The organism is Methylomonas fluvii (genome assembly GCF_014850975.1).
Taxonomy (GTDB): domain Bacteria; phylum Pseudomonadota; class Gammaproteobacteria; order Methylococcales; family Methylomonadaceae; genus Methylomonas; species Methylomonas fluvii.
The window spans coordinates 344,226-401,896 of record NZ_JACXST010000003.1 but is presented as its reverse complement, the minus strand read 5'-3'; the positions used below and the strand labels follow the sequence as shown (position 1 = coordinate 401,896).

General features: G+C 51.9%; 41 protein-coding genes and 1 tRNA gene (2 of these 42 cut by a window edge). 29 read left to right on the top strand and 13 right to left on the bottom strand.

Features of this window, described 5'->3' with window-relative positions:
• The 6 genes from EBB_RS19355 to EBB_RS19330 form a co-directional block, all read right to left on the bottom strand.
• Positions 1-900, bottom strand: partial view of a serine protease gene (locus EBB_RS19355; protein WP_192395389.1) — the 5' portion only. It extends 912 nt beyond the left edge of the window; the window shows 900 of its 1,812 coding nt (coding positions 1-900); it begins with the start codon at positions 898-900; its stop codon lies off the left edge, out of view.
• A gap of 382 nt (positions 901-1,282) precedes the next feature.
• A complete protein-coding gene (locus tag EBB_RS19350; protein ID WP_192395388.1) occupies positions 1,283-4,786 on the bottom strand; it encodes a response regulator in 3,504 nt (1,167 codons plus the stop codon).
• Between the two features lie 16 nt (positions 4,787-4,802).
• A complete protein-coding gene (locus tag EBB_RS19345) occupies positions 4,803-5,315 on the bottom strand; it encodes a YfiR family protein (RefSeq protein ID WP_192395387.1) in 513 nt (170 codons plus the stop codon).
• On the bottom strand, positions 5,315-8,302 hold the full coding sequence (locus EBB_RS19340; protein WP_192395386.1) for a TonB-dependent receptor: 2,988 nt from the start codon (positions 8,300-8,302) through the stop codon (positions 5,315-5,317). Before EBB_RS19340 ends, EBB_RS19345 begins: the two co-directional genes overlap by 1 nt.
• Before the next feature lie 80 nt (positions 8,303-8,382).
• A complete protein-coding gene (locus EBB_RS19335; protein ID WP_192395385.1) occupies positions 8,383-10,404 on the bottom strand; it encodes a GGDEF/EAL domain-containing response regulator in 2,022 nt (673 codons plus the stop codon).
• Between the two features lie 46 nt (positions 10,405-10,450).
• A complete protein-coding gene (locus tag EBB_RS19330; protein ID WP_192395384.1) occupies positions 10,451-10,873 on the bottom strand; it encodes a response regulator in 423 nt (140 codons plus the stop codon).
• 377 nt (positions 10,874-11,250) lie between these two features.
• On the opposite strand from EBB_RS19330, the gene EBB_RS19325 reads away from it, so the two are divergent.
• From EBB_RS19325 to EBB_RS19300, 7 genes are all read left to right on the top strand, one after another.
• Positions 11,251-11,338, top strand: a tRNA-Ser gene (locus EBB_RS19325).
• 95 nt (positions 11,339-11,433) lie between these two features.
• Positions 11,434-11,787 carry a DUF6538 domain-containing protein gene (locus EBB_RS26770; RefSeq protein WP_371741600.1) on the top strand — a complete coding sequence of 118 codons (354 nt, stop codon included), beginning with the start codon at positions 11,434-11,436 and terminating at the stop codon, positions 11,785-11,787.
• Between the two features lie 325 nt (positions 11,788-12,112).
• On the top strand, positions 12,113-13,501 hold the full coding sequence (gene dbpA, locus EBB_RS19320) for an ATP-dependent RNA helicase DbpA (RefSeq protein WP_192395383.1): 1,389 nt from the start codon (positions 12,113-12,115) through the stop codon (positions 13,499-13,501).
• A 201-nt stretch (positions 13,502-13,702) separates the two neighbouring features.
• Positions 13,703-14,839 (top strand): acyltransferase family protein, encoded by a 1,137-nt coding sequence (locus EBB_RS19315; RefSeq protein ID WP_192395382.1) that lies wholly within the window; start codon positions 13,703-13,705, stop codon positions 14,837-14,839.
• 36 nt (positions 14,840-14,875) lie between these two features.
• Complete coding sequence (gene mepA, locus EBB_RS19310; protein ID WP_192395381.1) at positions 14,876-15,733, top strand: penicillin-insensitive murein endopeptidase; 858 nt, start codon at positions 14,876-14,878, stop codon at positions 15,731-15,733.
• Between the two features lie 67 nt (positions 15,734-15,800).
• Positions 15,801-16,223, top strand: coding sequence for an HIT domain-containing protein (locus EBB_RS19305; RefSeq protein ID WP_192395380.1), 423 nt, complete (start codon positions 15,801-15,803; stop codon positions 16,221-16,223).
• Positions 16,224-16,714: 491 nt separating this feature from the next.
• The gene (locus EBB_RS19300; RefSeq protein WP_225587603.1) at positions 16,715-17,089 is read left to right on the top strand and encodes a hypothetical protein; all 375 of its coding nucleotides are present in this window, start codon (positions 16,715-16,717) and stop codon (positions 17,087-17,089) included.
• A 126-nt stretch (positions 17,090-17,215) separates the two neighbouring features.
• On the opposite strand, the gene acnB is transcribed toward EBB_RS19300, so the two are convergent.
• From acnB to EBB_RS19285, 3 genes are read right to left on the bottom strand one after another with little or no spacing between them, the layout of a single operon-like run.
• A complete protein-coding gene (acnB, locus tag EBB_RS19295; RefSeq protein WP_192395378.1) occupies positions 17,216-19,774 on the bottom strand; it encodes a bifunctional aconitate hydratase 2/2-methylisocitrate dehydratase in 2,559 nt (852 codons plus the stop codon).
• Positions 19,775-19,792: 18 nt separating this feature from the next.
• Positions 19,793-20,407, bottom strand: coding sequence for a Uma2 family endonuclease (locus EBB_RS19290; protein WP_192395377.1), 615 nt, complete (start codon positions 20,405-20,407; stop codon positions 19,793-19,795).
• 22 nt (positions 20,408-20,429) lie between these two features.
• Positions 20,430-21,440 carry an isocitrate/isopropylmalate dehydrogenase family protein gene (locus EBB_RS19285; RefSeq protein WP_192395376.1) on the bottom strand — a complete coding sequence of 337 codons (1,011 nt, stop codon included), beginning with the start codon at positions 21,438-21,440 and terminating at the stop codon, positions 20,430-20,432.
• 323 nt (positions 21,441-21,763) lie between these two features.
• On the opposite strand from EBB_RS19285, the gene EBB_RS19280 reads away from it, so the two are divergent.
• The 3 genes from EBB_RS19280 to EBB_RS19270 all read left to right on the top strand — a co-directional run bounded on the left by EBB_RS19280 (position 21,764) and on the right by EBB_RS19270 (position 25,971).
• Positions 21,764-22,678, top strand: a complete 915-nt coding sequence (locus EBB_RS19280) for an ABC transporter ATP-binding protein (RefSeq protein WP_192395375.1) — start codon at positions 21,764-21,766, stop codon at positions 22,676-22,678.
• Positions 22,675-23,970 carry an ABC transporter permease gene (locus EBB_RS19275; protein ID WP_192395374.1) on the top strand — a complete coding sequence of 432 codons (1,296 nt, stop codon included), beginning with the start codon at positions 22,675-22,677 and terminating at the stop codon, positions 23,968-23,970. The genes EBB_RS19280 and EBB_RS19275 overlap by 4 nt, the downstream gene beginning before the upstream one ends.
• A gap of 165 nt (positions 23,971-24,135) precedes the next feature.
• On the top strand, positions 24,136-25,971 hold the full coding sequence (locus EBB_RS19270) for an ATP-binding response regulator (protein ID WP_225587602.1): 1,836 nt from the start codon (positions 24,136-24,138) through the stop codon (positions 25,969-25,971).
• 130 nt (positions 25,972-26,101) lie between these two features.
• Here the strand turns inward: EBB_RS19270 and EBB_RS19265 are convergent, their stop codons facing one another.
• Positions 26,102-26,776: a response regulator gene (locus EBB_RS19265; RefSeq protein WP_192395372.1), complete on the bottom strand. Its 675-nt coding sequence runs from the start codon at positions 26,774-26,776 to the stop codon at positions 26,102-26,104.
• Positions 26,777-26,962: 186 nt separating this feature from the next.
• Between EBB_RS19265 and EBB_RS19260 the strand changes: the two genes are divergently transcribed.
• The 5 genes from EBB_RS19260 to EBB_RS19240 all read left to right on the top strand — a co-directional run bounded on the left by EBB_RS19260 (position 26,963) and on the right by EBB_RS19240 (position 32,867).
• Positions 26,963-27,772: a C1 family peptidase gene (locus EBB_RS19260; RefSeq protein WP_223146875.1), complete on the top strand. Its 810-nt coding sequence runs from the start codon at positions 26,963-26,965 to the stop codon at positions 27,770-27,772.
• Positions 27,773-28,009: 237 nt separating this feature from the next.
• Positions 28,010-28,909, top strand: coding sequence for a hypothetical protein (locus tag EBB_RS19255; RefSeq protein WP_192395370.1), 900 nt, complete (start codon positions 28,010-28,012; stop codon positions 28,907-28,909).
• Positions 28,910-28,927: 18 nt separating this feature from the next.
• A complete protein-coding gene (locus EBB_RS19250) occupies positions 28,928-29,116 on the top strand; it encodes a hypothetical protein (RefSeq protein ID WP_223146874.1) in 189 nt (62 codons plus the stop codon).
• 272 nt (positions 29,117-29,388) lie between these two features.
• A complete protein-coding gene (locus tag EBB_RS19245; RefSeq protein WP_192395369.1) occupies positions 29,389-30,303 on the top strand; it encodes a hypothetical protein in 915 nt (304 codons plus the stop codon).
• A gap of 5 nt (positions 30,304-30,308) precedes the next feature.
• Positions 30,309-32,867: an N-acetylmuramoyl-L-alanine amidase gene (locus EBB_RS19240; protein WP_192395368.1), complete on the top strand. Its 2,559-nt coding sequence runs from the start codon at positions 30,309-30,311 to the stop codon at positions 32,865-32,867.
• Between the two features lie 418 nt (positions 32,868-33,285).
• Here EBB_RS19240 and ftsH read toward each other — a convergent pair whose 3' ends face one another.
• Positions 33,286-35,217 (bottom strand): ATP-dependent zinc metalloprotease FtsH, encoded by a 1,932-nt coding sequence (gene ftsH, locus EBB_RS19235; protein WP_192395367.1) that lies wholly within the window; start codon positions 35,215-35,217, stop codon positions 33,286-33,288.
• Positions 35,218-35,683: 466 nt separating this feature from the next.
• On the opposite strand from ftsH, the gene EBB_RS19230 reads away from it, so the two are divergent.
• From EBB_RS19230 to EBB_RS19200, 7 genes are all read left to right on the top strand, one after another.
• Entirely contained in the window at positions 35,684-36,385 is a 702-nt protein-coding gene (locus EBB_RS19230) for a hypothetical protein (RefSeq protein WP_192395366.1), read from the top strand.
• Positions 36,386-36,604: 219 nt separating this feature from the next.
• Positions 36,605-37,951 (top strand): hypothetical protein, encoded by a 1,347-nt coding sequence (locus EBB_RS19225; RefSeq protein ID WP_192395365.1) that lies wholly within the window; start codon positions 36,605-36,607, stop codon positions 37,949-37,951.
• Complete coding sequence (locus tag EBB_RS19220; RefSeq protein ID WP_192395364.1) at positions 37,948-38,613, top strand: hypothetical protein; 666 nt, start codon at positions 37,948-37,950, stop codon at positions 38,611-38,613. Before EBB_RS19225 ends, EBB_RS19220 begins: the two co-directional genes overlap by 4 nt.
• A gap of 24 nt (positions 38,614-38,637) precedes the next feature.
• Positions 38,638-39,576, top strand: coding sequence for a peptidoglycan-binding protein (locus tag EBB_RS19215; RefSeq protein ID WP_192395363.1), 939 nt, complete (start codon positions 38,638-38,640; stop codon positions 39,574-39,576).
• Positions 39,577-40,013: 437 nt separating this feature from the next.
• A complete protein-coding gene (locus tag EBB_RS19210) occupies positions 40,014-43,703 on the top strand; it encodes a PAS domain S-box protein (protein ID WP_192395362.1) in 3,690 nt (1,229 codons plus the stop codon).
• 3 nt (positions 43,704-43,706) lie between these two features.
• Positions 43,707-44,687 carry a response regulator gene (locus EBB_RS19205; RefSeq protein ID WP_192395361.1) on the top strand — a complete coding sequence of 327 codons (981 nt, stop codon included), beginning with the start codon at positions 43,707-43,709 and terminating at the stop codon, positions 44,685-44,687.
• A 207-nt stretch (positions 44,688-44,894) separates the two neighbouring features.
• Positions 44,895-45,071 (top strand): hypothetical protein, encoded by a 177-nt coding sequence (locus EBB_RS19200; RefSeq protein ID WP_192395360.1) that lies wholly within the window; start codon positions 44,895-44,897, stop codon positions 45,069-45,071.
• 194 nt (positions 45,072-45,265) lie between these two features.
• On the opposite strand, the gene EBB_RS19195 is transcribed toward EBB_RS19200, so the two are convergent.
• The gene (locus EBB_RS19195; RefSeq protein ID WP_192395359.1) at positions 45,266-45,808 is read right to left on the bottom strand and encodes a hypothetical protein; all 543 of its coding nucleotides are present in this window, start codon (positions 45,806-45,808) and stop codon (positions 45,266-45,268) included.
• 534 nt (positions 45,809-46,342) lie between these two features.
• On the opposite strand from EBB_RS19195, the gene EBB_RS19190 reads away from it, so the two are divergent.
• The 7 genes from EBB_RS19190 (at position 46,343) to EBB_RS19160 (ending at position 57,119) form a co-directional block, all read left to right on the top strand.
• Positions 46,343-47,737 carry a CmpA/NrtA family ABC transporter substrate-binding protein gene (locus EBB_RS19190; protein ID WP_192395358.1) on the top strand — a complete coding sequence of 465 codons (1,395 nt, stop codon included), beginning with the start codon at positions 46,343-46,345 and terminating at the stop codon, positions 47,735-47,737.
• 91 nt (positions 47,738-47,828) lie between these two features.
• Positions 47,829-48,842 carry an ABC transporter permease gene (locus EBB_RS19185; RefSeq protein ID WP_192395357.1) on the top strand — a complete coding sequence of 338 codons (1,014 nt, stop codon included), beginning with the start codon at positions 47,829-47,831 and terminating at the stop codon, positions 48,840-48,842.
• 10 nt (positions 48,843-48,852) lie between these two features.
• The gene (locus tag EBB_RS19180) at positions 48,853-50,613 is read left to right on the top strand and encodes an ABC transporter ATP-binding protein (protein WP_223146873.1); all 1,761 of its coding nucleotides are present in this window, start codon (positions 48,853-48,855) and stop codon (positions 50,611-50,613) included.
• Positions 50,614-50,643: 30 nt separating this feature from the next.
• The gene (locus EBB_RS19175; RefSeq protein ID WP_192395356.1) at positions 50,644-51,936 is read left to right on the top strand and encodes an alginate export family protein; all 1,293 of its coding nucleotides are present in this window, start codon (positions 50,644-50,646) and stop codon (positions 51,934-51,936) included.
• A gap of 76 nt (positions 51,937-52,012) precedes the next feature.
• On the top strand, positions 52,013-53,236 hold the full coding sequence (locus EBB_RS19170; RefSeq protein ID WP_192395355.1) for an NAD(P)/FAD-dependent oxidoreductase: 1,224 nt from the start codon (positions 52,013-52,015) through the stop codon (positions 53,234-53,236).
• Between the two features lie 12 nt (positions 53,237-53,248).
• Complete coding sequence (locus tag EBB_RS19165) at positions 53,249-55,927, top strand: nitrate reductase (protein ID WP_192395354.1); 2,679 nt, start codon at positions 53,249-53,251, stop codon at positions 55,925-55,927.
• Positions 55,928-55,946: 19 nt separating this feature from the next.
• Positions 55,947-57,119: an EAL domain-containing protein gene (locus EBB_RS19160; RefSeq protein WP_192395353.1), complete on the top strand. Its 1,173-nt coding sequence runs from the start codon at positions 55,947-55,949 to the stop codon at positions 57,117-57,119.
• Between the two features lies 1 nt (position 57,120).
• Here the strand turns inward: EBB_RS19160 and EBB_RS19155 are convergent, their stop codons facing one another.
• Positions 57,121-57,671: the 3' portion of a vWA domain-containing protein gene (locus EBB_RS19155; protein WP_192395352.1), read on the bottom strand. It continues 382 nt past the right edge of the window; only the last 551 of its 933 coding nucleotides appear in the window; the start codon falls outside the window, past its right edge; the stop codon is at positions 57,121-57,123.

Sequence of the window (57,671 nt, the reverse complement as noted above, 5' to 3'; positions counted from 1 at the left end):
CAGCGCCTCTGTTTGTTGATTACGCTTTAGCTTTACTCTGACCAATCCTGCGCCGGCAGTCGAAGACGTGGGTTCCAGTTCATGCAGCTTACGCCAGGCGTTTTCTTCACTATCCAGGTTGCCATTTTTTTCAGCTGCCAACGCCGCCCAACGCCAGGCATCGACATCAGTTTGATGTCCGCCTATCCACTTTTCGGTATGTTCGGCCAGCTTTTGCCATTGTTCCTGATCTTGTAATTGTGCGGCGGTTTCCCGAAATTGTTTGTATGCCGAGTCGGACTTGTCATGTTGCTCAATCTCCGCCAGCCATTTCGCGGAAATCGCAAAATTCACATTCTGTCCATCCCGGTGTCTATAAGTGATGATGCCCAACAAATGTCCTTCGGCATCGAGCAAAGCACCGCCATCGGAGCCCGGTGAAACCGGTGCGGAAAACTGAATATAATCAATACCAAGCTGAGTGCGAATACCTGAAACCACGCCTTCTGAAATACCGACACCCAAGCCTAAGGCATTGGAAATAGCGTAAACATGAGCTCCTGATTGCAAGGCTTGGCTAGCGTCAGCACTAACGATTTTAGTCAACTCGGCTCCAGGCACCGACAACAAGCAAAGGTTTCTCTGACTATCTCTGGCCGAGATCGTTGCCAGAAACGATTTGCCATTCGCGACTATGCGTAATTGCCGCTTACCTGTCATCGCGTCACAAATTGTGACTACGCGATCTTTCGCAACAGCAATCGCTGTTAATGATTGTAAGGATTTGCCCGAATCATCCAGGTCTTCTAAAACCGTGACAGAAAGTTGCGCTTGCTCATAAATCTCAACGGAATTAAGCGGTTTTGCCGCAACTTCCGGGAGATAAGTCCCTAAGCAAAGCAGTAGGACAATCTGTTTCATTCGACCTCCAAGTTGTCAATATTCGGCGGGTAAAAAAATAAGAATACTGTAATAGCGAAGTAACTATTGTAAGTAGCTCAAGCGCAAAAGACTAGTGCGCAAAATAGGTTGCCTTGCATTAATTCATGACAGTAGATGTTGATAAATCCACTTTATATCTTTTTCGTTAGAATTAATCTGACGGCTTTATGTCGTTTTTGCGCCATTAGTGAACTTGAGGTGGTGTCCATATTATTTCGATTGCAGTAAACCAACAATCTCAACCCTGTCTTGCACAGAACGCTTGATTTCCCTATTGCTTATTGACTACGTTTTGCACAATGCAGAAATATTTTCACCTATTAGCCAAGCTGATGTTTCAAGCTTAGAATGGTAATAGCCGTTAAAACTTTTGCAACAACTCGCTCAGCTGCGTCAGTGCCTCGTCGATGGCAAATCGGTCGATTTTTTTGGCGATGTCCTCCAACAAGGATAAATACTGATGACCGGCCATACTAAGCTGCAATTGCTCCAACATGGCTTCGGCCGCGCCTAGATCGCTTTCCAGCAATTGCGATAATTTCTGTAAATCCGCCGCTATCTCGGCGTCGGTAACCTTTGTCACAAGCGGATCCGTGTAGGGCGATTGGCTGTTCGCCAGAGCTTGCAAGGCTTCAATTTGCCCGGTTACTTGACGCAAAAATTCTTCCATGAGCTGCAAGTGTTCGGCGGGCGGTATTTGATTTTGCTTAAGTACAATATCGACACCGGCGGCGGCTTCGAACAAATCCGTCGCCCCCAGATTGCCGCTAACCCCTTTCAAGGCATGGCAACGCTCTTCAGCCTGTTTGAGTTCCCCGGCATTGATCAGACCGCGAATCTCGGCGACCGCATCCGGGTAGTGTTCTTTAAAACGGTATAACTGTTTGCGATAGGCCTCCGGATTACCGCCGATCCGGCGTATGCCTTGCACAATATCCAGGCTGGTCAAGGTTTGTAAATCTTCGGGATAATCGGCAGCTTGATAAATCCGCACCGATTCCTGGCCCTGTTCGCCGTCGGCCGTGAGCGGAATCCAGGTCGCCAATGCTTTGAACAAGCGGTCGGGATCAATCGGTTTCGTAACGTGATCGTTCATACCTGCCTCCAGGCTTTTTTCGACATCACGAGCCATGGCATGGGCGGTCATCGCGATGATAGGCATAGTTGCAAAGCGTTGATCGTTCTCGGATTCCGCCAAGGCCCGAATTTTGACGGTGGCTTGCAAGCCGTCCAGCACTGGCATCTGGATGTCCATCAAGACCGCGTCGTAATGATGCTGCCTAACCATGCTGACCGCTTCTTCGCCGTTCACCGCTTCGTCAACCTGAATCTCGTGACTGCGCAGCAATTCGCAGGCAAATTCGCGGTTGATTTCGTTATCTTCCACCAATAACAGCCGAATCCCTTGCAATTGTTTGATGCCGGCGATGTCCGCCCCGCCCAATTGCTTAAATTTATCCACCGCCCCAAGCACTCGGCCGCGGCCCAGCGCGGACAAAATCGCATCCAGTAACGAGGACGGCGATACCGGCTTGATCAAAAAGCCATCGATACCAGCCCGGCCCGCCAAAACCATCACATCTTCGCTGCCGTAAGCAGTGACCATGATAATCTTGGGCTGCGGCACCAGGCTGGTGTCGGCGCGAATCTGCCTGATCGCCTCATCGCCGTTCATACCCGGCATTTTCCAGTCCATCAACACCACATCGAAAGGCTGATCGGCCGGCGCCTCGCGCAAAGCTCTCAGCGCCCCGGCCGCACTGGCCGAACAACTCACCCGTAATTGAAACGGCCGCAACATATCGCTGATGATTTCCCGGGAGGCTTCGTTGTCATCCACCACCAATACCCGCACCTCGGCTAGCAACACGCCTATGCTTTGCTCCAGTGCGTCTTGATGCAGCAAGGTGTCCGTAGCAACGCCCAAGCGCACGGTAAAACAAAAGGTTGTGCCCTGGCCCAGTTGCGACTGCTCGATCCAGATCCGGCCCTGCATCATTTCCACCAGGGTTTTACAGATAGCCAAGCCTAAACCTGTGCCGCCAAAGCGCCGGCTGGTGCCCTGATCGGCTTGGGTAAACTCTTGAAACAGTTTTTTCTGATCGTCTTCCGACATACCGATGCCGGTATCTCTGACCGAAATCCGCAAATCGATAGTGCTATCGGTTTTGGCCAGGCAATAGAAAGCCAGTTCCAATTCGCCGGCTTCGGTGAATTTCAGCGCGTTGCCGCATAAATTGGTCAACACTTGGCCGAAACGCAAGGGATCGCCTAACAACACCGGTGGAATTTGCGGGTCGTGACGGATCAGAAACTCGATGCCTTTCAAGCCGGCTTGATAACCGATCATGTCGGCCAATTGCTCCACCACGCTATCGAAACGAAATTCGGTTTCTTCCAGCGCCAATTTACCGGCTTCGATTTTGGAAAAATCCAGAATATCGTTAAGAATCCCCAACAAAGTGCGCGCGGAACTGTGGGCTTTTGCCAAATAATTGCGTTGCGACGCGGTCAATTCGGTCTGCAAAGCCAGATGCAACATGCCCAACACGCCGTTCATCGGCGTGCGAATCTCGTGCGACATATTCGCCAGGAACTGGCTTTTAGTCTGGGTGGCCGATTGAGCGGCGTCTCGAGCCTCTTTCAACGCCAGCTCGGCCTGTTTGCGTAAGGTCACATCTTCGTAAGTACTGACGAAACCGCCATCGGCTATCGGCCCGCCGCTAATCTCGATGACCCGGTTGTCCAATCTTTGCCGGGTAAAATTGTGCGGCCGAAAGTGTCTTATTTCTTCCAGCAACTGCCGCAGATCGGCATCGGGATCACGAAAACGCAACTGCGGATCGGTTAAATCAAACTGCACGAAATCGGCATGGTCCCTACCCACTTCCAGCATGCTTTCTGGATAACCGCGCACTTCGCTGAGCTTTTTATTCCAAACCAATAACTTTAAGTTGCTGTCAAAGGCGATCAAGCCCTGCGACATGCTATCCAGCACGGTGGCCAGCATCACGCTGTTATGCGCCAATTTGGCGTTAATTTCCGCCAACTCCGTGGTGCGGGCAGCCACCCGCTCTTCCAGACCTTCGTTGATGCTGGCCAATAGTTTTTCATTCTCGGCAAGCTGCCAGTTCAAAGCCAACAGTTCGCTATCGCGAGCTTCGATGGTGGCTATCATCGTGTTGAAGGCTTGAATCAGGGCGCCCAGTTCATCGTTACTCTCTTGCGCGGCGCGCAAGGTGTAGTTCTTTTCACTGTTGATAGTCTCGACAGTTTTCTTCAACCTGACCAGCGGACCGGACACCACTTGCTGCAAACTGGAAGCCAATAGCAAGGCAAACAGACCGGATAAGATCACAATACCCATCGCCGCAGCCAAAAAATCCCGCCATAAGGAATCCAGCTCGGACAGGCTGGAGGCTATCCAAACCCTTCCCAAAATGCGGCCGTCTAAGGCTATCGTTTCGCTTATGGTGCAATAGGCATCGTCGAATCGCGGCCGCTCGATAGCCGAAGGCTCGGGATGTTGCAACGGACAAGCCAAGCCCGGTTCGTAAAGTGCAAATAACTGATTGGCGCTATCGTAAATACAGGCCGATACCACGCTCTGCTTGACGCTTAAAGCGGCCAACGTGGCGTTGGCGACACTGCTGTCGTTGAACGACAAAGCCACGGTACTGCGATTGGCAATGATGCGGGCCAGAGAACTCAAATCCCGGCCCATATCCTCTTTTACCCGCATGTGTTCCTGGGCAATAAAACCGGCCCCTGCCAGCAGCAGGGACAAGATGCTGGTTGCCAACATGATCAGCACCAACTTGGTTTTAATAGTCAGATCGCGTTTAAATTCAGCCTGGTTTGTCATGGGTTTCTGGAGTGAATTATCGGACGATACGGGCGATTTCCATCAACAAGGCGTTGACTTTTAATTGCGCACGGCGCACGGCGTCCGGATTGATTTCCAGCTTGATCTGGCCGTTTTCGCTATAGAAACCGATACAGCCGCCGCGGCCGGCAAACCCCTCGGCATCGCTGACAGTCAATATCTGATTGCCGCGCACCTGCTGTATTAAGGCTTGCAATTCCGGCGCGTCATGGCCGATATACAAAATCTGGCAAATCTGTGGGTCGTCTATGCCCGACCAGATTTGCAATAAATGCCCCTTGGTATCGCGGCTAGCCAACTCGCTCAGAAAGTTGACGATAGGTTCGGCGCCGACGATGCAGACATGCAGCGTATCGTTCATCAGCGCGGGCCATTCCACGAACTTGGTGAAATTGAACACATAATTGGCCTTGGTTTTGGCGTTGAGCATGTCGTCGGCAGCAGCGGCGCCGAAACTGCTGAGCAACCCCCACAACAATAAACCCGCGCTCACTAACTTGCCCGGCATCAAAACTCCAGGCGGGCGGTCAATTTCACCGTCAAACTCGGTCCGGCCAGCACAGTCAGCGGCGCACCCAAATTCGGCGAGGCAAAGTCACTGTTAAATGCCGCATAATTTTTAAAATCGAATAAATTCAATACATCCAGGCGCAGCTTCATCCGGGTGTCGTGCGGCGTATCGAAATTTTTTATCAGCGCAATATCGACTTGTTTGTATCCCCACCACTGCCCCGGAAAAATAAAATCGCTACCCTGCGGCGTAAAGGTATCAAAACGGCAAGCACCGCTTGCACAGTTGACCCCGGAGCGGGTATCCGGGGTTGCCAGCGTCAGTTTGGTGGAAAAAATCAAATCCCACGGCAAATCGACACTGGCGGTTGTCACCAGTTTATGTTTTCTGACCCCGGCGGTATCCAGCCATCCGTTGGTGTGGGTATTGGGATGTTCAAACAAATAGCTGCTGTTATCGAAGAAAGACTGCGGTTTGTTTTCCTCGGAATCGGTAAAGGTGTAGGCAAAAGTCATTCCCCAGCCGCTATCTTTGCTGTACGGTTTTTCGGCTTTGACAAATACCGAATTGGTTTTGGTCTGTACGCCGTTATCGAACAAGATCAATTGCCCAAAACCCGGTACAGCCTGAAACGTACCCCCGAACTCGGATCCGGCTGCGTAAAAGCTGCCGTCGGCATTGCGGCCGCCCAGCAAACCGACCAAACCGTTGTAACTATGTACGTGCGACAAGCTGACTTCGGTATGCCAGTCGCCAAAACGGTTGCGCATGCCGATATTAAATTGGTCGGCATAGGGCGTCCGCAGATTGTTGCGCATCAAATTGATTTCCCGGCTGCTACCGGCACTGGCGCCGGTCAATGCCGACAATTGCGCTGGCGTATAGTTTAAATACTCGGGATTCCAGGCAATGCAATCGACACCGGCAACACAATCGTAATTGGGGTCGCCCTGAAAATTGACGCTAAAACTGGGATAACTGCCCTTGGTACGCTCCAGTTGCAGCACATCGTAAATATGGCGGTCGTAGGCTTTGGCGTAGCCGCCGAACAACACATGCCGCTGGTCTTCGAATAGGTCGTATGCCAAACCTAATCTGGGCGCAATATTATTGCTGTCGGCCGCCCGGTTAGCGCCATTGCTGAGGTAGTTTTCGATGTCGTAACCGGTATTGGCGTTGTGAATGTTGCGCCAGTTGCGGAGCGCGCTGCTGACATCGCCGGGCGTGACATGGTTTAGATAGCCGGGGTTGTATTCGTAATCCCAGCGGACGCCCAGGTTCACGCTCAAATGTCGATTAGGGTTCCAATCGTCTTGCAGATAAGCGCCGAATTGCGTCACGTCGGATTGGGCGGAACCGTCACTGCCTCCGGCTAATGGCGTTGCCCAACGCACTTGATACGGACGGGCCGTAGGGTTGTTTAAATTTAAGCCGAACTGCGGATTGTAAGGATCCCGCTCCACCGCACCGAGTTCTATCTGTTTAACTTTAGCGCCCAACTTTACGACATGGCTGCCATGCCAATCCAAACCGCTAAAGGTTAGATCGTCTTGAAAACCCGGTCCGCTTTGGCCCTTGTCCTGATAATTGGTCGCACCGCCGCTATTCAGCACACTCTGGGTATTCAGATTACCCCCACTCAAACTGCCATCCAGGCGACGCAGCAGCAAACCCGCGCTTTGCGTGGCCGGCAATTGCCGCCAATTGGCATCCTCATAAGTAAACCGGGCTTCGTTGACCCAATGTTCCGCGCTGTATTGATATTTAAAATCCAGGCGTTTTTCGCTGTTACCCTTTGTCAGTGCGTAAGACTCGGCGTTTTGACCGCCAATGCCCAACGTTTCGGTTTCGTCGCGCAACTTAAAAGACACTTCAATCAAGTTGCTATCGTTAAGCGCCCAATCCAACTTACCGAAAAACAAATCCGCCGTAAACGGCCGGTTCACGCTGCCCAGCTGCGCCTGATACGGCTCGGTTAAGCGGGAGCCGTCAGCGGCGCGGACATTGGCGTAATCGTCATTCAGTTTTCGTTCGTATGCCATGAAAAAATGCGCGACATCCTTGGCGATGGGACCGCTTAAGGTCACACCGAATTGCGCTTGCTCGGTGTCGCGCTTGCCGCCCGCTAGTTGTTCGCTTGGGGTGACGCTGCGCAGGTCCTGATTGGTGTGATCGTAAAATGTTTCACCGTGAAAGGTATTGCCGCCGGATTTGGTCTGCACCGAAATTGCCGCGCCGCCGACTTGATCGTACTCGGCTTTATAGTTCTGGCTGATGACCTTATATTCGGCAACTGCCGATTCCGGAAACACATTACCACGACTGGAATCCTGGCCGGCTACGCCGCCCCTGACCACATAGTTTTTCTGACTGACGCCGTCGATAAACAAATTGACGCTATCCGGCCGCTGCCCGCCGCTTTGCAAGCGGGTACTGCCATTCTCATCGTTTACCACATTCACGCCGGGCGCCAGATCGGCATAATTTAGAAAATTGCGGTTTACTTGCGGTAAGCGCTGCATTTGCTCGGGCGTTAGATAGGTAGCCAACTCCGCTGAGTTGCCCTCACTGGTCTGTTCGGCAACGCTATTATCATCGCCTAACGCAACGTCTACCAAGGCCACCTGCCCCACTTGCAGGGTCAGCTCTTGACTGTTTTGCTGGCCGTCCAAGCCTAACACCTTGAGTTGGTAACGGCCGGGTTTCAATGCCATCAGCACATAAGAGCCGTCTGCTCGGGAAAAGGTCCGCGTGGAAAAACCCCGCTCCAGGCTGGTGACGATGATTTGCGCGCCTGCTTGAGTATCAGCCCCCCGCAGCGTGACTTGCCCGCGAATTGTCGCCGCGCTGATGTCGGCGTGCACCGGATGACTCCAGCAGATTATCGTCAGCAGAACGCTGGCGAACCGGCAGCCCGTGATACCGACCAGGCTCTGCCAAGCTATCGTCTTGCCGAGAGGATGTTCATTAAAAACCGGCCGCATCCTAAAACTCCATCCCGGCTTTATCACCAGAGCTGCCTGAATCAGACTGATTCATGTCGTCACCCGGACGCACGTTGGATTCAATCATGGCGGGGCGTCCCCAGCGTTTGCGGTGCCGGTTTGCCCAGATAAAAACCTTGCGAAAAATCGATACCCAACTCAACGACCTTGGCTTGAATCTCCGCGCTACCCACAAATTCGGCAACCGTGCGCATGCCTAAGCGCCGCGCGGCATCGACGATGACGCGGGCAATCACTTCAGAATCGGGATTGTCGATAATATTCATGATGATGGAGCCGTCGATCTTTAAGTAATCGATCTTTAACCGCAATAAATGTACGAAATTGGAATAGCCGCTGCCGAAATCATCAATCGCAAAATGACAGCCATAGCCTTTCATGCGATTAACAAACTGCCGTACTTCCTCGTAACTTTCGATACCTTCAGATTCGGTAATCTCCAACACAATGCGCGAACCGACGCCGGGCTGGGAGAGTTTTTCGGCAATGAAGCTCACCGTATTGGCATCGATAATATCCTCGACGGTTAGGTTGATACTCATCTCCCCCTCCGACTCGGGCAAGGCTTTTACGACTTGCTCGATGATGGTGCGAGTCAAGGCGGTATATTGCCGGGTGCGTTTTGCCACCCCGAGAAAGCTGGGCGGAATCACATTACCCTCTTCGTCTATCATCCGCATCAGCGCTTCGTATTTCACGACTTTCCCGCTGCGATTGTCGATGATGGGTTGATAAAAAGGCACGATGCGACCGTCGGCCAGGGCGCTGCGAATTTTCTGGCTCCAGTGGATGTTGTCCTTGTAGTGCGATTTGATCTGCATCTGATCGGTATAAATCAAATAATCCCGACGTTCGATCCTGGCGCGCTCCAACGCCAGCGCCGCATGCGTATAAGGGTTGTCGGCCCCCGAACAGATGCCAGCGGTCACGCGGATGTTAATCTTGTCTTCGCCGCAATCGATCGCTTCCGATTCCAAATACTTGATAATTCTGTCTATCAGTTGCTCGAAACGCTCGGCATCGCCACCATTTTTGGAGAGCAAAGCAAATAAATCGCCCCCGATGCGGTAAGCCTGCGCATCGGCGCCGCTCATTTTTTGCAAACGCTCGCCAATTTCCAACAAGACTTTATCGCCGTTGCGCAAACCGTAAAAATCATTGATGGCTTTGAATTGATCGATGTTGATCATGCCCAATATTGACGGGCCGGCGTTTGCCAAATCCTGCATCAATTTCACCCGGTTGGGCAAGCCGGTTAGCGCATCCGTGGTCTGTTCCCGAATCAATTCTTCCTGTTTGATCAAATGGGTGACATTCACGCTGGTAGAGATAAACTCGCGAATCGCACCGTCGGCGTCAAGGATGGGGACGATGGTGTTGTTGATGTAAATCACCTCGCCGCATTTAGTTAGATTGCTGTAGGTGCCGCGCCAGATTGCACCGCCCAAAATCGTGTTCCATAACTCCCGATGCAAACCCGGAGCGGCGTCGGGATCTTTGAGAATCCGGCTGGTTTTGCCTATCACCTCCTCGCGGGTATAGCCGTAGGTTTGCACAAACGCATCGTTTACAAAAGTGATTACGCCGTGCGGATCGGTGCGGAATACGATATTGGACACATCCGTGGCATGCCGGTATTCGCTCAGACGTTTCACCCGGCCTTCCAGAGCGCGGCGTAAGCGGCTCAGTTCCAGATGCGTTTTGACCCTGGCCCGTACTTCGTCAATATCAAACGGCTTGGTAATGAAATCGGCGGCGCCCATGGAAAAACCGCGAATTTTTTCGATGGACGCTTCGACTATCGTCACAAAGAGAATGGGTATCCCCGCGGTTCTAGGATCGCTCTTAAGCCGCCTACAAACCTCATAGCCATCCATCCCCGGCATTCTGACGTCCAGCAATACCAAATCAGGCGGTGTCGGGCCTTGCGCCAACTCCACCGCACGCATGCCTTCCGTCGCCACCATAATGCCGTAATCGTCCTTAAGTGCTTCGAGTAAGCCGTGAATATTTTCGGGAAGATCATCTACCACCAAAATAGTCGGCCTGGGATTGAGCGATAGGGATTTGTCTTTGTTCATCGTCCAGGAAAATAGTTAGATCAGCGTTGCCAATTGACCCCAACGATTATAGTCTGCCATAGCGTTTCCGATAGGTGGCCAGCTCCAAATGCAGTCTAACCCGAGCTAGAAGCAACTCGGGCACTACTGGCTTGAGTAAATAGTCGTCGGCGCCCAGTGCCATACCCTTGGCGTCGTCACCAACTTCGGCCGCCGCAGTCACAAAAATGACCGGGATTTCAGCTGTTGCCGGATCACCACGCAGATATTCCAACACCTGGTATCCATCCATTTCCGGCATTTTTATATCCAGCAAAATTAAATCCGGAGCCGACGCGCGCCGGGCGATTTCCAGGGCTTTTTCACCGGAAGTAGCAGCCATCACCGCATAATTTTGCCGCAAAATATTCAGCAAGGTATGCAGGTTTTCGTGAACATCATCGACAATCAGAATTTTTGGTTTTTCGTTTGAAATACAAATATCGTTCATAGAGCTCCCCCGTTCACTCCGATAGGCCATCGACAAAATGTGAGTTCACTCTCCAGCAAACCCCTGCGCAAACTTAGTCCACGATCCACTGAAGAGCAAAATTCAACAAATTATTTATCCGGCAGAACATCATCAACCGAGCCCAAGTAACGGCTTCTTGGACGCTAAGCCAATGACTAAAACTGGATTGCCTTTTAGGGAAGTAACGACCACGGGAAATTCAAGGCCTAGGTCAATAACCGAGAAAATACTCGTCAGAATTGCAAAATAACCGTGTATCTATTATTCTAGTCGGGATTGGGCGGTCGCTATCACAGCGACAAAAGCAGATTGAGCTCTGAAGCACTAAATCTGCCGATTAGCCCAAAAATGTATTAGGAGAGATGGCCGAGCGGTCGAAGGCGCACGCCTGGAAAGTGTGTATACGGCAACGTATCGAGGGTTCGAATCCCTCTTTCTCCGCCACGATTTAACTTATTGAGAAACATGACGTTTTTCAATTTTAGACCCTCAAGTCACAGCGTTTTGTTACAAAAACCTGTTACAAAAAGGGTCAAATCTTGACACGCATTCGCTATCTGTTTCGTAGACGAAGCATCTACTATTTTCGCTTTGTCGTACCTCTTGAGTACAAACACTCACTAAGCTTTAGTCACGTCACAATCAGTCTCAAAACTGAGATTAGAGATCAAGCAGAATCAAAAGCTCTGCAATTTTCAGCAAACATCAAATCGTTTTTGCTTAGCCTGAAGTCAGATCAACAATTCTCGTTGACGCGGGAAGAACTGATAAAAACATGGCTCACTTCAGGGTGCAGTACTGTAGTAGCGACACCTTCCTCTATAACTGCCCCAATTTCTCAATCAAGAGCTTCGAAACTGTCAGTCGTCGTAGATAATTTTTTGAATCGCTAATCCCAAAAACAAACCCACATTGTCAGCGAGGTCTGTCTTAGCAGATACCAGTCGACGTCCCTCCATCCCGACACCCAAAGTCTCCCCGATTCTCTTAAGCTTTACCATACAAGCTTGTCGAAGCCCAGGTGGGTGCTTACTTCAATAAACTTAGTACCCTCAAGGACATAAAGGCGAACGGCATTTAAGGGTCGGATTAATAAAAATCAGCCGCGAATTGCAAGCCTGGCAGCCTATTGATTCGGCGAGGACCAAAAGTGCAACTCTGTTATCATTGCCTCCCGCATGTCGGCAAGCGCGCCGCATCATATCGATTAGAGCCTTTGTGAATACACCTGAATTTTCGTCCCTGCCCTTAAAACCCGCTCTGCTGGAAAACATCGAATCGCTGGGTTATACCCACCTGACACCGATCCAGGCCGAAAGTCTGCCGCATATTCTGGAAGGCAAGGATGTGATCGCCCAAGCCAAGACCGGCAGCGGCAAGACTGCGGCGTTTGGCATTGGCTTGTTGTCGCGGCTGGATTTGAGCAGTTTTAAAGTGCAAGCCATGGTGATTTGCCCTACCCGCGAATTGGCCGATCAGGTTTGCAAGGAAATCCGCCAATTAGCCCGCTTCACGCAAAATATTAAAGTGCTGGCCTTGTGCGGCGGCACACCGTTTGCCCCGCAACGCAGTTCACTGGAACACGGCGTGCATGTAGTGGTGGGAACGCCGGGCCGTTTGCAGGAACACCTGCAAAAAGCCAGCTTGCGCCTCGATCATTTGAAAGTGCTGGTGCTGGACGAGGCCGACCGCATGCTGGACATGGGTTTTGCCGACATCATCTCCGACGTGATTTCCTATGCACCGACACATCGGCAAACGCTGCTGTTCTCCGCGACTTACGCCGAGCCGATTCGCGCCTTGAGCCAGAAATTTCAATTCAAGCCGGTGTCTGTCAGCGTCGAAACCAGCCATCACGACAACCCTATCGAACAACGTTTTCATCAGGTAGACAAAGCCAAGCGCCTGAACGCGCTGGGTTATTTGCTGGCTTATCATCGCCCGGAATCGACGGTGGTATTTTGCAACACCAAGCGCGAATGCCAGGACGTAGCGGATACCTTGAGCAATTGCGGCTTTTCCGTACAGGCCTTGCACGGCGATCTGGAACAAAAAGACCGCGATCAAGTGCTGGTGCGCTTTGCCAATAAAAGTTGTTCGATTCTGGTTGCCACTGATGTTGCCGCGCGCGGCCTGGATATTAAAGATATGCAAGCGGTGATCAATTACGAATTGCCCTGGGACCCGGAAGTCTACATACACAGGATAGGTCGGACCGGCCGGGCCGGCGCGAAAGGTTTGGCGCTGAGTTTGGTAAGCGAAGCCGAATTAAACCGCGTGAAAGCTATAGAAGACTATATGGCAGGTTCCGTGAAATGGGACGAAATCGCCCCGTTTAAACTGAGTAGCGAACACCGCTTCGAGCCACCGATGGTCACGCTATGGATAGACGGTGGCCGCAAAGACAAGATGCGACCGGGCGACATTTTGGGCGCACTCACCGGCGCAAATGGCATAGCCGGCAGCGAAGTAGGCAAAATCGACATTTTCGATAAACACGCTTATGTTGCGGTGAAACGCGGCAGTGCGGATAAGGCTTTGACCTGCTTGCGGGCCGGAAAAATCAAAGGCCGCAATTTCAACGTGCGCAAGTCACAATGGCATTAGGCTAAAACAGCCAGCAGCGGAGTTTTTGCAGATGTAAAACTCCGCCCAACACGGTCTTTCCTGATCTCCGCGGTCTCGGGAATTACAACGCCAGTTGGCAGTATGGCGTCTGGGTCCGCTGAATTAGGTCTACCTAGCCGAATGGCCAAAGCCTGCTATACCTATGCCAGCCGTTACCTACAACTCTAATAAAATCAGCTCGTGGCGCCTAAAACTCATATCAGTTACCTTGACACTATTCGCGGCCTAGCGGCCCTGGCCGTTATCAGCGAACATTTCGTCATCGCCTATGGCCTACCCTGCGAGACCCCGCTTTGCCAGCAATGGTTGGATTTCTCGCCGCTACACATTTGGTGGGACGGCTCTGCGGCGGTATCGATGTTTTTCGTGCTCAGCGGCGTGGTGCTGTCTTTACGCTATTTTCGTGCAGGGCACATACCCGATCTCAGCGAATTTCATTTGGCGCGCTTCTTGATCAATCGGATGTTCCGAATCTGGCTGCCGTATTTACTGGTTTTGCTGATCAGCGCCGGCCTGTTTGTGAACACCTTCGACAGCGCGATACTGAAGACCAGTCTGCCGGCGACTGACTGGATAACCGGCATGTGGCATAAATTTCCGTTAACGCCCTCTGATATGCTACGCGAGAGTTTTTTATTGAAATTGCCCGCGTTAATCGTACTACTGCCGCAAGCTTGGACTTTAAGTATCGAATTGGTCTTGTCTTTGCTGCTGCCGGTAGGCTTATTGCTGGCCGGACGCGGCAGTTCTTGGCTGGTATTTTTTGGCTTACTGGCGACCAGCTTGTTAGGTGTATCGATTTTCTTGCTGCATTTTCTATTGGGCATGACCATTGCCAGACACTATACCGATCTGACCCATTACTTATCCGGCCGCCGCTGGCAACGGCGTTTGTTGCTATTGACCGGCTTAGCGTTTTATACCTGCGGCACTTTTGTACCGTCCGATATATTTGGCGATACCGCAGTCTGGCTGGGTTCTGGCCTGGGTGCCGGCTTGATTTTGATGTTCGTACTGGGCTCCAACGATGCACAACGCTTGCTGTCGCAACCGGTGTTGAGGCAAATCGGCAAAGTGTCTTACAGTGCCTATCTCAGCCACATGGCGATTCTGATTTGTCTAACGCCACTTGTTTTAAAATTTTTGGAAGGGTTTACCGAGAATCGGCTGGCACTTTGGTTTGGCGGCTGGCTTATCACCATCGTCTGCGTACAAGGGGTTTCTTTGTTGTTTTATCATTGGCTGGAAATCCCCAGCATGAGTTTGGGGCGGCGAGTGACCGATGCCATAGCAAGCATCGGCAAGCCAACGCTATAATCCCAACTAATCATTCCATTTCCTAGCTACTTCATCATGCGATTTGCTGCCCTATCGACTATATTATTAAGCGTTGCCGCGTTTAGCGTCAGCTACGAGGTTAAGGCCGGTTCAACGGCTCAAGACTGGGCAAAAATTACCACACCGACCCAGGAACCCAGCGAAAGCATAGGCACCTATACCAGCGGCTGCATCAGCGGCGCGGCCACCCTGCCCCTGGACGGCCAGGGCTATCAGGTGATGCGCTTGTCACGCCACCGCTATTACGGACACCCTAATCTAATCGGTTTTATCCAGCATCTAGGCCAGTTCAGCGCCGAGCATAAATTGGGTTCGTTGTTGATCGGCGATTTAGGCCAACCACGCGGCGGCCCCACTTTAAGCGGACATCGCAGCCATCAGTCAGGCTTGGATGTGGATATATGGTTTTTATTATCGGAACAAGCCAGCAATCGGCCGCTAAGCGCCAACGAACGTGAAACCTGGAGTGCACCGTCGGTCGTGAACATGCAAAACGATACTATCGATTATCGACATTGGTCGCCGGACCTGGCAAAGGTACTGGAAGCCGCCGCACGCCAGCCCGAGGTCGACAGGATTTTTGTTAACCCTAGCATCAAACAAGAATTGTGCACCACTAAAAGCCCCGGCGCCGGCGAATGGTTGCGCAAGATTCGCCCATGGTGGAAACACGACGATCATTTTCATGTGCGCTTGAAATGCCCAGCCCATAGTCCGCATTGCGACTCGCAAGAATCATTGCCTGCCGGCGACGGTTGCGACGCCAGTTTGGCCTGGTGGTTTTCCGCGGAAGCCAAAGCCCCATCGAAAAGCGTGCCGCTACCACCACCGCCGTTACCGGCATTGTGCGAGCAGCTGTTGCGTCGCCCCTGATGGTTTTGGCACGTCGGCTTTTACAGAATCAGTCAGCTAAATATTTTATTCGTCATTTGAGATAACCATGCCCGATTTCGTACTTCATCAACAACTAGCGCAAGATTGCTTTAACGTAGGGAGCTTTGCGCTAACGGAATTGTTAATGATGAACGATAGTCAATACCCGTGGTTCATCCTGGTGCCCAGGCGCCACAATATCAGAGAAATTTATCAGCTTGGACAGGCGGATAGACAGGCTCTGCAAGCCGAGTCTTGCCTACTTGCCGAGGCACTTGCGAGTATTTATCGCCCCGACAAACTCAATATTGCCGCAATCGGCAATCTCGTCCCGCAATTGCATCTGCACCATGTGGTGCGCTATCAAACCGATAAAGCCTGGCCGGCGCCGGTATGGGGAAAGTTCGCCAGCCTACCCTATGCCGGTGACCAGGCCGAACAAAGAATCACCCAGCTCCGCTCCGCTTTGCAGCCGCATTTAATCAATTGAAAATTGAGTGAATCTAGGCCGTTACCGATTGCCTGGCGTGTAACAACGGCTAACAATTAACAAGGCGCTAATAAATGCTTTAACTAGGGATATATGCAATAAGCTTTCGGTAGCTGAAATAACTCAATTTTTATGTGATTGACGCTCGGTATAGAAGCACGTCACAATCAAAAAATTCGCAACGTAAGGACAGCCCTTATATCTTAAACGGATAAGGCCAGGCGCTTGCAAATATCGTGACTCCAGTCTGAGCCCGCATGAGAGGGTCAGGACTTTTCGAGCCAGGTAATGCCGCCATATTCCGTCGAGCTTAGGGCAGACTGTGTAAAACTTCAAAAGCCATTGTTACTACCATGCCTATTTTCATCGTCTGCTGTCTAATGTTAAGTCCCTTAACCCTGACCCAAAATGCATTTTTACCCTTACTGAATATAGAGGCCGTATGGGGTGCGGGAGCATGCCTTGCGGTACTCTTTTTGTTGGGCGGTTGTTTGAAATTAGTACCCAGCAAAATATGGCACGATGGTTTTGCCTCCGCAGGCTTATGGACTTGGTACGGTTACTGGAGTCCGCAATTCAGCGACGGCTCACCGCAATTCAGCGTGTTTCCAGTTTATTTTGCTTTGCTCAGCAGTTGGATGCTGCTGGGTTTAATCAACAAAAGTCCGCAGTTTGATTGGGAATCCCAAGAATCCTTGCGTTATATGCAAAAATATTTGGCCCGCTTCGATTCCTGCGCCGTTGCGGTATTGGTGCTGATTTGTTTGGCACTACCGGAGCACTATTTATCTTACCCGCTTGCAATGACCTTCTTCATCGTCCGTAGTGCTTTTCAGCGCTGCCTGGAGATTATCGATAGCCTGTAAGTTTATTTCATTGCTTACCACTTCCGCGCCGGATACTTAAATATCTTCCCACCTGGTGCAGCGCGGTAGCCCAGCTAAAACTGGGTTACCGCGCCTGCTGAGGCAAGACGCCCAAAATCCGCTGGGCTAAGCAACTTCCTTGGCCTTACTCTGATAACTGTCAATTTGATCGAAGTTAAGATAACGGTAGGTATCCGCGCTGGTCTGTTCGATGCTGGCGGCATATTGCATATACTCGGCAACCGTCGGAATCTTGCCTAACAGCGAACAGACTGCCGCCAATTCCGCCGAGGACAGATAGACATTCGCACCATTGCCCAAACGGTTAGGAAAATTACGAGTCGACGTTGACACCACCGTCGCGCCTTCCGCCACACGCGCCTGGTTGCCCATGCACAAGGAGCAGCCCGGCATTTCAGTACGCGCACCGACTTTGCCGAAGGTGCCGTAGTAGCCTTCTTCGATCAATTGGTTTTGGTCCATTTTGGTCGGTGGTGCTACCCACAAACGTGTCGGCAAGGCACCGGCTTTGTCCAGTAATTTGCCGGCAGCGCGGAAGTGGCCGATGTTGGTCATGCAGGAACCGATGAAGACTTCGTCGATCTTGGTGCCCGCCACTTCCGACAATGGTTTGATGTCATCCGGATCGTTCGGGCAAGCCAACAAGGGTTCGGTGATTTCATTCAGATCAATTTCAATAATTTCCGCGTATTCGGCATCTTTATCCGCTTCCATCAAAACCGGATTGGCCAGCCAATCTTGCATGGCTTTGATGCGGCGTTGGATGGTACGGGCATCGCCGTAGCCTTCGGCAATCATCCATTTCAGCAAGGTGATATTGGAATTCAGATACTCGCGAATCGGCGCTTCGTTGAGTTTGATGGTGCAACCGCCGGCCGAGCGTTCGGCCGAGGCGTCGGACAACTCGAACGCTTGTTCGACTTTCAAATCCGGCAACCCCTCAATCTCCAAAATCCGGCCGGAAAACACGTTTTTCTTGCCTTGTTTGGCTACTGTCAACGAGCCGCTTTTTAGAGCCGCATACGGAATCGCGTTGACCAAATCGCGCAAGGTAATGCCGGGCTGCATCTGGCCTTTGAAGCGCACCAATACCGATTCCGGCATATCCAGCGGCATCACACCAGTCGCAGCAGCAAATGCCACCAAACCTGAGCCGGCCGGAAAGGAAATACCAATCGGGAAACGGGTGTGCGAGTCTCCGCCGGTGCCGACCGTGTCCGGCAGCAGCATGCGGTTCAGCCAGGAGTGAATCACGCCGTCGCCCGGACGTAAGGAAACACCGCCACGAGTCATGATGAAGTCCGGCAGCGTGTGTTGCATTTGCACGTCCACCGGCTTTGGATAAGCCGCAGTGTGGCAGAAGGATTGCATCACCAAGTCGGCCGAGAAGCCCAGGCAGGCCAGATCTTTCAGTTCGTCGCGGGTCATAGGACCAGTGGTATCTTGCGAACCCACGGTGGTCATTTTCGGTTCGCAATAACTTCCTGGTCTGACACCAGCCACACCACAAGCTCTGCCGACGATTTTTTGCGCCAAAGTAAAACCTTTGCCGCTGTCGTGAGCCACGCCCAAGCGGCGAAATACCGTAGAAGCAGGCAAACCCAAGAATTGCCGGGCACGGTCGGTCAAGCCACGGCCGATGATCAACGGAATCCGGCCACCGGCGCGGACTTCATCGAAGATCACTTCGGTTTTTAACGCAAACTCGCAGATCACTTCATCCGTACCGTGGCGCTTGACGACACCTTGGTAAGGATAAATGTCGATTACATCGCCCATCGCCATGCCGGTGACGTCGCATTCGATTGGCAGCGCGCCGGAATCTTCCATGGTGTTGAAGAAAATCGGCGCGATCTTGCCGCCGATACAGACACCGCCGCCGCGTTTATTGGGAATGAACGGAATGTCGTCGCCCATGAACCACAGCACCGAGTTGGTCGCGGATTTGCGCGACGAGCCGGTACCCACCACATCGCCGACATAGGCAACCGGAAAGCCCTTGGCTTTCAGTTCGGTAATTTGCTGCTCTGCATTGGTGATGCCGTCGCGCGGCATCTTGAGCATCGCTTTGGCGTGCAAGGGAATATCCGGTCTGGACCAGGCATCCGGTGCCGGTGACAGGTCGTCGGTATTGGTCTCGCCGGTGACTTTAAATACCGTCACGGTGAGTTTTTCCGGCACTTCCGGTTTAGCGGTAAACCATTCGGCATCGGCCCAGGATTGCAAAACTTGTTTGGCGTAAGCGTTGCCTGCTTCGGCTTTCTCCTGCACATCGTGGAAGGCATCGAAGATCAGCAAAATTTGCGACAGCGCTTTCGCGGCAATCGGCGCCAATGCGGCGTTATCCAGCAATTCGATCAACGGCGCGACGTTGTAACCACCGAGCATCGTGCCGAGCAATTCGGTGGCTTTTTCCGGGGTCAGCAAGGGTGATGTCGCCTCGCCTTTGGCAACCGCAGTCAAAAAACCGGCTTTGACATACGCAGCTTCGTCGACGCCGGCTGGAATGCGGTTTTCCAACAAATCCAACAGAAACGCTTCTTCGCCGGCAGGCGGCTGTTTTAATAATTCAACCAGCGCGGCAACTTGTTCGGCGTCCAGTGGTTTGGGAACGATGCCTTCGGCAGCGCGTTCGGCGACGTGTTTTCGGTATTGTTCTAGCATGATGATTTCCGGTAAAAATTATTGGACTTGGGACGCTTGGTCTACGGCGGTTTGTTCGACGTTAAAAGTGCGCATGTCGTCGTTATCAACCCGTTGATAAATATCGGCAACGTCCAGCGTTAAATCCACCGATTCGAAGCGCGCTTGATCGCCGAGAAAGTAATGATTGGAGACCCAGCCTTCGCTACGCCGGCAGACTTCAACATCGACGATGTCCTGCTCGATCAGCACATATTCCAGCAAGCTGGGAATGGTTTGGTACAGGCGGCGTTTGATGGTTTCGTCGCGGCGGCGGGTGGATTTGGACAGCACTTCGACGATCAAGACTGGCGCTTCGGCATAATAGTCGTGGGTCGAGGTATCTTCGCAAACCACCATCGCATCGGGGTAGAACAGATACTGGCCGATCTTGACTTTGACATCGGAACTGAAGGGTTCACAAGGCTTGCCTTGTAAATGATTACCCAACAGTCGAGCCAAACTCATCTTGATGCGCTCATGATTTTTACTAGCGCCGGACATGACCACCAACTCACCGTCGTCATACTCGTGCTTTATGTCGCTGAGCAATTCCGCCGCCAGATAATCCTCAACAGACATCCAGGGCTTATCGAATCTAGGTTGCGCACTCATAACCGCCTCCGCCGCTACTTAATCACTCCATCGCATCGACGATGGCTTGACCCATTTCCTGGGTGCCGTATTTGGTGTCCGGGTTCAAATCCGGGGTGACATAGACACCGCCGTTCACGACTTTTTCAATCGCGTTCAGCATCCGGGCAGCCGCTTCGTGTTCGCCCAAATGATTCAGCATCATCACGCCGCCCATCATCACCGCCGTGGGGTTGGCAATATTTTTGCCGACGATGTCCGGCGCACTGCCATGTACCGCTTCGAACAGCGCGGCGTCGGCACCTATGTTCGCACCAGGGATCAAGCCCAAGCCGCCTACCAAACCCGCAGTCAAATCCGACAAAATGTCACCAAACATATTGGTAGTAACGACAACGTCAAATTGTTCCGGCTTCATGACCATGTGCATACAGGCGGCATCAACGATTTTTTCGTCGAACTCAATATCCGGATATTTGGCCGCTACTTCCCGCGCCGCTCTGAGGAACAAGCCCTGGGTGTATTTCAAAATATTGGCTTTATGACAAACCGTCACTTTCTTACGATTGTTATCGATAGCATATTTAAATGCATATTCCACGATGCGCTCGGAACCGGCCTTGGTGACCACGGCCAAGCTTTCGGCGATGTCCTTAGCCGGGGTTAGATAATGCTCCAAACCGACATAAAGGCCTTCGGTGTTCTCGCGCACGATGACAATATCGACGTCGTCGTAACGGGTTTTTACACCCTTCCAGCTTTTCGCCGGCCGCACGTTGGCATAAAGATCGTATTGTTTGCGCAGTTCCACGTTGATACTTCTAAAACCCTCGCCCACCATCGTGGTCAACGGTCCTTTGAACGCCACTCGAGTCTGGGCGATAGATTCCATCGTCGCATCCGGCAGCGGCGTGCCGGTTCTTTCATACGCCGACATGCCGGCGTCCGCCTCATGCCAATGAATTTTCGCACCCGAAGCGTTGATCACCGCTACCGCGGCGTCCATGATCGAAGGGCCAATACCATCACCTTTAATCAACGTGACGTTATGCATTCATTTCTCCTACTTGATGTTTAAAAATAACTAGTCATTGCGTGCGCCCATCTGTATCGCGATTGAGCCGTTACTCATTCGCGCGATAAAGCGCCGTTATTGCAAGTAATAATACACAGTTTCGCGCCCAGCCGCATGGTCAAGCGGGATTGGTGCAAGCCTTAATTTTGGGCGTACTCGGAGTTTATCAGCCAAACTCACCCAAGATATGCAGCAAAATTCATACCCAAGCATGCTAAGCCGATATTCGGCGTCCGGCAAACCAAAAAGCGGTATCATCGAACCCGCATCATTTTTTACCCAAGCCTTAATTAAAGCTAAACATGATCTCCGTCGATAAGCTGATTTTCGAATACCCTGGCCTGCGCGCATTGGATGATGTGTCCTTCAACATCGCTGCCGGCAGCATCACCGCGCTGGTCGGTCCCAACGGCGCCGGCAAAACCACGCTACTGCGCTGCATGGCGGCGCTGGATCAACCGGTCAGCGGTGCGATCAATATCGCCGGCATCGACGTATTGGAGCAACCGCGCGATTGCCATCGCATCATCGGCTATTTATCTGATTTTTTTGGGCTTTATCAACGCTTGACGGTGCGGCAATGCCTGCATTACGTGGCCCGCGCCCAGGGCATTATTGCTGCTGATTGCCCTGCCGCAATCGAAGCTGTCAGCCGGCGCTTGCATATTCAAGATAGATTAGAAAACAGCCCGGCCGAGCTATCGCGCGGCTTGCGTCAAAGGGTAGCCATCGCCCAAGCCATCATCCACAGACCGCCGGTGGTGTTGCTGGACGAACCGGCCTCCGGCTTGGACCCGGAAGCTCGCCACGAACTGGCCGAGCTATTTTTAGATCTACAAGCCCAAGGCATGACACTGCTGGTGTCCTCGCATATCCTCGCCGAACTTGAGGCCTATTGCACCGATATGCTGGTGCTGCGTCAAGGCAAGATCGTCGAACAGGTTGCGGTGAAAGCGCCATCCTTACTAAAACCCTTTAAATTACTGCTGGCACATCCAGTAGAAAACCTGCTGCAACGCCTGCAATCGCTACCCGATGTTAAGGTATTGAATAGCGACGATAAACAACAAGCCTTATTGCAGCTTAATGGCGACGCGGCTCAACAACACCAAGTATTGAAAGCCCTCATCGTACTGGATTTACCTGTCTGCGAATTCGCCCCAGTTTCTAGCAATCTGCAAGACACTTACCTACAAACCATCCGCCACAGCTCATGAATCTGAATCCTGAATTTGAACGCCAGCTGATTTTGGAATGCTCGCCAGCCCGGCTGGTAGGTGCGCCAATCGTGCTGGGCGCGGTGTTTACCTTAAGCTATTTTCTGGACGACTACCGTCTGGGCAGCGTCACCGCGCAAGCCGCTTTAACACTATTCATGCTGATTACGCTGCTATGGGGCACGCGGCAAAGCCTGGACAGCATTGTTGAAGAATACCGCGACCGCACCTGGGATACGCAACGCCTGTCAGCTCTCGGGCCTTGGGAAATGACCTGGGGCAAACTGCTGGGCAGCACCAGCATGGCCTGGTACTGCGCCGGTATTTGTTTACTGGTCCATGCCCTGGCGACCGACAATCCGGCCGCCCTACCCTTGCTGTTTTTTTACGCCATCGGCACCGCGTTACTGGTACAAAGCGCCGGTCTTTTGCTGGGTTTGCTGGCAGTGCAACGCGGTCAGCTAAAAACCGGTTCTATACTTATATTGGTATTGGTGGGCTTCCTCGTTTTCATGCCTTCTTTGACTGATTTAACCGAAACGGCAAGTTATTTGCCCGGTCATTTTCAAAGCACTGTCTGGTATAATCTGACCGTTAACCCGCAGACTTTGCACCAAATAAGCCTGCTATGCGCCTTATTCTGGTGCGTCATGGGCAATTATCGCTTGCTGGCGCAAGACTTGAGTTTGCGAAATTTGCCCTGGGCCTGGCTGAGTTTTACGCTGTTTTTGATTGTCTATTTGGGCGGCTTTATTCCCAATACCAACTATTCCTTTTCCCTAGCTGCTTTAGCCGTTTGCAGTGGTTTAACTTACGTCGGCATCATCGTCGAGCGGCAAGAGCCGATGCGCATCAAGCGTTTACTGGATTATTGGCGACAAGGCAATTGGCGCCGAGTTGGGGAAGAACTACCCTTGAGCGCATTGAGTTTTGCATTAAGTTTGCCGTTTGCGATTTTTCTGAGTTTCCAGGAGCAAAAACTGGCTTGGCTGGACATCTCCCTGCACGCCTATCCACTAGCTATCGCATTATTGGTGTTGCGCGATTGCGCGATTTACCTGTTTTTTTGCTACGGCAAAAATCCGCAACGCGCATTTAGCCTGAGCTTACTGTCCGCAGCGCTGTTGTACGGCATTCTCCCCGGCTTGTTCGCCGCGGTCGGTATGACCAGCGTTTCAGCGTTATTCTTTCCGCTGTGGGCGGATTCCGCATTCTCAGCGTTAGCTTTTGCCGCGCTGCAATGTGTGCTGATTTTGCGCCTGGTTTATCAACGCTGGCGCCAAAGTGTGTAAGGCCAATAGAATTTGCCGGTGCGTTAGCTAACTTTTCTTGCCTAGGTCTGCCAGAATAGAGAAAATAAAGCCCAGCTACAAAAACAACAATAACTTGGCTATCGGAAACACTGATGCGCCCCTTGCGCCGCACCGAGTACGATGGTTGCGACCGGGACCGGCGGCATGCGCAAACCAAATCCATTCATCGAACATCTTGCCAGCAAGGCTTTTTTTCGCCCCCCCAGCCATCACCCGCTCCGACGTTTTCTCGATACCAATCTGTCGCTCAGCCCCGCCAAACTGTTTGCCATCCCCCAATTCGATGAAGAAACCGAACGGCAATTTTGGGAAGAACGTTACCTTGTATTACTAAGCCCCCTCAAATGGGCGTTAGGCTTGGGAGCCGTGGCATTTACGGTTTATATCCTGCTGGATTTGCATACTGGTAATACCTCAAGCGCAGAGGCCATCTTAAGACTTCCCATAGTCCTGGTACTTTTGGGCTTATTCAGATACCTAAATGTCTGCGTAGAAGCGGCGGCAAAAATCAACACCATCGCCAAACTCAGCGCCGGACTGTCCGCGGCCAATTTAATCGCTGTTTTGCTGTACGACGGCAATCCCCGCTACTACGCCGAAACCTGGCCGGCCCTGCTGCCGATGTATTTTTTCAGTTACGGGCAAATGTTCATGTCGTTGCGGGCAACAATAGGCTTTGGCTGGTTTACTGCGCTGGCCATGCCGATGGCCGGCTATTGGCTTGGGCTGACCGTGATTGACTTGATCCCGTCTATTCTGAACCTTTGCATCGTGAATATCTTCGGCGTCTGCACCCGCTGCCAATTGGAAGCTTACGCCCGCAAATCCTTCCGCGAAAAACGCAAGGCCCAGCTTAGCGCGGAAGACAAAACCCGCTTTTTACAGCAAATGGGCCACAATCTGCGCCAACCGTTGCAAGCTTTGGCCTGCTATGCCGCCGTATTGGATGCCGCACAAACAAAGCCACCCGGTAATAACGCGGCGTTTATGCTCAGCCGCATGGGCCTGGTGATAGACGAATTGAACGCCGCCTTTAACCATGTGTTGGATATCGCCAACCTGGAAACCGGCCGGCAAATTCCGCAACCAGCCAATATCGATCTCAATACGCTGCTGACCGGCCTGGAAAATCAATATGTCCCGCAAGCCGCCAAACGCGGTATCCGGCTTAAAGTAGTGTTGCGCCGCCAAGAGCCTTACAACCTATGCAGCGACGGCAACATCCTGCGGCAAATCCTCGGCAATTTGCTCAATAACGCCATCAAATATACCGAGAGCGGCTGGATATTGGTGTCGGCGGTCAAAACCGGCAAGCAACATCTGACTTTACATGTCTGCGACAGTGGCCCAGGGATCGCGGAAGAGATGCGCGAAGAGGTATTCAAGGAATTTGTCCGCAACCAGCGTCGCCAGAACGACACCCAAGTATCAGGACTAGGCATCGGTTTAGCCTACGTCGCTGCTGCCGTAAAATGTTTACCCGACCACAGGCTGAGCTTGGTATGTGGCTCGCGTTTTGGATGCGATTTTAAACTCCAGCTGCCAATCGCTGAGCCAATGCTGGCGATAAACAATGGATCAGATAAAGACGGCGATTTCTCCGGCTACTTCGTGATGGTGGTGGACGACGATGCAGAGGTATTGCAAGCCATCGCCAAGCAACTCAGAGCTTGGGGTTGCCTGGTACAGGAATCGGCATCGCTCACGGAAACCGCAGCACTACTAGCCGAAAACGATAGAGATCCGGATTTATTACTCACCGACTTTTACCTGGGCAACCGCGAAACCGCCCACGACATTATCGCCGCAGTCCACACCACTTGCGGGCCGGTACCGACCATGATTCTCTCGGCCCGCGCCATCTCGGACCACGAAAAATCCCTGTTGCCGGCACACACCGCCATTCTGCGCAAACCCGCCGGCGCCAAAGCGCTGAGGGAAACCATGGTTAAAACCATGCAGATAACTAAATCCGTGTGAAGGATAGTCGACAAAGAAAATCCGTTCATTAACCAATGGCGTTAAGTTAAGCTTTGGCGCTATTTATGCCCCTCTTTAAAAAAGAGGGGCCAGGGGAGATTTTCTATAAATCCCCTCAACTTCTAAGCCATCAATTCCCCACCCCCGGCTTCCCAAACACAATCCCCCGCTCAAAAACCTTCACCAACAACTCGGTACGCTTAGCAACACCAAATTTTTGATAAATCGGCCGCAGATGATTACGCACCGTTTGCTCTTCTATCCCCAACTGCTTGGCAATCTGCTTATTGCCTATCCCTTGCACCAACCAAGTCAACACCTCGAACTCACGCGCTGTCAGACCTAAACAGGCCGAATCGGATACTTTAGGTATATCTGTAACATCGCCGGCATATGAATCGACAGTTCGTTGCGGGCCCACCGCGGATGCCGGCAAATAAACCTTGCCGGCCAACACGTCACGCAACGCATCGACAAACACCTGTCGAGCGACTGATTTGACGATAAATCCCATCGCACCCAGACGCAGCGCCTGAAATACCAACTCCCTATCGTCCAACCCGGAAAACATCACCACGCACAAATCCGGAAAGGCTTGCTTCAATTCCGCCAAACCCACCAACCCGTCTTTACCAGGCAGTTGCACATCCAACATAACCAGATTCAACGGAGTTTGCTGAGCCACGGTCAACCCCTCGTCGAAGCTCTCCGCTTCAAACACCTGTAATTCCGGAATGATTTGTTTCAACAAACAAGCCACACCCTCGCGGGCGCAGAAATGGTCGTCTACGAGGAGGACGTTCATGTATCGATAGCCTACCGAATATCAGGTGTTTCCCGATTGTAACGCTAAATAACCGAATAATTAGCCAGTACGTTTGTACTGGTACGGAAAGCAGCTGGATCGCAGCCGTTAGTTACCGCAAAATCCGTTTACAGTTAAAAGCGGTGCCAAAACAGCGATTTTCAACACCAAATGAGGATGCGTACCATGGGCAGAAACTATCGATACAGCTTGGGCTGGCGGCCTGATTTACCGGACATACGGGACTATCAAGCGGAAAGCGATAGTATCCAAAAAATACTCAGTAAATCGGAAGCCTTAAAAGCCACTCCCAAACAATTACCGGCGTCCGTTGATTTACGGTCTTGGTGCTCGCCTATCGAAGATCAGGGTGATTTAGGCTCCTGCACCGCCAACGCCGGCGTCGGTCTGATCGAATACTTCGAGCGCCGAGCCTTTGGCAAATATCTGGATGCCTCCCGCTTATTTCTGTACAAAGCCACCCGCACCCTGGCCGGCGACAAAGGCGATACCGGCGCGCAACTGCGCGACACCATGAAAGCCCTGGTTTTATTCGGCGTGCCGCCTGAACAATATCACCCGTACGACATCGCCCAATTCGATCAGGAACCCTCTGCGTTTTGCTACGCCTTCGCCCAAAGCTATAAAGCCGTGCAATATTACCGGCTAGACCCGCCCGGCACCCCGCTATCCAAACGCTTGAATATCATCAAAACCAATCTGGCCGCCAAACTGCCTTCCATGTTCGGCTTTTCGGTATACAGCTCAATTTATGACACGACCAATAAACCCGGCGAAATCCCCTATCCGGGCCCCGGCGACAAACTGGTCGGCGGCCATGCCATCGTCGCCATCGGCTACGACGACGCCAAGAAAATCGGCAAAACCAAAGGTGCATTATTGATTAGAAACTCCTGGGGCGAAAATTGGGGTGAAAAAGGTTATGGCTGGTTGCCTTATAAATATATTGAAGACGGTTTGGCGGATGATTTTTAGTCGTTGGTTAAGGCGGAGTATGTGGATACGGAGTTGTTTAGTTGAAAGCTATGTTTCATGATATTTATAGACATTGTAAACAAGACATAAAAATAGCATATTACAACGTATATAGAAAAGTTAAAATAATGACTAAAATACAACATACTAAAATAAATTAAATATTTCGAGACCATTACTCGACAAACTAATTTATCAGAAATTTACAATATATTTTTATTCAACATAGGAAAACCTATGATCTTATCAAAAACTAAAATTAACTCAATATACATTCTATTAATTATTGGTCTTTCTTCAGTTTTTAGTGGCTGCGCATCTCATTTTACTTCTGCCCCGATGGCTGACGGGCATCTGACAGACTCGCTGGTGAAAACCTATAGCGAAATATCACTTGATAGTATCTACGCTCAAGGCAATAAAGGACAAGCGGAGCGCAATATCGAGATTAACAAACTTTTAACGTTGTCCGAACATAATTATCAAGAATTCAGAAACAAATTTTATGCGGGCAATGCTGAAACTCAGCTTGGATTTGATTGGATTTCCTTAGGATTAAGTACTGCCGGCGCCTTATCCACAGGTGGTGCAGCGCCTATATTATCTGGGGTCTCCGCGGCAGTTCAGGGCGCGCAGGGAAAATTCAACAGTCGATTTTTTCTTGAAAAGACTACGGAAACCCTCGTAAATGGAATGGATACGCTCCGAGCAACGAAAAAACAACTAATAATTGCGAAGATGGCAAATCTTGATATCAACGAATACTCAACTGAAGAGGGGGTGCGTGATGTATTAGACTATCATGCGGCCGGGTCTTTAGTCAGCGCTCTTGTCTTAGTTGCGGCCGAAAGTGGGCAGGCAAAACAAACTGCAGAAACAGAACTGAAGGTAACAGAAGATGAGCTAGCTGGCATTCGTAATACAACATTCACTGATACCAAGGAAGGCCAACTGTTACAAAAATTTCGAATGCCTGACGGCGTTAATATTGATTCAAAAAATGAAGCACGAATCCGTGACTGGATGGATCGCAACGGGTTAAAAGACCAATCTCCAACGATTTTTATGACTGGAGATCCTAGATTTGATAGAAAACGTAAGAAAGCTGTTCACGATTTAAATCTAACTAACAATTAAACACTAAGGAGATAAATTATGTTGACTGGAACTTATTCCATAAAAGGCGTTCCGACAGCCAATCTTCCGTCCGTAGTTGCGGGTTTTAGATCAGAAGGTGCAACAGTAACCACAATCCCACAAGACGATGGTAATTGGACAGTGATCGCAGTTTATCCTGAAACAGTAGCATCACCCGAAACAAGAGGCGCTGAAAAGCATACTTAACGCAGCAAGTTTTAAATAACTAGTATCCCATATTTATTAGAGTATTACAGGAGCTTAATAAAAGCGTGCAAGGCGGACTCAAAAAAATAGTGCATCCACTATAGCTGCATATGGTACAGATCAGATACCACGCGATAGGTTATAAATAATTTGAATAATTCTAATAGCTATTGCCTTGATCGACGCTTGAAAGCGTCCTGGTACTTATAAAAACACTTTAACACTAAAGCTAAGCAAAAGGCTCCTAACAAATTCGCCGAGAGATTAATAAAATGACTATCGATAAAAACAAAAACTGGTCATATCCTCATACAACAATATGTATTTTGTTTGTGTTTATATTTCCTTTTATTATTTACTTGCATGAAAAAGAGTTAGTGGATTTTCTTAATTCATACCTTGTGAAGGCATGGTTTATTATTATTGCAGGATTCTTCTTTGTAATTTTGACTGTCGGACATGGCGTGACAGGTAGTTGGAAAGGCGCCTTCGTTGATAATCGCAACATCATGTCTTTATCGAGATTCCAAATTCTTGGATGGACCATACTAATTCTTTCTGCCTTCTCCACCGTAGCCATTTGGAATATGTTTGTCACAAATCATGATTGCCTTAAGGATATAGAAAATGGTTGTTTGCCAGGTATGCCAAAAGAACTTTGGTTATTAATGGGTATTAGTACAGCATCAATGGTTGGTTCCCCTTTAATTCTGGATAGCAAAAAAAGTAAAATCCCGGATCAGCAAGAGAAATCACAGATGCTTGAGTTATTAACGAGTCAGCAAGGATATAAAAGGAACGAGTTAGATATCCAAGGCCATCTCGTTGTTAACCAATCGCCGTCTCAAGCCAGATTTGCAGATTTATTTACTGGAGAAGAAATTGGAAATTTTGCTCATCTCGACCTGGCCAGACTACAAATGTTCTTTTTTACCGCTGTATCGATAATAATTTATGGTGTTCAACTGGGTGAGTTTTTATCTCTTGAGTTGGCAAAGCCTACTTCAGAATTCATCAAAGAACTTCCTACCTTAAATTCGAGCCTACTTGCTCTTATTGGTATCAGCCATACTGGGTACCTTGCCGCCAAGGGCGTCAGCAATAGCCAATCTGGAAGTTCCACAGATGCCGAATCGCCACCCGCAACGGGCGGTGGAGCGGTCGAAGAACATCCAGCCGTGGGGTGATCGCCATGAGTTTTAAGCAGAAATATACGATTACCCCCCGTTATCTGACAAAACCTTCCAAGCGGCGTTCGGGAAAGCTGATCACCGGTGGCGTCAAGTTTATTGTCGCCCACGATACCGGCAACCCTGGCTCCACCGCCACGAATAACGTGAGGTATTACGAAAACTCTCGTGACGAGCAAAGTGCATCAGCCCATCTATTTGTAGATGATAAGGAAATTATTGAATGTATTCCGGCATTAACTGGAGTTCCAGAAAAAGCTTGGCATGTACTTTACGGATTAGATACGGATAATCATATTTTTGGTTACGACGCCAATGATGCCGCCATCGGCGTCGAATATTGTTATGGGGACAATATTGATGCGGATGAAGCCTATCGCAAGTACGTCTGGGTAATTGCCTTTATATGCGAGAAATACCAATTAGACCCAAGCAAAGCGGTGGCAGGTCATTTTTTTCTGGATCCAAAACGCAAAACTGATCCGCTTACCGGTTTAGCGCATAGTAGGCGTACCTATGAACAGTTATTAAAAGACATAGTTACTGAATACTATGCTTGTCTTGAAAATATTGAAGAAGGACCAGTCGCCACCGCTCCTCTGTTGAGCTATACCGCCGAGGTTGGTAAAGCAATCGCAACCTCCAAATTGAACCTAAGGAAAGAGTTTCCCCATCGGACAGCCCCTATATCTCAAGTCGTTGGTGTCGGCACGGAATTAGACTATGTGGGTTGGGTAAGCGATGGCGAAGCGGTTAATGGAAATACCAAGTGGTTTAAAACTAGTAATGGAGAGTATTTTTGGAGCGGCGCTGTAACATCTCGAACGGATGTAACAACATCCACACCAACAGCAACCATTCTTTCAAGGTATTTAGAAGATGATGCATACACCTTGGCTCGGGGGGCTATCGACACAGTTGGTGCTAGGAGCTATGGCAAACAAGCCAATATTCCGGCGGATTATGTGGTGGCTTTGCAAACCGACTTAACCACATTGGGTTTTTTGTCGGGAAAAGCTGATGGCGCTTTTGGCACCGGCACCCTTGAAGCTTTGAAAGATTTCCAAGAAGCCGCTCTTGTGTCTGACAGACAACTAAATAACCAAACCATTTTCATTAAACCTTCTTATACCGGTGGCACTCATGGGGAATGCGACAAGGCAACCAGAGAAGAAATTAAGCTTTGGTTACAGAATAACTATCGGGCCGCGCAGCCTTCGACGGCGCCTTGGAAAGGTGTGGAAGCACCACAAGAACTAAATGGCATTCCTTTTGCGGAACCCTCGGCAGCAACTTTATATTGGCCCGTTCAGACCCATGATCGTGGCGGCCGTGAAGTGGCGTTTCTTGGGGTTAGCGGAAAATCCTATGGACGCAACGGCAGGCGCTTTTTAGCCGAAAGAGCGGGAGGTCGCTACCATGTTGGCGTTGATTTATGGGGGAACGCAGGCGATATCATCGTGGCCTGCGAGGACGGGATCATTGTCAACCACTATCACTTTTATCATGGGGTACACGCATTGTTTGTACAGTGCGATTCCGGAGTAGTCATAAATTATGGCGAGGTAAAAGAGAAATCCTGGCAGGAATTTGGCCTAGAAAAAGGCTCACGTGTCAAAGCAGGACAACCCATCGCCCGGGTCGGGCAGATGACAGATAGTTCGATGTGCCACTTCGAAATGTATGCGAAGGGCACCACTGTCAACCAACGCTATTTTAAAGGTAGTCAACCGCCTCGCGAGTTGTTGAACCCGACCAAATATTTGCTGTATTTGGCTGAGCTTAATTCCAACCAGCTCCAACCAAATCCAAATTCATCAATGGAACAACCGGAAGTCCCTCCTCCCACTGAACCAAATACAGCTTTACCCGTTAGCAGCGAGCAAAATGAAATTGGCTATGAAGCCAAAATAAAAATAAATGTTGATGATTTGTTAAAGTTGTTTCCGACCGTTAATCCAAATCGAGGAAGAGAAAACAAAGAAAAAAATATTACCGGTTTTGTAGATTCATTTAATAGTTACGCTGATTATTTTGCTATTGACTCTCAGTTGGAAGTTAAACATTTTTTAGCCCAAATCGCTCATGAATGCGATCAATGGAATGCTTATGAGGAGTATGCAAGTGGGAAAGCCTACGAAGGTAGGGAAGACTTGGGTAATAGCCAATCTGGAGATGGCGTAAAATTTAAAGGTCGAGGAGCAATCCAGACTACGGGCAGGAAAAATTACAAGACGACCGGCAAAAAACTGTTAGAACTTCCATTTCTGACCGACACCGAAAAGGCGTTATTCCAGAACGACAACATACTGAATCAGCCAACTTTGTTGAACAACGCTAAATTTGGCACGTTGGCGGCATTTATTTTCTGGACTAGCAAAGATCTGAATACTTTGTGCCAACCAGATAGTTCCTTAGTAACCATCAAACGGTTCGATGGAAAAAAATGGTACAACTACACTTGCTCACCTATTGAAGCCATCACCCGTAAAATAAATGGCGGCATTAACGGACTGGATGACAGGGAATCTAACTACAAAAAGCTTGGGGCGATAATCTAGTGAATATGGATATGCCGACGGGGAAACCGCCAAGGTTAGCTTGACGATGCTACAGCGCCCAGATTTGGAAACACCTGCAAATCTAAAAACTGACCCTAGCCCCCATAATCGGCCAGACAACCGATACTTCGGTCAAAATCTGGATACGCGGTGCGAAAGGTCCTACACGTGAATATTGCAACCGTCTGTGCTTTTAGGGCTTGCCCAAACACTTCCGCTCTGAGAGCAATATGCTTGCTTTGTTTGAAACCATTCAGAGTAAGGAAGTCAAAAAGAATTGGTTTTATATTGTTTAATTCCCCCTCACCCCAACCCTCTCCAGCAGGAGAGGGAACTTTACTTGTTACGTTTGGAGCATTCGAAGCATTTTTGGATTTCCACTTTCGCGGGAATGACGGGGTGTTTTAAGTGCGGCGACTTACTTCCCGCTACCGATCAATCCCACCATATCTTCGCGCTGAATCACCTCTTTCTCTTGCAACAAGTCCGCCAACTTATCCAGATAACCGCGTTTCTCGCTTAATATCTTTTGCGCGCGGCGTTCGGCTTCCTCGATCAAGGCTTTGATTTCGGCATCGACTAAGCGAGCAGTTTCTTCGCTGTAGTTACGTTGTTCTGACATATCGCCGGGCAAGAATTGTAGTTGCTGGCGTTGGCCGTAGATTTGTGGCCCCAGTTTTTTGCTCATGCCCAGGTAACAGACCATGTTTCGGGCAATTTCGCTGGCTTTTTCCAAGTCGTTTTGGGCACCGGTAGAGACGCTTTGCAGGGCCAGTTGTTCGGCAACACGACCAGCAAGCAAAATGGCAAGTTGGTCCTTTAACTCGTTTTCGGTGGAAAGATATTTTTCCTCGACTGGCAGTTGTAAGGTAAAACCCAGGGCTGAGACACCGCGCGGGATGATGGAGATTTTATGCACCGGCAGCCCGGTAGGCACGTTTTCCGCGACGAGCGCGTGACCGGCTTCGTGATAAGCCACTCTGCGTTTTTCGTCCGGGCCGAGAATGCGGTTTTTCTTTTCCGGTCCTGCCATCACTCTATCGATGGCGGCTTCGAAATCGGCCATGTTGACGGTGTCGCGTCCACCTCGCGCAGCCAATATCGCCGCTTCGTTGGCGATGTTGGACAGATCGGCACCGACGAAACCGGGCGTGCGTTTAGCGACCGTGTTTAAGTCGATATCTTTGTCCAATTGCATGGCTTTGCTATGCAGTTTCAGGATAGCCACCCGGTCAATCAAATCGGGTTTATCGACCACAATTTGCCTGTCGAAACGGCCGGCCCGCAGCAAAGCTTTATCCAGGATTTCCGGTCTGTTGGTAGCCGCCATCACGACGACGCCGGAGGTGGCGTCGAAGCCGTCCATTTCGGTGAGTAATTGATTGAGGGTTTGCTCGCGTTCGTCGTTGCCGCCTAGCATCGCCGGACCGCCGCGCGAGCGGCCAATCGCATCCAGTTCGTCGATAAAAATAATGCATGGGGCTTTTTGCCTGGCCTGTTCAAACAAATCCCGCACCCGCGCCGCGCCGATACCGACGAACATTTCAATGAATTCCGAGGCGCTGATGTTAAAGAACGGCACGCCGGCTTCGCCGGACACCGCCCGGGCCAACAGGGTTTTGCCGGTACCCGGCGAGCCGACCAACAGCACGCCTTTCGGCATGCGCCCGCCCAGCTTTTGCAGTTTTTCCGGGGATTTTAAAAACTCAATGGTTTCTTTTAATTCCTGCTTCGCGCTTTCCGCGCCGGCCACGTCGTCAAACGTAGTTTTGCTGGTTTCTTGCTGAATACGGATTTTATTGCCTATATTCAAGAAACCGCGCCCGGCGCCGCCGGTCATCTTCGGCAATAGCCACATCCAGATTCCGGCAAAAATCGCCAGCGGAATCACCCAGTTAAACAGCAAATTGCTCAACCAGTTGTCACCGCTTCTGACCACGTATTCCACTTGATGCTCTTGCAGGTTTTTAACCAGCGACTCGTCCCACAAGGGCACGGTGAAGAAATGCTTGCCGATTTTCTTATCTTCTTCTTTTAAGGTGCCGTTGATGAAACGCTGAGTGACGACGGCGTTTTCGACTTTATTGTCGTTAACCAGGGTAAGAAACTGGCTATAGGGTATTTCCTGGCCCTGGATGCGCTCGCCGCCAGCAAATAGCGACAGCACGAAAATCCCCAACAATACATACAACCATACCGGCGAGCGTTTGGGTGCAGCACTGTCGGGTTGGTCGGCGTCAGGTTTAGGTTGGGCTAGGCTTTGCCACGTCGATTTGAGCCAAGCCCAAACCACGCATAAGTATTCGATAAAAGCCCGATAAAATTCGGTCAATTTTTGCTTGTCTATCATGGCGCACTCCCCTCTTGTAGTTATCGAGGACACTCTAAAATCCCTAATCAGCCATTCCAGCCAAAATGGGAATAACGATTTTTAGGCCTCTTTGTTCTTTCACTGTACGCCAGTTTTACCGGTTTTTAGCGAGTAAGCAAATGCACTGTGGCGGAAACTTTTTCCTGAATGTACGGAAATCCAGTTTTTAACTATCTCCAGGCGCCTATCTTCGTGCGAACGACGCCAGTTGAGGCGCGGGTAATGATCTAAGGCCGGACGCACTATTTTTTGCCGTTAGGAAAGTGAAAAATGCATCCAAAGCTTGGGTATTTTCGTACATCCTCACACACGCCAATGTCGGCATAATCGCTTCATCAATTGAGTTGCTGTTTCGTCGCGTTTGCTATCTAATGACCAACGGTCAAAGCAACCGGGCGCACCGCGTCCCGCAACTCATTTTTCCCAACTTAGAAGGAGGGACAAAATGTCAAACCCGCTTAGCACGCTGATCGGCAAACTATTCACAGACCCGATCGAACAAGTCGGCATCGCTCTGCCGTCCGCTACTTTGGTAGCCGTATTCTTTAACTACCGCGAACAGATTCACCCTGCATTGCAGCGTTTGCCTGACCCGTTCGCCGCTAGCACCGCCGGTGCGTTGATTTTTCTGCTGTTGACACTGGCGGTCTCCCTTATCGTCAAACGCTTGTCGCACGACATACTCAATACCACTTACGATTATTTATATCGAAACCGTAAACGCCTGAAAACGGATAGTTGGTACCGGCGTGCGCAAAATCTGGCTTTGACTACCAACGACCCGTTGCTGAGTCAATACCATGAAGCTTTGGATAGACTGCGGGACAACGACAACCCGGTGGTGGCCAAGGTGGAGGCGCTGCAATTGCAATCCAAATTGGCGCGCAGCCTGACTTTGATATTGGCAATCTTTACTTTGGTATTGTTTATAGAGAAGTTGCTATTACTGGGATGGGTGTGCGGCGGCGTTTCAGGATTAATGCTTTCCAGTTTTTGCAAAGAACGTTGGGCCGCATCCGAATTGGTTTATCAAGCGCTTTACGAAACCTATTATCGCCAGGAGCACCGCCATCCGATATGGACCTCGCCGATGATGAGTATCAACAAAGCTGCACAGAAGTCACGCGAGACCGAGGCTATAGACTAAACCCGATCCTGTTTACACGGTACACCGTTCGCGCTAGGCCCCTCTAAGCCCCTTCTAAAAGCTCCGGGCGAACGGGATTTATAATACGAACGCAAGAACGCTGACCGGTGGCGGAACGTGAATAATAGACCGGCAAATGGGGCGGGTATATCATCCGCCCGGCAAGCCTAACTAGAGACCTTAATCGATCAACCGGATCGTTACCAAAAAGGCGGACTTATGCACAAACCGACATATCGACTTAAAGCCTTGGCTTACGCGGGGCTGAGCCTGCTCCCGCTTTCCGTTGTCGCCCAAACCGCGGCCGTTAACGGCGAAGACAAACCCATCGCCCTATCTATTCATTTTTTAATTACGTTGGGCATCTTGGCGATAGTTGTGCTCGCCTTTTTGCTGTATTTGCGGCATCTGCAAAAAACCTTTCTGGAAACCTGCACCCGCGAAAAACAATTGGCGCTGTTCTTTCAAAGCCCGGCAGGTCTGCCGGAAGGCACGATACGCGGCGTGATCGCCATGCTGATCGTCACCGCCTCGATGCTGTTTTTAGCCTTACCCAACAACCAGTTTCCGGACGTATTGGGCGGTATCCTCGGCACCATCATCGGCTTTTATTTCGGCGCACGCGGGCAAAATCGCGATTCCGAAAGCGCCGCATTGCAGCAAGCCCACGAAGCCACGACTCAACGCGACGAAGCCGTCAGCCAGCAACAGCAATCCAAAACCGGTTCCATGCTGGAAACCGTCAGCAATGGCATCGACATGGCCCGTACCGTGGCCGGTTTATTGCCCAAAGATATCGGCGGCAAATACGTCGATCTGGCTAACAAAGTCGAAAAAGGCGTGAATGTCGCTAAAGGCCTGATGGGCGAAGGCAAGATCGAAGATGCACTGCACGCGGTCACCGACACGCAAACCGCACTCGATCAGGACGGTCCCTTAACCGACATCGTCGGCAGCGCCGTGAAAACCTTCGGTGCCACCCTGGGCACCTTTATGCCGCCGGCGGCATTGATCGCCGCGGTAGTGGCCGGTACAGTCAAATTGACCGGTATTTATTACCAAAAATGGAAAGCCCGGATTTTACACATGCCGATCTCGCCGGCAGCCGGTTTGACGCTGGAACCGGTCGACGACAACACTGGCTTCATGTTGCTGCGGCAAAGCCCGTTATTTCGTAACGCCTTCCAGGCGCAAATGGAAAATCCCAAGTTTCTGAAAGAGGCCGTCAACGATTTCATCGGCAATGCCGATTCGGCGGATTTGTTCGAAAAATACGCCGAGCTAGGCGGCTTTCAAACCTTAGAACAATTTGAAGAAGGCCTGGACGAATTCCATCGCACCGCCGCCGACCGGGAATTGAAATCCTTGATCCTGGCCCGCGACCCGGCCATGTTCGGTAGCACCGGTGGTTACGAATCGGTGTTACAAGCCGTGGACAAATTGCATCAAAACCCGGACGCATTGAAAGACCTGGATAGCTTGATCGTGGTGACCGAGAAGTTGCAAGCCGAAGACAAACCGGTCGCCGGCATGATCACCAAAATTCTGGAGGGCCACGCATTATGAAGCCTAACATTAAAATGGTCATGATCTTATTAGTAGCGGTTTTGCTAGTCTCCGGCTGCGCGACCCGGCAATTGAAAAACTTTAAAGAAGCCGCCGCTGAAAACAACTGGCAGGAAATCGCTACGGCGGAAGTCGATTGCAAAGACCACGAGGCCTGCAATCAGCTGCATTTGTTAAAAGGCGATGCCTGTTACCGACTGGCCAAACAAAACACCGACAGTGTCAAAAACTACCAATGCGCCGCTGAGCAACTAGAACAAGGCATTCACCTGACAACCGATTGGGCCAATGCCGAGGCCGTAGTAGGCAAACGCGCCCAGTATTTCGAAAATTGGTGCGAGTCGCTGCGTTTGCTGCGTAGCGAACAAACCAGCACAGCCGCCGCCACACCTTACAATCAAAAGCTGCACAGTTGTGCCCGCGAATTTCTGCAAGCCCCCGGCGACTTAAAACCGGCCGCCACCTTTTTTCTGCATAACGCCGAACTAGCCGCGATCCGTTTCCAAATCAACGACACCGGCAGTTGCCAAGCGCTGAAACAATTGCAACAAAATGAGAGTCAAGCTGCCGCGCAGGCCGCCCAAAGCCGCTACGCCGACCATCATCGGCGCTTGTTAAACGACATCGCCGGGATCAAAGCGTCAATTCCCGGCTGCCCATAAGCCTTTAGCAGATAGGAGCAGGTCATGGCCTTTAGTCGCCCTCTTAAATTTCAACTGCCTATGCTGCGCGGCCGCGATGTTCTTGAAGTACAAACGCGGTTAAAAAGCTTGCAGATCAACGGTGTCGGTCAGCCCGACGGGCTATTCGGTGCGAAAACCTCCGCAGCCGTCGTGGCATTTCAAACCAGTCGCGGTTTGGACAGCGACGGCATTGTCGGCCCGTTAACCTGGAGCAGTTTGTTCCAGGACGACAGCTTCCCGAATACGCAACGCCCCGCCGCCAACGACGCCGGCAGCACCACCATCGGTCAAGATTTACTCGACGAATTAAAAGCCAGGCATGCCTATCAAGACAGCGTGTCCTGGCAATTAACCGCACAAGGCTTATTGGTAGGCAACGACAATGCGCCACTAGGTAGCGGCGGCGAGCCGAAAACAGTTGCCAAAATCTGGAGCCAATACGGCAGTGCGTTGACGCATTGGTCTACCGAGTTAAACGTACCTGTAGAACTCATCATCGCCACGATCTGCACCGAATCGTCCGGCAATCAAAACGCGGTGCGCGAAGAACCCGGCTTTATCGACGAAGTGCTTACGCCACACAAAATTTCGCCGGGCTTGATGCAAACGTTAATTTCCACCGCCCGCGCGGCCTTGAATAAAGACGACATCGACAAAGCCTGGCTATTAGTCCCCAGCAATTCGATTCAGGCCGGCACCGCCTACATCGCCGGACAATGGAAGCAAACCCACTTTGATCCGCCGAAAGTGGCATGCGCTTACAACGCCGGCGGCATCTATCGTAACGACTCGGCCCGCAATCGCTGGAAAATGCGCCAATATCCCATCGGCAGCGCCGAGCATGCCGACCGTTTTGTAAAATGGTTTAACGATTGCTTTGGGTTTTTCGAGAACAACGGCGGCGCGCCCGAGTGTAGTTTTTTTAATGCTTTGCGCAAATAAGTTTAACTGCTGCACCTGACTCTTAGACTCCCTGAAGCTATCATTTCCTCGAAAGTGAGCGCCGGTAGACCACCAAGCGAATCCAGGCAACAGGTCTCCCACCTGCATCGGCAGTCCTCCCTCTCCTCGCGGGAGAGGGTTGGGGTGAGGGGGATATACAGCATTGATCTGCATACCCTCACCCTGCCCTCTCCCGAAGATAGAGGGTTCTGTGTTGGCTTTTGCGACAACCACCTTGGGGAAACGATGTTTGAGCTTAGGGTTAATCACAAGATTGGCTCTTCGGTTCCGAGACTTCCCTACCACTGCCATTTGACAATTCCCTGCCCCAAGGAATCTTAACCTCATGAAGGTGTCGATTGGCGTAAGGTATTGCCGCAACGCCACCATCCATGGCATAACGTCGGCTGACCTGCTTGCCAACATTGAGGCCCAACATGCTGCAAAAACGCCTGATTGCTCTGCTGTTGCTGTTGATCCTGTTACCGACTTTATCGGTCGGTTACATGGCCTATCGGTTTGCCACCGACAATATCCGCACGGATCGCATTAAGATTGTCAGCCGCGTGGCGGAAAGCCGCCATGAACAACTCAAACTAGTGCTGGAACGTGCCGACACCCGTGCCCACGCCTTCCTGGCCGAAGTGCTAATGAAATGCGTGGCGGCGGAGCAATTGAATCGCGCCTGCGCCGCTAATTTCTTGAACGACTATTTACTCACCGAAGGTGCCGCCGGCGCGGTTTTTTTTCGCCGCGACACCCATTCCGGCACGGTCAGCGTCGGCGAGCAACCCGTCGCACTTGCCGATTTAAACGATTTTCAACCAGGACAACTGGCCGACTTCAGCAAACCTGTTCCGGAACAGCCACGTTTTTATTATGTGATTGCCAAAGATGCCAAACTGCCCTGGCAATTGTTGGTCAGCTATCCGGTTAGCCTGATTCAAAATATTTTTGCGGCTCACCCCGACCTGGGTAAATCCGGCGAATCTTTCTTGGCCGACAGTAGCGGTTTTTTTGTTACCAAACCGCGCTATGCCAGCCGACAAGGCAACAGCCACCCCATCGCTGCGCAAGCGATGCAAAGCTGCCTGGCCCGGCAAAATGCGGAAATGATGGACAGCGATTACCGTGAGCGTGCGGTTATTCATGGTTTCCGCACTATTCCGGAAACCGGCGGCGGCTGCATCATGGCGCATATCGAACAGGCCGAGGCGCTGGCCCCGATTCAACGCCTGGAAAAACAGATGCTGATCACCGTGCTGGTGTTTGTTGGCTTGACGACGATAATCGCCAACGCCCTGGCCAGACGTATCGTCCGGCCTATCTCACGCCTGACCAGCACCGCCAGACGCATCCGCGACGGCGACTTGTCGGTGCGCGCCGCAGTCAGCGGTCTTGATGAAATCGCCGAACTGGCCAGTTCCTTCAATCACATGACCGATGCCCTGGCCGATGCCCAGCATAATCTGGAAGCAAAAGTCGCCGAGCGCACCCAAGCCCTACGCACGAGCGAGGAACGCTATATGCTTGCAGAGCGGGCTGTTAACGACGGCATCTGGGACTGGGACATTGTGCATCACGAATACTATTTATCGCCGCGCTGGAACAAGATTCTCGGGTATGCCGATGGTGAATTGCCTAACGTGGAATCGATTTTCTTCGAATTAATCCATCCCGACGATAAAGCCCGCGCCAGCGAAGCGTTTCGCAAACACTTGGAACATAACGAGCGTTACACCGCCGAACTGCGTTTACGGCACAAGGACGGCAGCTACCGTTGGGTGCTGGATCGGGGGGATGCGTTGCGCGACGCCGAGGGCCGGCCGGTGCGGATGGTCGGTTCCATCACCGATATCACCGAACGCAAGGCGGCGGAAGAGGAGTTGTTGAAATACCGCGAACATCTGGAAGAACTGGTGGCGATGGCTACTACGGAAGTTAAAGCCATCGTGCAAACTGCGGTGAACGGCGTGATTTCCATCGACAGTAGCGGGCTGATTCGGATGTTCAATCCCGCCGCCGAAAAACTGTTCGGCTGGAGCAGCGCCGAAATCGTCGGTAAAAATGTCTCGCTACTAATGCCGGAACCCGATGCCTCCGCGCACGACAGTTACATTCAACATTTCTTGGCGACCCATCAGGCCAAAATCCTCGGCATCGAGCGGGAAGTCATCGCCCAACGCAAAGACGGCAGCCGCTTTCCCGCCAATTTGGCAGTTGGTCACGGCATTATCTCGGAAGGTCGGCATCTATTTGTCGGCTTTATTTCCGACATCAGCCTGCAAAAACAAGCCGAGCAGGAATTGAGACTTGCTAAGGAAGCCGCCGAGGCAGCCGCCAAAGCCAAGGCCAATTTCCTGGCTAACATGAGCCACGAAATCCGCACGCCGATGAATACCGTCATCGGCTTTGCCGAAGTTGCCTTGCAAGATCAAACCCTAGCCGGTGATACGCGCGGCCATATAAAAACCATCCTCAGTTCCGGCCGGCATCTGCTGAGTGTGATTAACGACATTCTGGACTTTTCCAAAATAGAAGCCGGTAAGGTGGAGCTGGAGTCGGTTTGTTTCAATCTGCCGTTTGCGGTGCAAGAGGCATTGCAGATCATGGGTTTGCGCGCCGCCGAAAAAGGCTTGCGCATCGATTTGGCGATAGAAGCCGGCTTGCCCACGCATTTCGTCGGCGACCCGAACCGCTTGCGGCAGGTGATTTTGAATCTGGTTGGCAACTCGGTAAAGTTCACCGATACCGGCAGCATAGGCGTTACCATCACCCGCGCGGAAGGCGTCGAAATGTTGCATTTTGCCATTAGCGACACCGGCATCGGCATGACCCCGGAACAAACCGAACACATCTTCGAATCGTTCTCGCAAGCCGATGCCACCACCAGCCGCCGTTTCGGCGGGACCGGCCTGGGTACCACCATCAGCAAACAAATTGTCGAGATGATGGGCGGCCGGATTTGGGTAGAAAGCCAGGCGGGTGTCGGCTCGGTGTTTCATTTCACCGTACATATGCCGGAATCGGCCAACGCGGAAAACTGCCTGTACGATGTCAGCTCTGTGCATAACGTGGCTTATTTCTCCCCACGCCGCTTCAAGGTATTACTGGCCGAGGACATAGAAGCCAACGCCACGCTGGCGCGCTTGCGCCTGGAGCAGCAGGGCCATCAAGTCAGTTGGGTTAAAAACGGCCAGGAAGCGGTGGACGCCTTTCAAAGCGGCGACTACGACTTGATTCTGATGGACCTGCAAATGCCGGTGCTGGACGGTATCGCCGCCACCCGGCAAATTCGCGAACTGGAAAAACCCGGCGGCAGCCATATCCCGATTCTGGCCCTGACCGCCAGCGTGTTGAGCCATGAACGCCGCGAATCGCTGGATGCCGGCATAGACACCATTGTCGGCAAACCTATCGATGTCGATGACTTATTGACGCAAATGGAAAGACTGGTGCCCAAAGGCCAAGGCATTGCCAATACCGGCCTCAGCATCGCCGAACCGCCGAAAGTTGCCGTGGACTTCACGCCGTTGGCCGGCGTCGCGGATTACGAAAAAGGCTTGACCACCTGGCTGGATCCATTGATTTACGCCGATGCCTTATTAAATTTTGCCGAGCAACATGGCGCGGACGGCGCCAAATTACTACGCAATCTACAAGAGCACCCGGAGAATCTCGAAGCGGTCCGGCGCATCGCCCATGCTTTAAAAGGCGTGGCCGGCAATCTGGCCTTACCCGTTATCGCTGGTCTGGCGACCGAGGTTGACGCGCAATTCAAAACCGGCGACCTGCAAAATATCAAGGAATTGATCAAGACGCTGGACGCTGCGCTAAGCGCCTCAGCTACCGCCATACACCAACTAAGATTGCCAACCCAACCGGCTCCTGATGTAGCAGTAGCCTTCGATGCCGAGCAGGTCGGCCGTCTGTTACAGCAATTGCACTGCACACTGGACGCTTTGAATCCGGACCACGTTGAGCCGATTTTGCAGCAACTGAGCGCGTTTCTGGACTCGACCGAACTGAAAGCTATCCGCTTTGCAGTGGATAGTTTCGATTTCGACGCCGCGAAAATCCAAGTTGAACGCTTGGCGGATAAATTAGCGATCACGTTTAAGGAATAAGCCATGAAAGACAGCTACAAAGTATTGCTGGTCGACGACGAGCCGAACAATTTGAAAGTGCTGCAGCAAATACTCAAGGACCGTTTCGAATTGCTGTTTGCCATCAACGGCGAAAAAGCCCTGGCCGCCGCCCGGGAACATCAACCCGACATTATTCTGCTGGACATCATGATGCCGAACATGGACGGCTACCAAGTGTGCACGCAGTTAAAAGTCGATCCGTTGACCGCGAAAATCCCGGTGATTTTCGTCACGGCGATGGGCGAAATGGAAAACGAAGCGCGCGGTTTCGATGTTGGCGCGGTCGATTACATCCAAAAACCGGTCTCCGGCCCCATCGTGCTGCGCAGGGTGCAAACCCATTTATCGCTGGTGCGAGTAGACGAGCTGGACCAACTCGCCCGCGCCGCCATCGAAATGCTCGGCGATGCCGGCCACTATAACGACCCTTACACGGGCGACCACATTTGGCGGATGGCGGCGTATTCGGCGGCGCTGGCCCGCGCCGCCGGCTGGACGCCATCGCAAGTGGCGATGATGGAGTTGGCCGCGCCCACCCACGACACGGGTAAAATCGGCATTCCGCACGGCATTTTGAAAGCGGCGCGAGCTTTAAATGATGCGGAATGGCCGGTCATGAAATCGCATGCGCAAATTGGTTACGACATCCTGAACAAAAGCGACAATCCGGTCTTCAAAATGGCCGCTGAAATCGCCCACCATCACCACGAAAAATGGGACGGCAGCGGCTACCCGCTGGGTTTGGCCGGCGAGGCGATTCCGGAATCCGCCAGAATCGTGGCGATTGCCGATGTGTTCGATGCTTTGACCACTAAACGTCCGTACAAAGAACCGTGGCCGCTGGAAGAGACTTTAAAATCAATGCAGAGCATGGCCGGCAGTCACTTCGATCCGCGCCTGCTGGCCTTATTTATGGAAATAATGCCGGAAATCCTACGTCTGAAAGCAGCATGGGGCCAATAAGCTACTAAATATCGTATCGGTGACGATTTTCCGTAACGTTTGCAGTCGGAAACCGGCTTTTCTGTATCTGCCCCTATCAAGTTTTGAGTACTCAGGCCACAGTCTGTAAGGCTTGGCGACCCACTACCCCAAACCCCGTTTTTATTCGTTAGTTTTGGCATTTTTTATGCTGAGTACTGCTTGTCATTAAATAACCAGGGGCGCGTCATGAAAACCTACGAAAAAATACAAATCGGCGATGTCATCCACAGTAACTGGTATGGCGACGGCACCGTCGCCGATCTGAATGAAGCCGGGACAGGCAAAATCAAATTCGGCAGATTCTTTGTGCCGTTCCGGGAGTTTGAGATTTTTTACGCAAACGGTTGGATGCTGTCGGTATAAAGGCAGAGCATACTTGCCAAACGGAGCACTAGATCCGGTGAGGATAAATCCACGCACAACCAGCGATTGGGCTGTCCTTCTCGGGTTTGATGATATGGCAGATAAGCTTACTAATCGGGCTGCCCCGCGAATCCCGGAGCCGTTGGATTGCGAATGTCGAACTGCGCGGGAGCGACGATATTTACGGGCTGGGCTTAGGATTTAGCCGCGCTTTTACTGCCGAGTAAAATCGTATGGCGTTGATAGCCGTCGTCTGCCGCCGCAGTCTCTGCCTCGGCTTTCCGCAATTGCTCGGCCCGGTCGTGTTCTTTCGCTTCTCTGAGTACATCGCGATAAGACCGATTAATGCTGCTGGCATATTGCGTGTCTTTTTTCTCTTGGGTTTCGGCGATGGTCTTGGTGGGTTCCGGGTCGTAACGCTCTTCAAGTTCCTCGGCCAGTTTTTTTAGCTGTTGGCTGATTGCCAAGGCTAATTTAGATGAATGGGTTTTGTTGTCGTCCAAATTGAAAATTCGGATCATTTCATCCCGCAAATTAAACCCGTACACCACCGGATCGCCGTGCTTTTGTTGAAAATCGTAGGCGATAAAAAAATCCAGCGGATTGGTGGGATTTTTATCGAAAAAAATCGTGGCGCTTTCCATGGTGTAATTCAGCGCCTCGACAAACTGCTTCCTGGCCTGCTCCATTTCCTCTAAGATAAAGTCATCGGCAATTTGTTTTACGATGTATTTCATAATCCGCCCCGGCTTAAATTCGATTGACTCGTCAACCTAACACTGGCTGCATCCTACTCTGTTTCGTAGACGGCGGGAATCATTCGCCACGGCTTGCAAGCCTATATTTGCCCGCCCAATCCTGTAACGCCGCCTCGCTACCCTCGCAATACCGCTAATTCTTTCGCCTATCTCGCTGAGCCTCCCCATTACGGTGCGCACCACGCATGTGCAAAAAAAGCACATCCGAATCAATAGAGTGCATCGTTTTTTATGCAAGCAGGATGCACCCGCTAATTCCCCCAAAATCAGATTTACAGTAAACCAGCGTAAGACACTGTTTATAAATGTTTTTTATAAATAGCCATCACAAGATTCATTAAACTGGCATCAGGATTGCTTGGTTAGCAGCAATACTCCAGTGTAGGAGTGGTAAACCAAAACCCCGCTCACTGTTGAGCACTAAAGACAAAGGCGTCTACTGTCCGGCTTGCAAACAAGTCGGACATAGACGCCTTTTTTTTGGCCGATTTTTCTCAATTGACAGGAACCGACATGAAACAGAACCGCATTTTCACCCCAAAGACACTTGCCGCCGCATTCAGCTCGGTCGTCGCGCTGGGCATATTAGGCTTTTCCAACCACAGCTTCGCCGCCGGCAAACTGGAAAAAGAAGATTTGAAATTCGGTTTTATCAAATTGACCGATATGGCACCGCTGGCGGTGGCTGCGGAAAAAGGTTTTTTTGAGGAAGAAGGTTTATTCGTGCAATTGGAAGCGCAAGCCAACTGGAAAGTGGTGATGGACCGGGTAATCAACGGCGAACTGGACGGCTCGCATATGTTGGCATCCGCACCCTTGGGTTATAGTGCGGGCTACGGTGCCAAAGCGGATATCGTCTCCGCCTTCAGCATGGGTTTCAACGGTAACGCGATTACGGTCTCCAATGACATCTGGAAACAAATGAAAGCCAATGTCCCTATGGAAGGCGGCAAACCGGCACATCCGATTAAGGCCGACGCACTGAAACCGGTCGTCGATAAATTCAAAGCGGAAGGCAAACCGTTTAACATGGCGATGACTTTCCCACCCGGCAGCCACAACGTCAAACTGCGTTACTGGCTGGCTGCCGGTGGCATCAATCCCGGTTTTTATGCGCCGCCGCAAGATACCTCCGGACAAATCAATGCCGACGCCCTGTTGGCGGTCACCCCACCACCACAAATGCCGGCTACGCTGGAATCGGGCACCATTTTCGGCTACTGCGTCGGCGAACCCTGGAATCAACAGGCCGTATTTAAAGGCATCGGCGTACCCGTGATCACCGACGAAGAACTCTGGAAAGATACGCCGGAAAAAGTCTTCGGCGTCACCCAAGCTTGGGCGGAAAAATACCCCAATACTTACTTAGCCGTCACCAAAGCCTTGATTCGCGCCGCTATGTGGCTGGACGCGGAAAACAACAAAAACCGCAAAGAAGCCATCGAAATGCTGTCGCAAAAACAATACGTCGGCGCAGATGTTGATGTATTGGCGGCTAGTATGAACGGTACCTTCGAATATGAGAAAGGCGACAAACGTGCCTTACCTGACTTCAACACCTTCTTTCGCCACGGCGCCAGCTACCCTTCATACAGCAGTGCGGTCTGGTATCTGACCCAGTTGCGTCGCTGGGGCATGATCAACGAATACAAACCGGACAACTGGTATCTGGAAACCGCGAAAAAAGTTTATCGCCCTGACATTTACTTGGCCGCCGCAAAGGAATTGGTCGCGGAAGGTAAAGCCAAAGCCGAAGATTTCCCGGCGGATACCAGCATCAAGCCGTCGCAAAACTTTTTCATCGACAAAATTCCGTTCGATGCCAACAAACCTAATGATTATCTGGCCAAATTTCCGATTGGCTTGAAAGGCAAGCAAACCGTCTCCGGCGGCAAGATTGTTGACTAAAAAACTCTGGTGGGTGCTCTACACAAGGACCGTATGTTGATGCAAGGACGCATCTTTTTTACCGACACCATTAAGACAAGCGAGTAAAGACATGACTAATACATTGATCAAATTCTTTAATATCACCGGCCTGACCTGGTTCGTACCCTTAGTCAAAATCGCCGCCGGTGAAAACCCTGCCCAACAAATGCGCCAGTTATGGCTGGTGATGGGCGTGCCCATCATCGCTTTCATCTTGTTTTTAGGGTTTTGGAGCGTCACCGCCGCGCGGATCAACACCAGCTTGGGTGCCATTCCCGGCCCGGTCGCGGTCTGGTCGGAAGTCAGCGGTCTGGTCAGCGAGCATTACGCTGAAAAGACCAAGATGGCCGAGTTTTATCAACGCCAGGATGTGCGGAATAAAGAAAAACTGGCCGAAGATCCCAAGGCCGAAATCAAACCCCGCCCCTACACCGGCAAACCGACTTATCTGGACCAAATTTTTACCAGCCTGCGCACCGTGTTTGCCGGCTTTATCATCGCCACGCTGATCGCCGTGCCACTGGGCATCATCTGCGGCATGAGCCCGGTGCTGAATACCGCGTTTAACCCGCTGATCCAAATCTTCAAACCGGTATCGCCGCTGGCTTGGCTGCCAATAGTCACCTTGGTGGTCAGCGCCCTGTACGTCACTGACGACGATTCCTGGTTCGCCAAATCCTTCGTCACTTCGGCCATCACTGTGACTTTGTGCTCCCTGTGGCCGACGCTGATCAACACCGCTGTCGGCGTGTCCTCCATTGACCGCGACCTGGTGAACGTCGGCAAAGTGTTACGGCTGGATTGGGCCACGCAAATCAAACGCATCATTCTACCCTCGGCTTTGCCTTATATCTTTACCGGGATGCGCCTATCCTTGGGCGTGGGTTGGATGGTGTTAATCGCTGCCGAGATGCTGGCGCAAAACCCCGGTTTAGGCAAATTCGTCTGGGATGAATTCCAAAACGGCAGTTCCAATTCCTTGAGCAGGATCATGGTGGCAGTATTTACCATCGGTATTATCGGTTTCGTTCTCGACCGGGTAATGCACTCGCTGCAAAACCTGTTCTCGTTCCAAAAAATCTGAGGATGCCGTCATGAGCGCCGCCCAAGCCAAAATCATCGAACTTTCCATGCTCAAACAATCCACCATGTCTTCCGTTCCTGCCAACGACGCGTATAAGCCGCTAGTAGAGTTAAAAAATGTTTGTAAGTCCTACGGAGAAGGCAAAGATAAAACCTCCATCCTCAGAGACATTAATCTGGATATTCGCGAAGGCGAGTTTATTGCCATTGTCGGTTTTTCCGGCAGCGGCAAAACGACCTTGGTATCGATGATTGCCGGTTTAATCCATGCCGACAGTGGCGAACTATTGAAACAAGGCCAGCCGATCACCGAACCGGGACCGGATCGCGGCGTGGTGTTTCAAAACTATTCTTTAATGCCCTGGCTGACGGTTTACGAAAACGTGGCGCTGGCGGTGGATGCGATTTTCAAGGATTGGACGCCGGCACAACGCCGCGCGCATACCGAAAAATACGTCAAAATGGTGAACCTGGGCCGGGCGATGGACAAAAAACCGGGTGAACTGTCAGGCGGCATGCGCCAACGCGTCAACGTGGCCAGGGCGCTGGCCGCCAACCCGGATATTTTGCTGCTCGACGAACCGCTCAGCGCTCTGGACGCGTTAACCCGCGGCAACTTGCAAGACGAGATTCTGCAAATTTGGGAACAGGACAAAAAGACCGTCATCCTGATTACCAATGACGTGGACGAAGCCATATACATGGCCGACCGGGTCATTCCGCTCAATCCCGGCCCGGACGCCAGCTTCGGCCCGGCCTTTACGGTCAATCTGGAGCGGCCGCGCGACCGCACCGCATTGAACCATAACGAGGAATTTAAGCGTCTGCGCGCCGAAATCACCCGTTACCTGATGAATATCGGCATGGAAAAAGCGCAAGCCGACAGCGGTGACAAACTCAAGCTGCCGGATGTGCGTCCCAACACTAGCAACGATTGGAAACTGGATACCTCCGCACTGAAACCTAGTGCCCGCGACCTAGGCAAAGCCCGTTACTTGGAATTTGCCAGTCTCTCGAAAATCTACCCGACGCCGGACGGCAACAGTACCGTCAAAGTGGTAGACGGGTTTGACATGAAAATGAAGAAAGGCGAATTCATTTCAATCATCGGCCACTCCGGTTGCGGCAAATCCACGGTGTTGTCAATGACTGCCGGCCTGAACGAGATTTCCGAAGGCGGCATTATCTTAGATAACCGGGAAATCAACGGCGCCGGCCCGGACCGTGGCGTAGTGTTTCAGGCCCCCAGCCTATTTCCTTGGCTGACCGCCTTCGAAAACGTGATGCTGGGCGTGGATAAAGTCTACCCACATGCCTCGCAAGACGAACGCGAGGACATCGTCGAATACTACCTGACCCGGGTCGGTCTGGCCGATGCTATGTTCAAAAAAGCCGGGGACATGTCCAACGGCATGCGCCAACGCGTCGGCATCGCCCGTGCCTTTGCCCTGTCGCCGAAATTGCTGCTGCTCGACGAACCGTTCGGTATGCTCGATTCATTAACGCGTTGGGAATTGCAGGAAGTATTGATGGAAGTCTGGGAGCGCACCCACGTCACCGCCATCGTCGTAACGCACGACGTCGACGAAGCCATTTTGTTGGCCGACCGTGTCGTGATGATGACCAACGGCCCGCACGCCAAAATCGGCAAAATTCAAGAAATCGACCTGCCTCGGCCGCGTACTCGTAAGGCCTTACTGGAGCATCCTGATTACTACAAATACCGGGAGAGCCTGCTGACCTTCCTGTCCGAATGCGATCACACCCATTAATTTATAACCGCTTGTTTCTCTAGGGGCCTTATGCCGCAAACACTCAAACGTCAAACCGGCAAGTTACCGGCGACACTATTATCACTCACCTTCGTCAGTCTGCCGGTTGCCGCCGACATCACCAAAGAAGTAGAAGACGCCTTGAATTTTTACCATTACGGCAGTAACGGCGCGGTAAAAATGGATTTGAACTACCGCTGGGAGAATGTCGATAAAGACAACTCTGTCCGTAAACCCGCCAATATGGGCGGCCAGCCCGTGGAAACCGCCAACGCCAATACCGTGCGGCTGCGACTGGGTTTCCTGACGCCGGTTTTCCACGATTTTCAAGGTTACGCGGAATACGAAGGCCTCTATGCGGCGCAAGCAGACTACGACCGCGGCGGTACCACCACAAACCGTGACCGCAACTATGCCGTGATTGCCGACCCGGCCCGCAACGAGCTGAATCAATTCTGGGTAAGCTATAAAGGCATTGCGGACACCCTGATCAAAGTCGGCCGGCAACGCATCAAACTGGACGACGACCGCTTCATCGGTAACGTGGGCTGGCGGCAGATGGAAATGACCTATGACTCGATTCTGGTCACCCACAACAATCAGACCTTGTTCGGGTTGACCGCAAACGTCGGCTATATCGATCACATTCAAAACATATTCGGTGAAACGCATTCGATAAACGCCCCATTCTTAAACCTGAATTACAAGATCAATGACTGGGGCAACCTGATTGGTTACGGATATTGGCTGGATTACCGCGAACGCGCCAACTACGCTAACTCCTCCCAAACCTACGGTCTACGCTTCGACGGCAAATCGCCGCAGTTTTTTGACACCGTCAACGCCATCTACACCGCCGAATGGAGCAAACAATCGGACTACGGCGACAACCCCAACCACTATCAGGCCGACCGCTTCAATCTGATGGCGGGGGCCAGTGCTTACAATCTGACCGTATCAGGTGCCGTGGAGCAGCTAAATGGCTACGGAGCCGGCAGGACTTTTCAAACCCCGTTGGGCACCAATCACGCTTTCCAGGGTTGGGCCGATTTATTTCTAACCACGCCTGCTAATGGTATCCGCGACGTCTTCGCCACCGCCAGCTACAAAGCAATGAACGACAGCTTGATCATTACCGGCGTCTATCACGACTTTAAAGACGATACCGGCAAAATAGAATACGGTAAGGAATGGGATTTTCAGGCCCTGAAAAAGTTTGGCAAACATTACTCGCTGTTAGCCAAGTACGCGAACTTTAACAGCGATAACCCGGCGTTCCCCGACACCCAAGTGATTTGGATGCAAGGCAACGTCAGCTTCTAGGCAGCAGCGGCGCAAACTGTCTTGCACAGTTTGCGTCCGATTTCCCACCAATCTTCGCAAATACCACTGAAAACTCATGAAACTCAAATTGGTAGTGATAGGCAATGGCATGGCCGGCATGCGTACCGTTGACGAATTGATTCAGACCGCGCCTGGCCGCTACGACATCACCGTGTTCGGCGCCGAACCCCACGGCAATTACAATCGCATCATGCTGACACCGGTGCTGTTCGGCGCCAAAAGCGTTGCCGACATCATGATTCACGATTTTGATTGGTATCTAAAAAACCGCGTGACCTTGTATTGCGGACCGGACAAAGCGGTTGTCGATGTGGATCGCGAACGCCGCTGTGTGATTGCCCATGACGGCACCTGCGCGTTTTACGACAAACTGTTGATCGCTACCGGCTCCTTGCCGCTGATGCTGGACATACCGGGCCGCGACGTCGAAGGCGTACTGGGCTTTAGAGACATCGCCGACGTGGAAACCATGATCAAAAAAGCCGCCAGCAAACGCCATGCGGTCATTCTGGGCGGCGGTTTACTGGGGCTAGAAGCCGCCAACGGCCTATTGCAGCGCGGTATGCAAGTCAGTGTCATTAACCGTGCCGGCCATTTGTTGAACCGGCAATTGGATGCTAAGGCCGCGGCGTTTTTACAGCGGCAATTGGCGGATAAAGGTATCCAGTTTCATCTCGGCGCCACTATCCAACGCATAGACAACCAGGACGGGCATATTAGCGCAGTGACGCTAAGTAACGGCAGCATCTTACCGGCCGACATGCTGATCATGTCCACCGGCATCAAACCCAATATCAGTCTGGCTAAACGCATTGGTCTGGAGTGCCAGCACGGCATCGTGGTGGACGACCGGATGCGTAGCAGCGACCCGGCGATATTCTCGGTCGGCGAATGCGTGCAACACCGGGGCGAACTGTTCGGTTTGGTCGCGCCGGTCTACGAACAGGCCAAAGTCTGCGCGCAACAACTGGCGGGCCAGGCCGACAGCCAATTTAAAACCTTGTCGTCCGCGACGATGTTGAAAGTCACCGGCATCGATTTATTTTCGGTGGGCGATTTCGAAGGCGACAGCGAATGCCAGATTTTGCAGTTGATCGACCACGGCCTGGGCATCTATAAAAAAATCGTCCTGCGCGGCGACATCGTAGTCGGCGTTATTTTGTACGGCGACACCAGCGACAGCGCCTGGTATCTGAATTTGGTTAAAGAAAGCACGCCGATTGCCGCGATCCGCGACCGCTTGATGTTCGGCAGAACCCCGCTAGCGCGCGCGGCTTAAATTCCTTTACACATGAACACCATCAAAACCACTTGTCCTTATTGCGGCGTCGGCTGCGGCATCGAAGCCACGATAGAAGATCAGGCGACGCACCGGGTCAGCATCAAAGGCGACAGTAACCACCCGGCCAATTTCGGCAGACTTTGCTCAAAAGGCGCGACGCTGGGCGATACCGTGTCGCTGGAAAACCGCCTGCTCTACCCCAGCATTCAAGGGCAGCAAGTGGATTGGGACAATGCCTTAAACCACGTCGCGGAACGATTTAACGCAATAATCGAACAACACGGTCCCGAAGCAGTGGCGTTTTATGTCTCCGGACAATTGCTGACCGAGGATTACTATGTCGCCAACAAACTAATGAAAGGCTTCATCGGCACCGCTAATATCGACACCAATTCGCGTTTGTGCATGTCCTCGGCGGTAGTCGGCTACAAACGCGCGTTCGGCGCCGATACCGTGCCTTGCAATTACGAAGACCTGGAACTGGCCGAGTTGATTTTACTGGTCGGCTCCAATGCCGCCTGGTGCCATCCGATTGCCTTTCAACGCATCCGCAAGGCTAAGGAAAACAACCCAAATTTAAAGATTGTGGTGATCGATCCGCGCAGCACGGCCAGTTGCGACATCGCCGATTTACACCTGCCGGTTAAACCGGGCATGGATGCACTATTGTTCAACGGCATTCTGGCATATTTGCAGCAAAACGGCCGGATCGATCAAACTTATATCGATACGCATACCGAAGGTTTTGAAGCCGCATTGCACGAGGCTGTGAAAACCGCCGGCAGTATCGAGCAGGTTGCCGCCGGCTGCGGCTTGTCCAGCGCAGCCGTCGCCACACTGTTCGACTGGTTTGCCAGCACCGAGAAAACCGTCACGGTCTATTCGCAAGGCATCAACCAATCCAGCTCCGGTTCGGATAAATGCAACGCTATCATCAACTGCCACCTGGCCAGTGGCCGCATCGGCAAGCCGGGCATGGGGCCGTTCTCGTTTACCGGCCAACCTAACGCGATGGGCGGCCGCGAAGTGGGCGGTTTGGCCAACACCCTGGCTGCGCATATGGACTTGGAAAACCCGGAACACGTCGATAGAGTCGGCCGCTTTTGGGGCAGCAATAAAGTTGCCGACAAACAAGGTTTGAAGGCCGTGGCGATGTTCGACGCTATTGCCGCCGGTAAAATTAAGGCCGTATGGATCATGGCGACCAATCCGGTGGTGTCGATGCCGGACGCCGACAAAGTGAAACGTGCTTTGCAGCAATGCGAATTGGTAGTGGTTTCCGATTGCATCGCCAACACCGATACCGCCAAGTTGGCCCATGTGCTGCTGCCGGCCACCGGCTGGAGCGAGAAAGACGGCACCGTCACCAACCTGGAACGGCGCATCTCCCGGCAACGGCCGCTGTTTCCTGCCTCCGGCACAGCCCGGCACGATTGGTGGATCATTAGCCAAGTCGCGCAGCGCATGGGTTTTAAGGACGCCTTTAATTACCAATCCAGCGCCGATATTTTTCGTGAACACGCGGCACTGTCGGCGTTTGAAAACGATGCCGAGCATCAGCCGCGCGACTTTAATCTATCGGCGTTTGCCGAGATTGATCGTCGGGACTTCGATGCGCTGCAACCGGTGCAATGGCCGGTCACTCACCAGCAAAATGCAGGCACCGCCAGAATGTTTGCTGACGGCCGGTATTACACCAGCAATCGTAAAGCCCGCTTCATCCCGATTACCCCGCGTCCGCCGCTTAACGCACCGGATAGCGATTATCCGTTTACGCTGAATACCGGCCGCCTGCGTGACCAATGGCACACGATGACACGTACCAGTCTGGCCGCCAAATTAAACGCGCACCGCCCCGAACCCTTCGTCGAGGTACACCCTGCCGATGCTGAACGCCTCGGTTTATCCGCGCGCAGTCTGGCGCTGGTCCAAAGCCGGTGGGGCAGTATGCTGGCCCGCATCGATCTCAATCCGGGGCAACAAATCGGCAGTCTATTCGTGCCTATGCACTGGACCGAACAACTCAGCAGCCACGGCCGCATGGGCGCAGTGGTCAATCCGGTGGTTGATCCGCAATCCGGACAACCCGAAAGCAAGCAAACGCCGGCGGCAATCCACGCCTGGCCGGCACGTTGGTATGCCACCATTTTGTCGCGCCGTCCCTTGCAAATCGCCGGCGCCGAGTATCAAGTCAGCGTGCGCGGCGACGGTTATTTTCGCTACGAATTGGCTTCCACCAATCCGGGTCAGGACTGGCGGGCCTGGAGCCGCAGCCTGCTAGCCACCGTCGAGCATCGTGACGACGATAGCTGCTGGCTGGAGTACAGCGATCAACAAGCCGGGCATTACCGCACCGCTTATTTACCGGACCACGAGTTACAAGCCTGTCTGCTGGTCGGCCCGGATTGCGAATTGCCGGAGCCGGGCTGGCTGGGCAGTTTGTTCGCTAAAAAACAGCTAAGCAGAGCCGAGCGCCTGAGTTTGCTGAGCGGACTACCGCCGAAAGGTGAAGCCGATATTGGCCGAATCGTCTGTTCGTGTTTCAATGTGGGCGAAAAAACCATCCGACACGCGGTGCAAGCCCAGCAATTGCAAAGCGTCGCAGACATCAGCGCCTGTTTGAGCGCCGGTAGCGGTTGCGGTTCTTGTGTCGCGGAACTGAAGGGGTTTTTACCCATACCCAGTTAAATTGATAGGCAAAGGGACGATGCAAGCTAAAACCCAGTTATTTCCGTATTTCCAACCCATCATTTCGGTGGCCAGCGGCAAAATCGTCGGCTACGAAGCATTGGCCCGCCAATACGACGGCAAAGGCAAAGTGGTGTCCGCCGGCGCCCTCTTCTCTTCCGCCGAGGTCGATGCCAAAACCCGTATCGAACTGGACCGGCAGGTGCGCTGGCAAGCCCTGGAAAAATTCTCGGCCTTGGCCGATACGCAAAGTTATCTGGCGCTGAATATTTCCGCGGCCTGGATAGAAAATCTGCGTCAGTTGAACACGCTGCCCACGCTACGCATGTTGGACGAGCTGAATATCGACCGGCGGCGCATCATCGTGGAAATTTCCAACGCGCATGTCGATCCGCAGAAATTAAAACAAATTGTGCAGCGCTACCGCAAACACGGCTTGAGCGTGGCTATCGGCGATTTCGGCGCCGGCGCCTCGCAGTTGGAACGGGTGATCGCCATCCAACCCGACATCATCAAAATCGACATGCGGCTGTTCAAACTGGCCACCAAGGGCGGTATCGCCGGCGACATCATTCATATGATTTCGCGGCTGGGCAAACGCACCGGCTGCCGGATCATTTGCGAAGGCGTGGAATCCGACGAAGCGTTTTTATTCAGCTTGAACTGCGGCGCGCAATTCATGCAGGGGTTTTTGTTTGCCAAAGCCGAAGCCGATTTTCAACCGGCCGAGCTTTACGAACAACACATCGCCTCATTGCGCACCAAATTTTTGAAAAACACGCTGACCAAGGTCCAAAAGAAAGTCAGCGCCATTAACACCACCAAGACCTTGATTTACAAGCTGGCCGAAACCTTGCAAGATGATTTTAATTTGAATGAACTGGTCAGTTGGAACTTTACCGATAGCGGCGTAATACGGTTTTATTTGTGCAACAACCAGGGCGACCAGATTTCGCCGGATTTTAATTTCAAGGAAAACCAATGGTTCACCGATCCACGCAAGATCGGTTTTAACTGGTCCTGGCGCCCGTACTTCTTTCAACTACTGGCCTTAGAAAATTGCGGCGACCGCGCCCGCATCGTCACTTCCGAGCGCTATATGGATTTTGAAACCAGCTTGCTTTGCAAAACCCTCTCTTTGCGCCTGGACAGTGAACGAATATTGCTCGTCGATACGGTGTCCGGCGATTGAACTACTTTAGGTACACCATCACCAGGAACAACAAAGCCAGACCGGCATAGCGCCAGCTGCTATCAACCGTGTGCGTGCCGGGCTTGGCAAACGCCGCTTGCTGCAAGGCTTGATCCAGACTGTCGGCGTCGGTCAAGCGCCGGTACTGCAAGCCGCTTTCAGCAGCCAGCTGGCGCAGATAGCTTTCGTGTAGCCGGCTCATATGCTCGTCGCCGCTGGCCGCCTCGCTGCCGAACGGCGCATTGCGGGCATCGTAGCCCTGGATCTTCTCGGGATTCAGATCCGATTCACCAAAGGACGAGCGATGCGGCACGTCTTCGGGTTTATAAAAACCCTGGCGCTGACCCTTGGCGTCGAACTTGGGGATGGGCGCGAGTTGATCGCCGCCGACGCCGATAATGACACCGGCTACTTTATCTTTCAGCGCAGATAAATCCGGTTTGTAGCGCGGATTGGGCGGCGGCGCTTCCTGGCCGTCGCTGAAAAACACCAGGTTCTGGTCTTTGCCTTGCAACATCTCCAGCGTGCTCAGCAAGCCGCTGGCGATCCGGC

Coding starts and splice junctions, on each gene's coding strand:
- EBB_RS19350 (WP_192395388.1), bottom strand. CDS start 4,786: ATGACAAACCAGGCTGAATTTAAACGCGATCTGACTATTAAAACCAAG.
- EBB_RS19345 (WP_192395387.1), bottom strand. CDS start 5,315: ATGCCGGGCAAGTTAGTGAGCGCGGGTTTATTGTTGTGGGGGTTGCTC.
- EBB_RS19340 (WP_192395386.1), bottom strand. CDS start 8,302: ATGCGGCCGGTTTTTAATGAACATCCTCTCGGCAAGACGATAGCTTGG.
- EBB_RS19335 (WP_192395385.1), bottom strand. CDS start 10,404: ATGAACAAAGACAAATCCCTATCGCTCAATCCCAGGCCGACTATTTTG.
- EBB_RS19330 (WP_192395384.1), bottom strand. CDS start 10,873: ATGAACGATATTTGTATTTCAAACGAAAAACCAAAAATTCTGATTGTC.
- mepA (WP_192395381.1), top strand. CDS start 14,876: ATGCGATTTGCTGCCCTATCGACTATATTATTAAGCGTTGCCGCGTTT.
- EBB_RS19305 (WP_192395380.1), top strand. CDS start 15,801: ATGCCCGATTTCGTACTTCATCAACAACTAGCGCAAGATTGCTTTAAC.
- acnB (WP_192395378.1), bottom strand. CDS start 19,774: ATGCTAGAACAATACCGAAAACACGTCGCCGAACGCGCTGCCGAAGGC.
- EBB_RS19290 (WP_192395377.1), bottom strand. CDS start 20,407: ATGAGTGCGCAACCTAGATTCGATAAGCCCTGGATGTCTGTTGAGGAT.
- EBB_RS19285 (WP_192395376.1), bottom strand. CDS start 21,440: ATGCATAACGTCACGTTGATTAAAGGTGATGGTATTGGCCCTTCGATC.
- EBB_RS19280 (WP_192395375.1), top strand. CDS start 21,764: ATGATCTCCGTCGATAAGCTGATTTTCGAATACCCTGGCCTGCGCGCA.
- EBB_RS19275 (WP_192395374.1), top strand. CDS start 22,675: ATGAATCTGAATCCTGAATTTGAACGCCAGCTGATTTTGGAATGCTCG.
- EBB_RS19270 (WP_225587602.1), top strand. CDS start 24,136: ATGCGCAAACCAAATCCATTCATCGAACATCTTGCCAGCAAGGCTTTT.
- EBB_RS19265 (WP_192395372.1), bottom strand. CDS start 26,776: ATGAACGTCCTCCTCGTAGACGACCATTTCTGCGCCCGCGAGGGTGTG.
- EBB_RS19260 (WP_223146875.1), top strand. CDS start 26,963: ATGGGCAGAAACTATCGATACAGCTTGGGCTGGCGGCCTGATTTACCG.
- EBB_RS19255 (WP_192395370.1), top strand. CDS start 28,010: ATGATCTTATCAAAAACTAAAATTAACTCAATATACATTCTATTAATT.
- EBB_RS19250 (WP_223146874.1), top strand. CDS start 28,928: ATGTTGACTGGAACTTATTCCATAAAAGGCGTTCCGACAGCCAATCTT.
- EBB_RS19245 (WP_192395369.1), top strand. CDS start 29,389: ATGACTATCGATAAAAACAAAAACTGGTCATATCCTCATACAACAATA.
- EBB_RS19240 (WP_192395368.1), top strand. CDS start 30,309: ATGAGTTTTAAGCAGAAATATACGATTACCCCCCGTTATCTGACAAAA.
- ftsH (WP_192395367.1), bottom strand. CDS start 35,217: ATGATAGACAAGCAAAAATTGACCGAATTTTATCGGGCTTTTATCGAA.
- EBB_RS19230 (WP_192395366.1), top strand. CDS start 35,684: ATGTCAAACCCGCTTAGCACGCTGATCGGCAAACTATTCACAGACCCG.
- EBB_RS19225 (WP_192395365.1), top strand. CDS start 36,605: ATGCACAAACCGACATATCGACTTAAAGCCTTGGCTTACGCGGGGCTG.
- EBB_RS19220 (WP_192395364.1), top strand. CDS start 37,948: ATGAAGCCTAACATTAAAATGGTCATGATCTTATTAGTAGCGGTTTTG.
- EBB_RS19215 (WP_192395363.1), top strand. CDS start 38,638: ATGGCCTTTAGTCGCCCTCTTAAATTTCAACTGCCTATGCTGCGCGGC.
- EBB_RS19210 (WP_192395362.1), top strand. CDS start 40,014: ATGCTGCAAAAACGCCTGATTGCTCTGCTGTTGCTGTTGATCCTGTTA.
- EBB_RS19205 (WP_192395361.1), top strand. CDS start 43,707: ATGAAAGACAGCTACAAAGTATTGCTGGTCGACGACGAGCCGAACAAT.
- EBB_RS19200 (WP_192395360.1), top strand. CDS start 44,895: ATGAAAACCTACGAAAAAATACAAATCGGCGATGTCATCCACAGTAAC.
- EBB_RS19195 (WP_192395359.1), bottom strand. CDS start 45,808: ATGAAATACATCGTAAAACAAATTGCCGATGACTTTATCTTAGAGGAA.
- EBB_RS19190 (WP_192395358.1), top strand. CDS start 46,343: ATGAAACAGAACCGCATTTTCACCCCAAAGACACTTGCCGCCGCATTC.
- EBB_RS19185 (WP_192395357.1), top strand. CDS start 47,829: ATGACTAATACATTGATCAAATTCTTTAATATCACCGGCCTGACCTGG.
- EBB_RS19180 (WP_223146873.1), top strand. CDS start 48,853: ATGAGCGCCGCCCAAGCCAAAATCATCGAACTTTCCATGCTCAAACAA.
- EBB_RS19175 (WP_192395356.1), top strand. CDS start 50,644: ATGCCGCAAACACTCAAACGTCAAACCGGCAAGTTACCGGCGACACTA.
- EBB_RS19170 (WP_192395355.1), top strand. CDS start 52,013: ATGAAACTCAAATTGGTAGTGATAGGCAATGGCATGGCCGGCATGCGT.
- EBB_RS19165 (WP_192395354.1), top strand. CDS start 53,249: ATGAACACCATCAAAACCACTTGTCCTTATTGCGGCGTCGGCTGCGGC.
- EBB_RS19160 (WP_192395353.1), top strand. CDS start 55,947: ATGCAAGCTAAAACCCAGTTATTTCCGTATTTCCAACCCATCATTTCG.